Genomic DNA, 56091 nt, shown 5'->3' on the forward strand with positions numbered 1-56091 from the left:
CGGTCATCGCCATGCCCTTGCGGGTGATTTCCATCAGCGCTTGCGACAGCGGCGTGTCTTGGTTCACGCGGGGGATGGCGTCGCCGGCGCGCATGACGTCACGCACGTGCGTCAGCAGCTTGCGGCCGAGCGAGCCGCCCGGATGCGAGCGCGCGAAGTCTTCGGCACCGAAACCGCGTGCGTCGAGCACGGCCACAGCCAGCGCATCGCCCAGCGCGATCTGCGCAGTGGTGCTGGCGGTGGGAGCGAGGTTCAGCGGGCAGGCTTCGACATCGACATGCGAGTTGAGCACCACGTCGGCGTGCTTGCCGAGCGAGGACGCCGGGTTCCCCGTGACGGCGATCAGCTTGGCGCCCATCCGCTTGACCAGCGGCAGGATGACGTTCAGCTCCGACACTTCGCCGGAATTGGAAAAGCCAATGAAAACGTCGTCGCGGGTGACCATGCCGAGATCGCCATGGCTGGCTTCGGCCGGGTGCACAAAGAAGGCTGGTGTGCCGGTTGAGGCCAGCGTGGCGGCAATCTTCCGGGCGACATGGCCGGATTTGCCCATGCCGGACACAACGACGCGGCCAGTGCAGCCAAGCACCATTTCGACCGCGCGCGCAAAGTCGGCGGACACCTGGGTTTTGAGGCCGAGTACGGCTTGCGCTTCGATGTCGAAGGTTTGCTGCGCCAGCGCAAGCGCTCGATCCGGATTGAAATTCGCTATCATGGCGGCGAAGTATAACAACGATTGACACTGGCCCTGATTGGCTGCCGTTCGTTCTGGCATTGCATTTGGGCTGGCTTTGCGGGGAGTCGCGGGGCGTGCGGGCGCTCCGTTTTGCTGCGCCGCCGCATTCAGCTTTCAAATCACTTTTCTGCCCGTCGCCACGCCGTCATTTTTTTGCTCTGCGGCGTCTCGCGTATCGCGTTCTTCGTTTATATCCTGGCATCGGTCTTGCAGCGCCTGCGTGCTCGCTTGCGCACGCACCGTCCTGATGCGCGGCATCTGGCCCTCCTGTCCAACCTCTTTCGATTGGTTTTTCGCGTCGCATGCATTCGCCGCTGGAACTCACCCTCGTGTTGCTGGCCGCCGTCGTGATCGGCGTGGTGTTGTTCCGGATGCTGCAACTGCCGCCGATGCTGGCGTACCTCGTGGTGGGCGTCCTCATCGGGCCGAAGGCGACCGGGCTGGAATCCGATACGGCGCAGACGCGCTACCTGGCGGAATTCGGGGTGGTCTTCCTGATGTTCTCGATCGGGCTGGAGTTCAACCTCTCCAAGCTGCGTTCGATGCGGCGGCTGGTGCTGGGGCTCGGGGCGTCGCAGGTGGGGTTGACCATCCTGCTCACGATTCCGGTTTCGATGGTGCTGTCCCACTGGTACCCGCTGTCCTGGCAGGCCGGGCTGGCACTGGGCGGTGCGTTGGCCATGTCGTCCACGGCCATCGTCTCGAAAATGCTGGCCGAGCGTCTGCAGCTCGAGACCGAGCATGGCCGCAACATCATCAGCGTGCTGCTGTTCCAGGATCTGGCGGTCGTGCTGCTGCTGATCGTGGTGCCGTCATTGGGTAAGAACCCGACGGACCTCGTGCTCGCGCTGTCCATTGCCGCGCTCAAGATCACCGTCGCGCTGGTGCTGATCCTGTTCCTGGGGCAGAAGCTGCTGTCGCGCTGGTTCCACCTGGTGGCGGCGCGCCGCTCGCAGGAGCTGTTCATGCTGAACCTGCTGCTGGTCACGCTGGGCATGGCCGCGTTGACCGAGCGGCTGGGCTTGTCGATGGCGCTGGGCGCGTTCCTGGCCGGCATGCTGGTGTCGGAAACGCCGTACAAGCTGCAGGTGGAAGAAGACATCAAGCCGTTCCGGGATGTGCTGCTGGGGCTGTTCTTCGTGACGGTCGGCATGCTGCTGGACCCGCGCGTGGTCTTCGAGCATTGGGCGCTGGTGCTGGGCTTGGTGATGGCGCCGGTGCTGTTCAAGTTTGTGCTGATTGCGTTGCTGGCACGTGCCTTTGGTTCGGGAGGCGGCGCGGCGATCCGCACGGCGCTCGGGCTGGCGCAGGCCGGTGAGTTCGGTTTCGTGCTGCTCAACCAGATTGACGGCATGAGACTGATTGACCCGCTGCTCGGCCAAGCGATCCTGGCAGCGATGCTGCTGTCGATGCTGCTCGCGCCATTCCTGATCCAGTACAGCGACGTGATCGCCATGCGGCTGTCGCGCACGGACTGGCTGATGCAATCGCTGGCCATGACCAAGATTGCCGCGCAGAGCATCGCCACCGAGCGCCACGTCATCATCTGCGGCTACGGGCGCAGCGGCCAGAACCTGGCGCACATGGTGGAGCAGGAGGGCATCGGCTATGTCGCGCTCGACCTGGACCCCGACCGCGTGCGCGAGGCTGCAGCCGCGGGCGAGCATGTCGTCTACGGCGATGCGGCGCGGCGCGAATCACTGGTGGCCGCCGGTATCCACCGCGCAGCGGCGGTCGCCGTTACGTATGCCGATACGGCGTCCGCATTGAAGGTGCTGCACCACGTGCAGGCGCTGGAGCCGACCCTGCCCGTGATCGTGCGCACCATCGACGATGCCGACCTGGATCGGCTGCAGCAGGCTGGCGCCACCGAGGTCGTCCCCGAAATCATCGAAGGGAGCCTGATGCTGGCCTCGCACGCGCTGGTGCTGCTGGGCGTGCCGCTGCGCCGCGTGGTGCGGCGTGCGCAGGAGATGCGTGACGCACGTTACAGCCTGCTGCGCGGCTACTTCCATGGCCAGGATGACGAGGAAGACATGCTCGAGCGCGACGCCGTGCGCCTGCATTCTGTGCCGCTGGCAAAGGGCTCGCCGGCCATCGGCCATAAGCTTGGCACGATGGGGCTGGAGACGTTCAAGACGTCGGTCACGGCGATCCGGCGCCAGGGCATTCGCGCACTCGATCCCGATCCAGACACGGTGCTGGAGCTGGGCGATATCGTTGTGCTGCGCGGCACCCCCGAAGGGCTGCAGATGGCCGAGGAGCGGCTCTCGCCGCGTTGATGCCAGCGCTTACTTGATGAACGCTTCCAGCAGCGGCCCGCGTGAGCGGCGCGGCGGCGGGGCATCAGCCATGTTGGCCGGCAGGCCATCCAGCACCGCCGTGGCATCGAGCGAACTGATCGACACCCGCGTATCGGCCGGAATGCGCCCCTCCTGCTTCAGCATGAGATAGCGCAGGCAGCAGACGCGCAGGAACGACGCGAAGTTCGCCACCTCGCCGCGACGCTCGAACAACTCGTCATAGAGCTTGCTGATGAGTTGGTTGACCGTCAGGCCGTCGCGCTGGCCAATCTCTTCGAGCACCTCCCAGAACAGGCACTCCAGCCGCACGCTGGTCGCCACGCCGTGCAGGCGTAGCGAACGCGCGAGGCTATCGTAGGAATGGGGATTGGCGCGGATGAAGATTTCGCACATGGCCGGGGGCTCCTGGGGCGCCCGGCGTGCGGGCAACCGGATCAGTGTAGAACCCGCGTGCCCAGGACTTCAAGAAACTGTGCCAACCACGCCGGATGTGCCGGCCAGGCGGGCGCCGTGACCAGCTTGCCGTCGGTGTGGGCCTGGTCCACGGGGATGTCCTTGAAGGTGCCGCCTGCCGCCGTGACTTCCGGGCCACATGCCGGATAGGCCGAGCACGCCTTGCCTTCCAGCACGCCCGCCGCCGACAGCAACTGCGCACCGTGGCAGATGGCCGCGATGGGTTTGTCCGCATGGGCAAAGTGCCGCACGACATCAAGCACGCGGGCGTTCAGTCGCAGGTATTCGGGCGCGCGGCCGCCGGGCACGACAAGTGCGTCATACGTTGCCGGGTCGATGTCGGCGAAGGTGGCGTTGACGGTGAAACGATGGCCGGGTTTTTCGGAGTACGTCTGCGCGCCTTCGAAATCGTGAATGGCGGTCGCGACGGAATCGCCAGCGCGCTTGTCCGGACAGACGGCGTGCACCGTGTGGCCGACCATCTGCAGCGCCTGGAAGGGGACCATGACTTCGTAGTCCTCCACATAGTCGCCGACCAGCATCAGAATTTTCTTTGCCATTGCCGTGTCTCCTGTATGGTTGGGGTTTGCCCATTGTGGTTCGGCGCCATTCGGCCCGGGTGGTAACCCATTACCGCAGACCACGTTTCCTGCTTTCCGTTTTTGCCATGAACCAAGTTCCCCCTCACCAGGCGGCGCTGCTCACACCGTCGTCCATTCCCGCTTCTACCGAATTGGGCGATGTATCGCGCTACCTGCGCGACCGCATCCGCACGGTGCCGGACTGGCCGCAGGCCGGGGTGATGTTTCGCGATATCACGCCGCTGCTGCAGGACCCAAAGAGCCTGCGCGTGCTGGTGGACGTATTCGTCCATCGCTACATGGGGCAGGGGCTGAATCTGGTGGCGGGCATCGATGCGCGTGGATTCATCCTCGGCTCGATCGTGGCGTATGAGCTGAACCTCGGCTTTGTGCCGATCCGCAAGAAAGGCAAGCTGCCGTTCAACACCGTGGCCGAGGAGTACATGCTCGAATACGGCAGCGCGACGGTGGAAATCCACGCCGATGCCTGCGAGCCCGGAGATCGCGTCCTGTTGATCGACGACCTGATCGCCACCGGCGGCACCATGATGGCCGGCAAGCGCCTGCTTGAACGGCTGGGCGCGACGGTGGTAGAGGGCGCGGCGATTGTCGACCTGCCCGAATTGGGCGGCTCGCAACTGCTGATCGACGGCGGGCTGCCGCTCTTCACGGTCTGCCGCTTTGATGGGCACTGAGCAGGCACCCGCTGCCTTTGCGTGATGCGCCAGCCGCATAGGCTCATGTGACAAAAATATGACGTTCTACTGCCGCGCGCAGTAGCATGATCCTTTCCATTTCCCCTGCGCCCCGGGAGACGTCGATGCCCCACGTATTGCTGTTCCTGCTGTCCTCGATTGCCATCACGGTGATGCCCGGGCCGGACAACCTGCAAGTGATCGCGCGCGGCGCAAGCCAGGGCCGTAAGGCGGGTTTGTCTGCGGCGGCGGGGTTCGCGTCGGGCTGCCTCTTTCATACGACGCTGGCGGCGCTCGGGCTGGCCGCAGTGCTGCAATCGTCCCCTGTGGCGTTCCAGGCGATCCGCTGGCTGGGTGCGGCGTATCTGATCTGGCTGGGCATCCAGGCCCTGCGCAGCAAGGGCAGCATCGGCGCGAATCATGCTGAAGCGCAGGCGGCCCCAGACCTCTGGCAGGTGTATCGCCAGAGCGTCTTTGCCAATTTGCTCAACCCGAAGGTGACGCTGTTCTTCGTGGTGTTCCTGCCGCAGTTCGTCGATGCGCAGGCCGGTCATGCTGCGTTGCAGATGTTGCTGCTGGGCGGCGTGTTCATGGCGCAGACCATCGTCGTGTTCAGCCTCTACGGTTGGTGCGCGGCCGCGCTGGGCGGCTGGATGCGCCGCACGCCGCGTGCCTCGCTGTGGCTCGACCGGGTGAGCGGCTGTATTTTCATCGGGCTGGGGCTGCGGGTTGCCCTGACCAAATAAGCAAGACTGCGCGGCATCAATGATCACCCTGCTTAAGCTGCTTTCCGGCGTCGCCCTGTTGGTATGGGGCACGCAAACCGTCAAGGTCGGCATGTTGCGCCTGTACGGCGCAGACTTGCGCCGCCTGTTGTCGCGCAGCGTATCGAACCGATTCTCTGCACTGCTGGCCGGCATTGGCGTGACATGCCTGGTGCAGAGCAGTAACGCCACGGCCACCATCGTCGGGGCGTTTGTTGCGCAAGGGCTGATGGGCGTGTCGTCGGCGCTGGCAATCCTGCTGGGTGCCAACGTGGGCACCGCCATCATGGCGCAGATATTTGCGCTGGACTTGTCGTGGCTGTCGCCGCTGCTGATCTTTTTTGGCGTGATCCTCCATCTGTCGCGCAAGGGCAGTGCGGTGGGGCACTTTGGGCGGGTGCTGATCGGCCTGGGCCTGATCATGATGGCGCTGGAGCTGATCTCGGTCGCGTCGAGCCCGATGGTGGAAGCCAATGCGCTGCGCGTGCTGCTGAGTTCCTTCTCGTCAGACACCGGCCTGAACATGCTGATCGGCGCAGTGCTCGCGCTGCTGTGCTATTCGAGCCTGGCGGTGGTGCTGTTCTGCGCGACGCTGGCGACGTCCGCGGCGGTGTCGGTCAAGGTGGCGTTTGCGATTGTGCTGGGCGCCAATATCGGCAGTGCTGTGGCCGCATTGGCGACCACGCCGTCATCGAGCCAGGCCGCACGCCGCGCAACGCTCGGAAACTTGCTTTCGCGCATGCTGGGTGCCGCGCTGGCGCTGCCCTTTCTGGACAAGCTGGCGGAGTGGGCGCCGCACGCGGGCGTCGCACCACAGCACGTGGTCGTGGCGTTTCATGTGGTGTTCAACGTGGCGTTGGCGGTGCTGCTGATCGGCTTCACCGATACGATGGCGCGCCTGTGTGCGCGCATCCTGCCGGGCGGCGCGCATATCGACGATCTCGTTGCGCCGCGTTATCTCGATCCTTCGGCGCTGGCCACGCCAACGTTGGCGTTGGGCAATGCGGCGCGCGAGGTACTGCGCATCGGCGATCGCGTTGAGCACATGCTCGACAACACCCTGCGCGTGCTCAAGACCAACGACGTACGCCTGCTGCAAACCACCCGCGCCATCGACGACGAGGTGGATGCGCTTTACACTGCCATCAAGCTTTATCTCACGCAGCTGAGCCACGAAGCGCTGGACGCGCGCGAGGGCAAGCGCTGGGCCGACATCATCTCGCTCACCATCAACCTGGAGCACGCTGGCGACATTCTCGACCGGCTGCTGCAGGACGTGCGCGAGAAGAAGATTGCGCACAAGCTGGCCTTTTCCGAGGCCGGCATGGAAGAGTTGGAAGACATGCACGCGCGCCTCGTCACGAACCTGAAGCTGGCGCTATCGGTGTTCCTGACGGGCGACCTGCGCAGCGCGCAGAAGCTGATGCTTGAGAAGGCGCACTTCCGCGATCTGGAGAAACGCTACTCGCGCAGTCACCTCACACGGGTGTCCGCCCAGACGGCCGAGAGCATCGAGACCAGTTCATTGCATCTGGACATCATCAGCGATTTCAAGCGGTTAAATTCGTTGTTCTGCGCGGCCGCGTATTCCGTGCTGGATGAAGCCGGGGCGCTGAACCGCAGTCGCATGAAAGACGCGGATGACGTGGAGACCGAGACAGCGCCTGCCGGCCACTGACGCCCGCATGCTAAAAAAAAGCGCAGCCGAAGCTGCGCTTTTTTGTTGCCGGATGACCGCGCTCACTTCCGCTTGAGCAGCGGCGCGAGGTATTTGCCGGTAAAGCTCGCCTTGCTCTTCGCCACATCCTCGGGGGTGCCCTTGGCGATGATCTGCCCACCGCCGGCACCGCCTTCGGGCCCGAGATCGAGCAGCCAGTCCGCCGTTTTGATCACGTCGAGGTTGTGCTCGATGATCACGATCGTATTGCCGTGGTCACGCAGCTTGTAAATGACCTTCAGCAGCAGCTCGATATCGTGGAAGTGCAGGCCGGTGGTCGGCTCATCCAGAATGTAGAGCGTGCGGCCTGTGTCGCGCTTCGATAGCTCCAGCGACAGCTTCACGCGCTGCGCCTCGCCGCCCGACAGCGTGGTCGCCGATTGCCCCAGCCGGATGTAGCCCAGGCCCACATCCAGCAGCGTCTGCAGCTTGCGGCGCACCACGGGCACCGGCGCGAAGAACTCGTGCGCCTGCTCCACCGTCATCTCCAGCACTTCGGTGATGTTCTTGCCCTTGTAGAGCACTTCCAGCGTTTCACGGTTGTAGCGCTTGCCGTGGCACACGTCGCATGGCACATACACGTCGGGCAGGAAGTGCATCTCGACCTTGAGCACGCCGTCGCCCTGGCACGCTTCACAGCGGCCGCCCTTGACGTTGAAGGAGAAGCGGCCGGGGTCATACCCGCGCTCCTTGGCCGACGGCACGCCGGCAAACAGCTCGCGGATCGGCGTGAACAGGCCCGTGTAGGTGGCGGGGTTCGAGCGGGGCGTGCGGCCAATCGGCGATTGGTCGACGTTGATGACCTTGTCGAAATGCTCCAGACCGTCGATGCGATCGTGCGCTGCGGGCTCCGGCGTCGAGCCGTACAGATGGCGTGCCACCGCGTGGTAAAGCGTGTCGTTGATCAGCGTCGACTTGCCCGAACCCGACACGCCCGTGATGCACGTCAGCAGCCCCACCGGAATGTCCGCCGACACATTCTTCAAGTTGTTGCCGCTGGCGTTGATGATGCGCAGCCAGCGCTCTTCATCGGGCGCCGTGCGCTGCTTGGGCACCTCGATGCGGCGCTTGCCCGACAAGTAGTCGCCCGTCAGTGACGCCGGCGATTGCTCGACTTGCTGGGGCGTGCCCTCCGCGATGATCTGGCCGCCGTGCACGCCAGCACCGGGGCCGATGTCGACCACGTAGTCCGACGCGCGGATCATGTCTTCATCATGCTCCACCACCAGCACCGAGTTGCCGAGATCGCGCAGGTGCTTGAGCGTGCCGATCAGTCGATCGTTGTCGCGCTGGTGCAGGCCGATGGATGGCTCGTCCAGCACGTACATCACGCCGGTCAGGCCCGAGCCGATCTGCGACGCCAGCCGGATGCGCTGTGCCTCGCCGCCCGAGAGCGTATCGGCGCTGCGCTCCAGCGACAGGTAATCGAGCCCGACGTTGTTCAGGAAGTTCAGCCGCGCGGTGATCTCCTTGACGATCTTGTCGGCAATCTCGCGCTTGGCGCCGTGCATGTTCAGCGTCAGGAAATACGTAAGCGCATCGCGCAGCGGCCAGCCGTTGATCTCGTAGATGCCGCGTGCCTGCTCGGCTTCGCCAATCTTGACGAAGCGCGCTTCGCGGCGCAGGCGGGTGCCGTGGCACTCCGGGCACTGCTGGTTGTTCTGGTACTTGGCCAGCTCCTCGCGCACGGCGATGGAGTCGGTCTCTTTGTAGCGCCGCTCCAGGTTGGGGATGATCCCCTCGAACGCGTGCTCGCGCACCGTGGTCTTGCCGCGCTCGTTGATGTACGTGAACGGAATCTGTTGCGTGCCCGAGCCGTGCAACACGACCTGCTGGGTCTCAGGCGGCAGGTCTTCAAACGCGACATCGATGTCGACGTCGTAGAACGCCGCCAGGCTCTGCAGCATCTGGAAGTAAAACTGGTTGCGGCGATCCCAACCCTTGATGGCGCCAGAAGCGAGCGACAGATTCGGAAAGGCCACCACGCGCTTCGGATCGAAGAAGGTGATCTGGCCCAGGCCGTCGCAGTGGGGGCAGGCGCCCATCGGGTTGTTGAACGAGAACAGCCGCGGCTCCAGCTCCTGCAGCGAATACGAGCAGATCGGGCAGGCGAACTTGGAGCTGAAGCCGTGTTCTTTGCCCGTGTCCATTTCCAGCGCGATGGCGCGGCCGTCGGCCAGGCGCAGCGCAGTTTCGAACGACTCGGCCAAGCGCTGCTTGAGTTCGGGGTTGACCTTCACGCGGTCGACGACGACCTCGATCGAATGTTTGTCGTTCTTCTTGAGCTTGGGCAGGTTGTCGACTTCGTAGACTTTTGCTTCGGCCTCGTGCGCGGTACCGCCGCCCGAGCGGATGCGAAAGCGCACGAAACCCTGTGCCTGCATCGCTTCAAACAGGTCGACGTGCTCGCCTTTGCGGTTGGCCACCACCGGCGCCAGGATCATCAGCTTGGTGTCCGCCGGCAACGCCAGCACGGCATCCACCATTTGCGACACGCTTTGCGCTTCCAGCGGCTGTCCGTGATCGGGGCAGTAAGGCGTACCGGCGCGCGCATACAGCAGGCGCAGGTAGTCGTGGATCTCGGTAACGGTGCCGACTGTGGAGCGTGGGTTGTGGCTCGTTGCCTTCTGCTCGATGGAAATGGCCGGCGACAGACCTTCGATCAGGTCAACGTCGGGTTTTTCCATCAGTTGCAGGAATTGCCGGGCATACGCCGACAGCGATTCCACGTAGCGCCGCTGCCCCTCCGCATACAGCGTGTCGAACGCGAGCGACGACTTGCCCGACCCCGAAAGCCCGGTGATCACGATCAACTGGTTGCGCGGCAGATCGAGGTTGATGTTCTTCAGGTTGTGGGTGCGGGCCCCACGAATCTTGATTTCGTCCATGTGCGGCTGAGTGCTGCTGAATGCGGCGTCGGAGTGCAGACCGCCTGCGGCAATCGGCGGGAGGCGTGGAAAAGGGTAAGCCTGCTAATATACCGAACTTCGGTTTTGCTGGTATCTGCTCCCAGATGGGGCAAGCCGTGAAACCGTTCAAGTGTCCTTGTCGCCGCTTTTTTCTGGTTTTCGCGGCGGTTTTCGCACCATGTCCTCCGCCTCCCCATCCATGACTTCCGCTTCCGGCCGCATGAACGGCCTTGAGCTGCGCGCGGCCGCTTCGCTGGCCGGCATCTTCGCGCTGCGCATGTTGGGTTTGTTCATGATCATGCCGGTCTTCGCGGTATTCGCGAAAACGCTGCCCGACGGCAACAACACCCAACTCGTCGCCTTCGCCATCGGCGTATATGGCCTCACGCAGGCGGCGCTTTATATCCCCTACGGCTGGCTATCGGATCGCTTCGGACGCAAGCCCGTCATCGTCACAGGGCTCGTCATCTTTGCGGTGGGCAGTCTGGTCGCGGCGTTTTCGCACAGCGTCGCCGGCATCGCCGTGGGGCGTGCCATCCAGGGCGCGGGCGCGATCTCGTCGGCGGTGATCGCTTTCGTGGCCGATCTCACGCGCGAGGAGCATCGCACCAAGGCCATGGCCATGATCGGCGGCAGCATCGGCTTGTCGTTTGCCGTGGCCATCGTGAGTGCGCCAATCATCTTCCGCTGGGTCGGCATGCCAGGTATGTTCACGGCGATTGGCGTGCTGGCCATCGTCGCCATCGGCGTGGTGGTGTGGGTGGTGCCCAACCCGCCGCGGCCGCCCGAGCATGTGAAAGCGCCGTTCCGCGAAGTTTTGCGCAACCCTGAACTGCTGCGCCTGAACTTTGGCGTGTTCGCCCTGCATGCCACGCAGACGGCGTTGTTCGTCGTGCTGCCGCACATGCTGGAAGCCGCCGGCCTGCCTGTCGATTCGCACTGGAAGATCTACCTGCCGGTGATGGGCGTGTCGTTCGTGCTCATGGTGCCGGCCATCATTGCCGCTGAGAAGCGCGGCAAGATGAAGATCGTGCTGCTGTCGGCCGTGGCGCTGGTGATGGTGGCGCAAGTGGCTCTGGGCGAGGTCAATCCGACACTGAGCGCGCTGGCGATCGCTCTGCTGGTCTACTTCCTCGGTTTCAACGTGCTGGAAGCGTCGCAGCCGTCGCTGGTGTCGAAGTACGCGCCGGGCGTGCGCAAGGGCGCGGCCATGGGCGTGTACAACACGACGCAGGCGCTGGGCCTGTTTGCGGGCGGAGCTGGCGGCGGCTGGATTCTGCTGCACGCGGGGCAGCATGCTGTATTCCTAAGCTGCGCTGCGCTGGTTTTTGCCTGGCTTATAATTGCGAGCCCCATGCAGATGCCGGCGCTGCGCCGACACTAACCCGGGCCCACGGCGGCATCACTTCAATTACCTTCGGAAACTCATCATGGCGTCCGTCAACAAAGTCATCATCGTCGGCAATCTCGGCGCCGATCCTGAAACGCGTTACATGCCCAGCGGCGACGCTGTCACCAACATTCGCGTGGCAACTACCGACCGCTACAAGGACAAGGCCAGCGGCGAAATGAAGGAAGCCACCGAATGGCACCGCATTGCCTTCTTCGGTCGCCTGGCTGAAATCGCCGGCGAATACCTGAAGAAAGGCTCGTCGGTCTACATCGAAGGCCGCCTCAAGACCCGTCAATGGGAAAAGGACGGCCAGAAGCAATACAGCACCGAGATCGTCGCAGACCAAATGCAGATGCTCGGCGGCCGCGGTGGTGAGGGCGGCGGTGGCGGCGGTGGCGGTGGTGCTGGCTACTCGCGCAGTGGTGAAGGCGGCGGTGGTGGCGGCGGCTACGGCGGTGGCCGCAGCCAAGGTCAAGGCCAAGGCCAAGGCCAAGGCCAAGGCCAAGGCGGTGGCTACTCGCGCGGCGGCGAAGGCGGTGGTCAGGGCGGCGGTGCACGCCGTCAGCCTGCACCGTCGAACGGCTTTGAGGATATGGACGACGATATTCCGTTCTAAGTCCGTATCGCCAGAAAGCAAAAACCCGGCAGTCCGCCAAGGATGCCGGGTTTTTTGTTGGCTTAGGCGCGCAGGCCCGCAGCCGTTCTAGTCGCTCTCACAAGGCTTTTTGAAGAGATGTTTCACGCCGCATTTCGTGGCATGCGCTGCATTCTTAACGCCGTGGCCGACCGCTCGTGCAGCATTGGCCGTCGCATGCCCGGCTTCCTTCGCCGCATGGCCGGTCTTGCGGGCCGCTTCCTTCGTGTCCTGCTTGATGTTCTCCTTGGTCTCGGACAAGTCGGCATGGGCCAGGGGGCTGAGCAGCGCCAGCAGCAGCGCAGGAATCAAAAGCAGACGACCTTTCACGGTGGGAATCCTCACAAACAAGTTCATGCAACGGCCGCGTCGAGCACCACAGCGGCGCGGCCGGTCAACAGGATGCGCGCGCCACTGCGCACGGTGAATCGGTACAGCACGTTGTTGCCGTCGCCGCCGATGCGTTCGGCCTCGATGTCGAGCGGCGAGTCGATGGTGTCGAGGCGCGGGACGTGCGCTTCAACGCTGCGCACGCTGGCGAGAAAACCGGCGCGCGGGCGTGCTTGCGCAGCATCGCACAGGGCGCCATGCACGGCCATCGCCTGAGCGGCGTATTCGATGCCACAGACCGCGGCCAATTGACCGTGCGAGCGCAACGGGTTGGCAGCGTCACGATGGCTCGTGGCGCTGCAATGGATGTGCGCGTCGTCCCATGCGACGACCGCGTCCACCAGGCACATTGCGCCGCTGTGTGGAATGCGCGCTGCGATCCAGTTGCGGTCGAGCGGCGGAGATGGCTGCGCGCTTGACGTCATGGCGTGCCGAAGGTGATGTCGACCTGCACGCGGGTCTCGGGCAGATAGTCGAGCACGACATTGGCTGCGCGCCGTGCCGCCAACGCTTCCAGCAGCGGCAGGGCGCGCGCTGCGGCGTTGCCCTGCCACAGCGCTCCGAGCCCGGGTTGTGCCAATGCAGTCGACGCCGCGTCGGTCAGCGTGACGTCAATGCGCGCGAGCGTGCGCGGGCTGGCTTCGGGCGCAAGGACCATCGCCACCGCAAACGTATCGGGCACGGGCCGCACCGCGTTCAACGGTTCCGGGTACTCGCCGTCATACGCGATCAGCAGGGTGGGCGTGGCGTCAATCGTGACCTGACAGAGGCTGTCCAGCAGGCCGGCGGCAAAGCTGCCGTCGTACGCGCACAGCACATTGGACGGCGCCATCGCGTGCGTGGCGATGCTCCAGTAGCCTGCCGGGGCGTTGTGCACGGAGTTGTGGAAGCGCGTGGGCGAGAGCTTGCGATCGTCGCTCGCCAGGGTTTCGCAGATAGCGTGGCAGTTTTGGCCATCGCCGCCGGACGAACTGAAGACCGTGGCCAGCGTGGCGGCATCGCGTCCGCTGGCTGCGACGGCCTCGTGACCGACTGCCAGCGCGAGCTTGATCACAGGCCCCGTGCGGCGGCGCTCGACCGATGGCAGGCCGGCCGGCGGCGGCAACTCGGTCGGTGCGTGCGCGTAGGGCGTGCGACCGGTGAGCACGTCAGCGGTGTGCGGCCAATCCCGCAGGCCGGGGCCCAACACGCCGATGCTCTCGATGAAGGCGCGCAGTTGGGTCATGACGAGAGGCCCACGTGGTCTGCGCGGCCGAAGACCAGGCTGCAATTCGTGCCGCCAAATCCAAACGCGTTGCTGAGCGCGGTGCGAACAGGGGCGTGGTGGCTCGTCGTTAGGTAGTTGACGGTCAAGGCCGGGTCGCACTGCGTGGTGTTGATGCCGGCTGGCAGCAATTGATGGCGCAGCGCTAGCGCTGTGATCACGGCTTCCAATGCGCCCGCCGCGCCAAGCGTGTGGCCGGTCGCGCCCTTGGTCGAGCTGCACGCCGTGCCGTCGAACATCGCCTGGATGGCGCGCGCCTCCGCTGCGTCATTGCTGGGCGTGCCGGTGCCGTGCAGGTTGATGTAATCGATGTCTGTTGCGGCCAGGCCGCTTGTGGCCAGCGCTTGCGTCATGGCAGCGCGTGCGCCCAGCCCTTCCGGATGCGGCGAGGACATGTGATGCGCGTCGCTCGATTCGCCAATGCCGAGCAGCAGGATCGCATCGTCGTGCAGCGCGCCCTTCGCTTCAGGGGCGCGCTCCAGCAGCGCAAAGGCCGCAGCCTCGCCGATGGAGATGCCATCGCGCGCCGCATCGTACGGCCGGCACGGTTGCCGCGACAGCAGCTCCAGCGAGTTGAACCCGTACAGCGCAGTCAGGCACAGCGAATCGACGCCGCCCACCACCGCCGCATCGATCAGGCCCGCGGCCAGCATGCGCCGCGCCGAGGCAAACACCTTGGCCCCCGACGAACACGCCGACGAGATCACCATGGCCGGTCCGCTCAACCCAAAATACGCCCGCACAAACGCGGCGGGCGAATAAATGTTGTGCGTTTGCGCGTAGTGAAAGTTTGCCGGCAGCGCGCCAGTCTGCGGATCGCGCTGCTGGTAGGCGCGTTCGGTTTCGAGAATGCCCGACGTGCTGGTGCCAATGAACACGCCGACGCGTCCGGCGCCATGGCGCGCCTTGGCGGCTTCGACAGCTTCAACAAAACCGTCCTGTGTGAGGCCGATCTGCGCAAGCCGGTTGTTGCGGCAGTCGAAATCAGCCAGATCCGCGCGCATGGGTGTCGCGTCGGCGCCAGGCACTTCGCCGATCCACGTGTCGAGTTCGGCGCGTGGGAAGTCACACGGCGTGAGCCCGCCACGTTGCCCGCGCAACGCGTCGAGCGTGGCGTCAAGGCCACGTCCGAGGCAGCTTGTGGCGGTGAAATGCGTGAGCAGGACGGGCTTCACTGGGGATGGTGTCGCGACAATTGTTGGGTGGGATGACTCGGCAGATGGGGCGCCAATCGTTGACAAATTTTATCAAATGGCTATGTGCGAGCGGGCGGCCTGCGCGGGCTCCGGCGCGAGGGCTGCACGCAACGTCGTGAACTGCAATTGCGCGCGAGCGGCGGCTTCGAGCACCTTTGGCAACACGGCCAATATGACGGGGGTGCCGTGTGCATCGCGCGCCGCATGCCCATCGTGGAGCAGCAGGATGTCTTGGGGCGCCAGGCCGTGCAGCAGGCGCTGGGCGATGGCGTCGGCATTGTGCGAGCGGGTGTCGAAGCCGCGGCGCGTCCAGCTCGCCAGCTGCAGGCCAAGCTGACACAGCACGGGTTCGAGAAACGGATTGCGCAGTCCGGCCGGCGCCCGAAAGAACAGCGGGCGCGTGCCGGTGATCTGCGCGAGCGTGTCTTGCGCGGCAGCAATCTCGCGCCGCAACGCGCCCGGCGCCTGCAGCGAGAACGTATGCCGATGGCGCTGACTGTGGTTTTCCACTGCATGCCCGCGCGCGACGATGGCCTCGACGCAGCGCGGGTGCCGCTGCGCCAATTCGCCGATGCAGAAGAAGGTGGCCTTGGCACCGTGCTGATCGAGCATGTCCAGCACGCGCGGTGTGACATCGGGGTCAGGGCCGTCGTCGATGGTCAATGCGATCTGCTCGCCGGCCTTGGCGGGCAGATGCGTCCAGTTCGGGCCGAGCCATGCGCTGCGCGGCCACAGACCACCGGCCATCAGCACCAGATGCGAGGCGATGACGCTGCCGCCCGCCCATGGCCATGTCGATGGGGCGGCCGCAACGGCAACCGCCGCGCCGACGTGCAGCACGAGCGCGCCGCTGATCAGGGGTGTCGGCTTCCAGCGGCGGGCGCTGCCAAGCGGCGTGGTGATCGATGGGTTCATGCGGCAGGGTGCTGATTGTGATTGGCGCGTGGCGCGAGGATGGCGGCAAACACCAGCGCAAGCATGGCGCCCGGCCCGACGGTCAACCCGAACGTTTCCAACATCGGCACGCGGGAAAATGCCAGCAGGCCGAAGCCGGCCACCGTCGCCAAATTCGCCACCAGCAGGGACACCAGCGTCTGCGGCGCAATGGCCTGCGTGCGTTGATTGAAGAACAGCGCGTAGTTCGATCCCACCGCCACGATCAGCAGCATGCCCACCAGATGCAGGATGGTCAGCGGCACGCGTGCCAGCGCAAAGCCGGCCGTCACCACCAGCACCGCCGCCACCAGGGGCGCCAACGCGCGGAGGGTCCGCTGCGATGAGCGCAGCGCCACGAGCAGCAGCAACGCGATCGCCGCGAAACCGGCCAGCGACAGGCGAAGGTCTTCCCGCACGTAGTTCACGTACAGCCGATCGGCCTCGGCCTTCATGTCGACGAAGAGCGCGCCCGGCACGGCCGCATGCTCGACGGCGGCGCGAATCGGGGCGGCATCCAGGCTGGACGGATTGGATGCATTTTTGGCGGTGGCCGGCGCGCCTGACGGTGCGCGCAATGGCAGCATGGCGCTCCATTGGTCGGCGTGTTCCGTCAGCAGTGCCTCCACCGCCAATGCCATCGATGTGCCCTTCAGGTCCGCGCGCCGCAAAAGAGGCTGCGCGCGTGCCGCGTCCACATCGGCGATGAACGGGGCGAAGAGATCAGGCTTCACGCGGATCGGCTGATCTTCAACGGCACTGCGCATGCGTGCAGCCAGTGCATCAGCGGCGGGCAGGCTTGCCAAGCGCGCGCGCTGAGTCGCATCGCTCGGCAGATAGCGCGCGGGGTTCTCAAAGCCGGCCAGCACGCCGTTGTCCACCAGCGGTTGCAGTTGCGCGGCGACCTTCTCGGCACCTTCAAGCGCGGCCTGTTCGGTCGCGGCCGGAATCACCACCAGATAGCGCACGTCGGGCGCACCGACGTCTGCGCGCAGGCTGGCGTCGAGCGCCTGGCTTTTCGCGGGTACGGGGCTCAGCGCAGCGAGTTCGCGGCTCCACAGGCCATCGCGTTGCAGCACCAGCGCCGCACATGCGCCCACGAGCACCACCGCCAACACCCAGCGCAGGCGGGGCGCGGCAGACGTCGCCCGTGCCAGCCAGGCTCCCACGCGCGATACATCCCGCGTCGCCACGTCTGCGCCGCGCAGATGCGGCAGCACGTAGCGCGTGACAAGTGCCGCCGTCACCAACCCGACAATCGAATACAGCCCTAACTGCACGAGCCCCGGAAAGCCCGAGAACAGCATCGACGCAAAGCCGCATACCGAGGTCAGCACGCCCAGGCGGATGGTCGGCCAGTACGTGGTGATCCACGCTCGCAGGCTGTCGTTGGGGGTGGCGCCACGCAGGCGGGCAGATTGCACGAAGAGGTAGATCGAATAGTCGACCGCCTCGCCGATGAGCGTGGTGCCGAACCCGAGCGTGAGCCCGTGCACCGCGCCAAACGTGAGGCTGACCGCTGCCACGCCGGCCGCCACGCCGGACAGCACTGGCAGCAACCCCAGCACCACCGTGCGCGGTGACCGATATACCGTGAGCAGCAGCGCCACCACGAGCACGAGGCTGACGGTGGAAAGCCGCTCGACGTCGTGCTTGATGGTGTCGCGCGATTCGACGGAGAACACGCCCGGGCCGGTCAGCAGGATGCGCGCCGATGCGGCGTTCGGCACCGTGCGTGCAACCGCATCGAACGCGCGGCGCACGGTATCGATGGCATGCGCCTGAGCGTCGGTGTCGGAACCGGCGGCCGTTGTCTGCACGACCAGCACGGCACGCTGGCCATCGCGCGACGCCCACACGCCATGCATCAACGACGGCAGCGCGGTGTTGTCGAGCTGGCTGACGAGTGCCGCCACCTCGCCGGTCGGGTCGCGCGGCAGCATGTTCTTGGCAAACAGCCCGGCTGACGAACTGAGCAGGTCCAGACTTTCGCCTAGCGCCGCGTGCAGGCCTTCAGCGGAAAAGCGTTGCGGCGTGACAGCGGGGCTGAGCACGTAGCGGTGGTCGAAGACGAATTGCCGGTCGCGCGCCTCGCTGACGGGCTCGCCGTTATTGACGGCGCTGAATTGCGCGTCGGCGCGCAGCGTGGCGGCGAGCTGCTTCGACAGCGTTGTACGGGTGGCCGCGTCACTGCCCTCGATGCCGACGAGGATGAGCCGCGACACCAGCCCCTCGCGCAACTGGTCGACCAGCACGCGTTGCTCGGCACTCGGCGAGCGCGGCAGAAACGCCGACAGGTCCGCCGTAAAGCTCGTCCGCCCGATCACGACCGCGCACAGCAGCAGGCCGGTCAGCCAGACCAGCACGGCGGGCCGCTGCAGGGCGTGCAAGCGTTTCATATGCGCGGCGTCCTTAGTTGCCTGGCACGCGTTGCAGGCGCATCAGCGAATGATCGCCATCGGCCTGGCGGATGGCGACGCTGCGCAGCACATCGCGCGTGCCCTCCAGCGTGATGGTGCGGACCACTTGCTGCATGCGCGTGTCGATGGGCGAAAGGGTGAGCGTCCAGTCATCGCCGTGGCCAGCAACGGCGACCTTGTAGATCGCTTCGAGCGCGTAGCGGTTACCGGCCAGCGTGGCGCGGATGCTTTCGATGAAGGCGCCCAGCTCCGGGTATTGCGACAGCGGCATCGTGAACTTGCGCTGGTTGCGCTCCACGGTCAGCTTGTCGCCGTCAATCACGAGGTGTTCCGGCTTGGGAGCCAGCGTGTGCTTTTCCAGATGATCGGGCGCCACGAACACCAGCTCGCCGGATGATTCAATGGGCTGTTCCGCAATCGACAGCGTCTTTGTTTCCGTGAATGTGGCGCGCCCCGACTTGTTGCGTGCAAGCGTGGACATGAGGCGGTCGAGCGTCCAGGGGGTATCCGCGGCGTGGGCGGCTGTTGCCAACATGCTGGCCGTGAGCATGGCCAGAAAGGCGCGGAGGAATGGGCGCGTTGCAGTCATAGCGTTTGGGTGGTCTGGCGCTCGGCCGGGGTGTGATTCTGCGCGCCGGCCGCGTCGGCATCCTGCCAGAAGTCGAAGTAATTGAACCAGTTGTATGGCGCGGCGCGGCAGTAATGTTCAACGCGTTCCACATAGCGGGCCAGTGCGGCTTGCACGGCTGCGGCGCGATCTTCGCGGCGCACATCGGTGAAGTCCGCCAGCGGATCGAAATGCACGGCGTAGCGATTGCCGCCCAGGTGCAGCCCCGTCATGAAGAGCACGGGGCGCTTCAGCATGGCGGCCATGTGCAGCGGCCCGAGCGGAAACGCAGCCGGGCTGCCGAGGAAATCCCTGCGCTGGATTGATGGCCCCGCATCGCGCAACAGCGTGCGATCGGCCAGCATGCCGACGAGCCGGTTGTCGTCCAGCGCCTCGCGCACTTGCAGCATGGCGTCTACACGCCCCAGCGGAATGACCTCCGGCGCCGCCGCCGGGTTGATGGCGGCAACCGCAGCGTTGATGTTGCGTGCATTCTCTTCATACATGGCGACGGCCACGCGCAGGTTTGGCACTGTGCGGCCGAGCGCGCGCACCACCTCGAAGCTGCCCAGGTGCGCGCCCAGCAGGAATGCACCGCGCCCCCGCGCCAGCACGTCGTGTATGTGCTGCTGGCCCTGCAACTCGACGTCGAACAGATCGAAGCGCCCGCTGATCAGATAAATGCGATCATGGATGGTCGTGCCGAAGGTGAACATGTGACGGAACACGTCGCGCAGCGTTGCCGGCCGGCCGAGCGCGCGGCGCAGGTAGTCACGCGAAGCACGCCGCGCCGCCGGAGAGGCCGCCACGAAGTACACCGCAATCAGCCGCAGCAGAACCCGGCCAAACGGCCGCCCAAGCCGCAGCGAGAGCCATGTCATGATGCGCAGCAGCGCGAGGTTGCTGCGCTCCGGACGCTCGGCCCAGTCGGTGCGTTTCATGCAGCAACGCCCTCCGGCGCTGATGCGGACAGCACGCCGCTGGCCACTTCGCGTTCGCCCGCGCGGATCGTGAAGCGGACGGCGTTGCTCGCCGTCGTCTCGAACGCGAGGTCGAGCAATTCGCCGGGTGCCGCAGGGCTGAGAAACTTGGCCGAGCTGATCTTGCAAGCATCAAGCGAGCGGCCCAGCGCCGCACCAATCGTGTGAAGCGCATGGTCAAGCAGCACCACACCCGGCACGATCGGGTGGCCGGGAAAGTGTCCCGGCAGCGCCGGGTGATCAGCGGGAATGGTGAAGCGCATGGCGGGCTTGTGTGCGTTGCGGTGCGAATGTTGTGCCACCAGCGCGGCCAGCACATCGCGCGCCAGCTTGCCGGTTTCGTTGCGCGGCAGCGCGTCCACCAGCAGCAGTGGGCGCGGCAGAAATGCTGCATCGATGCGGTCGTGCAGGGCGCGCAGCACGTCCGCCGCGCTAAGGCTCGGCGCCACAACGAGTGCCACCAGGCGCGTGACTGCGGCGCTGCCGTGCGTATGCGGAGCGGCGGGCACATCGTCCGGCATGTAGAACACGCCGTCCTCCACACCCGCAATCGCGTTGAGCTGATGGTTCAGATACGCCAGCGACGACCGTTTGCCGGCAATGTTGATCAGATCGGTCTTGCGGCCGTGCAGCAGAAAGTGCGTGTCGTCGATCAGCTCAATCACATCGCCCATCGGCACCGGGGTTTCGACGTGCCCGCCCTGGACCCACACCGTTGGGCCGTCGTCTTCCGGCGTGCCGGCGCGCGATTCCATGCGCACGCCGGGATACAGATGCCACGCGGTGTCTTGCGCGGTACGGCGCGTTGCGACCTGGCCGGTTTCGGTGCTGCCGTAGATTTCCAGGAGCGGCGCAGACAGGCGCGTCTCGGCCTCCTGCGCCAGCGCTTGTGACAGCGGCGCAGTGGCCGACAGCACGAGCGATGCGCTTGGCAACGCGGGTTCCGATGCCAGCAGCGCCCGCAGATGCACCGGCGAGGTCACCAGCACGCGCGGCTGCGGCACGGCCAGCAACGCCTCGCGAATGTCCGCCGGATAGAACGGCTGCCGGTTGCTGAAGGCCAGACCGCCCTGCAGCGCGAGCAGTACCGTCACCTCAAAGCCGTACATGTGCTGCGGCGGCACGGTACCGACCAGCGTGAAGGCACGCCCATCGTCCAAGCCAAGGTGCGCGACTGCTGCGCGCATGCAGCGCACCAGCGCGCCCCACGTTTTGCGATGCGGCACCGGCGTGCCGGTTGATCCAGACGTGAACAACACTGCCATGACTTGCGACGCGTCGATCTGCGGCACGTCGATGAGCGTTGTGTCGGCCGTCAACGCATCGGGGCAACGGAAGCCCGGCAGGTCGACCGGGCAGGCGGGCGCATCGTGCAGGCAAAACACATCAGGCGAAAAGGCCGAAAGCTGACGCACCATCTGGGGCGTCTGCATGGGCGGCAGCAGGCTGACTTTGTTGGCTACGAGCGTCGCACACAGCCCGACGGCAAAGCGGTAACGGTCTGCGCAGGCGTTGAAAACGTGGCCGCCCGGCGGCAGCATCGCGGCCAGCGCCATCACATCGGCCACGAACGCACGTGCGGAGACGGGCGTGCCGTCACGCCAGGCCAGCGTGTGGTCGAGTGTCGGATGGGAGACCAGCGGGTAAGTCGGCATGAAGCAAATCGTGAGAGCGTGTGGGTTCAACGGGAGCGCTCTGTGGCGACGGATGTGGCGTGCCCTGATTGCTCCGATTGTCGATATGCGCGTACCGCATCGAACAGACTGGAGTGTGGCTCGCCGCGCAGAACGACGCGCCGGCAGAGGTATTCCGCCACAAACATCACGCCCACCAGCGGCAGCGACAGGTAGTTCGCAAACGTCGACCACGTTACGGTCGATGCCGTGGCAAACAGCAGGGTGGATACGATGGCGGTTGCCAGGAAAAACAGCGTCCATGCCAGCGTGACCTGCCGCGAATAACGCGCAATGCGCGGTGTGAGCGTGCCGTGCACCATGTGGGCAAAGCGCGTGCACAGCGGCTCGCGGCCCGCCACCAGCGTGCGGCCGAACACGTAGGCCATCATCAGGTTGAAGCTTGCATGTTCGAGGTACAGGCCCCAGTCAAAATGCGCTGCCAGCGGCGCGCGCGTCATCCACAGCACGCCGCAGACGAGCAGCCACAGCGGCAACAGCCATGCACGATGCGTGGAGCGTGTGGCCGCGACGAGCGCAACTGCCAACGGCGGCACCAGAGCCATCGCCAAGCCCATGCCATGCGCGCCCGGCGTGGCCGCTGCGTAATGCGCCCCGACTTGATACGCCACGACCGCACCCACGCCGGCTGCGCCCCGCGCAAAGCTGGTCAGTCGCTGCATGGCAGAGCAGGGTGGGCGGAGCGGCACTGCATGGTTATCGTCGGTGAGGCGGGCAGTTTCATCGTAGGGCGGAGCACATTCTAGGGCCCTGGGCCGGTCTCGCCCGATCTGGCAGCGGCGTGTTTGTAACCGGATGTACAGCGCCCGGGCGGCGCTGCTACGGCGCCCCTTGCCGCTTTGCGGCGCCACACAAGCCGTTGAATCGTTTGCGTCACTTCGGGCACGCGCCGCGATATGCGGTCTTTGTCACGGTTTCGCGCTATACGGGGTGTAACCCTTCGTCTAGAATCCGCGTAGCTTAAACGACCCCCTTCACAGGCTGGGCTGGACAAGGCAGGGGCTTCGGGCAAGGAGAACGTCGTTGGCTCTGGCCGCAATCCCCGCTGCACGCCGCCTGTAGTTGCAAGACCGATGAACGACCTGGAAAAAGAGCTCGCCGCGCTCATGATCGGCGAACTGAATCTCGAAGACATTCAACTCGATGCCCTGACCGCCGGCACACCGCTGTATGGCGAAGGGTTCGGGCTCGATTCCATCGATATCCTCGAAGTTGCGCTGCTGATCTCCAAGAAATACGGCTTTGAGCTGCGCTCGGGCGATCCCGATAACCAGAAAATCTTCGCCTCGCTGGGCTCGCTCGCGGCCTACGTGGCAGAACACCGCACGCGATAGGCTCGCGCCAGCGCCCGACGCATTCCGCTTTCAACGTCTGGCCGGACCGACGCCATGCCGATGACCGGCGCCTCCACTTCGCACCTCGTTCTGATTCCAAGCTACAACCCTGGCCCCAAGGTTGACGACACCGTGCGCAGTGCGCGCGCGCAGTGGAACCCGGTCTGGGTGGTGGACGACGGCAGTACCGACGGCAGCACCGAACGCCTGCAGGCCATGGCCGCGCAAGACCCGGGGCTGCGCGTGATCGTGCTGCCGCGCAATCGCGGCAAGGGCGTGGCTGTGCTGGCCGGGCTGGAAGCTGCTGCCGCGGCGGGCTTCACCTACGTGCTGACCATGGACGCCGATGGCCAGCATCCCGCAGAGCTCATCCCCGAATTCATGGCCGCCTCGCAAGCTGCGCCCGACGCGATGATCCTCGGCCAGCCGGTGTTCGACGCAACGGCGCCGCAGATACGCGTGCACGGCCGGCGCCTGTCCAATGGCTGCGCAGACATCGAGACCCTGTGGGCCGGTATTGGCGATACGTTGTTCGGCTTTCGCGTCTATCCGATTGCACCGCTGGCCGAGATCATGCGCCGGCACATATGGATGCGCGGTTTTGATTTTGACCCGGAAGCGGCGGTGCGCCTGTGCTGGGCGGGCGTGCGCCCGGTCCGGCTGGCGGCGCCGGTGCGCTACTTCCGCGCGCACGAGGGCGGCGTGTCGCATTTCCGGTATCTGCGAGACAACATCCTGCTGGTTGGGATGCATCTGCGCCTGGCGGCCGAAGGCATGCTGCGCTTGCCTTCGATGATTGCGCGGCGGGTGCAGCGCGGCTGGTAGGCTGCGGCGGCTGGGTTCAGGCGGCTTCGGTGGCGGCCCTGGCCTGATTCAGAAGGGTTTCTGCGGCGTGCCAGGCCTGTGACGCGGCGGACGGATCGCCAATTGCGCGGGCGTCGGCGGTGGCGCCCGACAGCAGCATCACGTACACCCCGGCAAGCTGCCGCGCCGTATTGGCAGGCACCACATCCTTGAGCAGCGTTTCCATCATGGCGAGCAGATCGTCGCGGTAGCGCACTGCCACGTCGGTCACCTTGGGGCAGGTGGCGCCAAACTCAGCCAGCGCGCGCTCGAACAGGCAGCCCGCAAATTCGGGAGTGCGGAACCATGCGCCATACCACTCGAAGATGCCCTTCAGGCGGGCGGTGGCGTCGTGCATGGGGCTGAGCTTTTCGGTAATGCTGCCCATGACGAAGGTATAGCGCTGCTCCAGCACTTCCTTGATCAGATCTTCCTTGCCGGCAAAGTGCCGGTACAGCGTCATCCGAGCGACGCCGGACTCGTCGATGATCCAATCGACGCCCACGGGGTGAAAGCCGTGCTTGGAAAACAGCTCGCCGGCCTTGTCCACCACCTGTTGGCGCTTGCTTGCGCGCATTGCCACCTCTCCTGATTGCTGAGCCGCATCTTAGCATCGGCCCCTTATTGCGGCCTGGGCATTGGGCCCAAACACGGTCGGCTGCAGAGTGTTGTTGCCGCGTCAGCTTTACGCTTTGATAACACAACAGCACGCGCTTCCCGCTAAAGTAGACCGATCTATATCATGTGCCCGCAAATCCGATGGGCGCGCGGAAGAGAAAGCGTTGTGCAGCCAATGTGGGGGCGCCGGTTTTGCGGACGGGATCGCAAAAACCACCGGCACTGACCAGGTTGTCAGCGGAGTTTCTCTCGATCAACAGCAACAATAAGAGAAAGGGTCAGGCGAATGCGGAATCGTTTGCTGATGTTGGGAGTCGTGTCACTGCTGGCAGCGTGTGCCCAGCCGCAGCCGCCCAGCGATGTGGTACGGGTGTGCGACGACCGTGGCTGTGCCGATCGGCCGAAAGCCCAGGTGGCGTTTGACCAGGCGAATATCCCTGACGAAGATCCGCGCATTATTGCCCTCAAGGAAGTTGCCAAGCGAGAGCCCAAGGCCGCTTACGACCTGGGTCTGCGCTATTTCCGCGGTGACGGCGTCCGCCAGGACAGCTACCAGGCACTGAACTGGATGCGCGAGGCGGCCGAGCACGGCAACCTGCAGGCGCAGAAGGCGCTCGGCGCGTTCTACCTGTTCGGGCTGGAAGAGATGGGCTCCGACCCGCGCGAAGCCGAAAAATGGCTCTCGATTGCCGTGAGCCGTGGCGACAAGGAATCCAAGAAGCTGCTTGAGCAAGCACGCGCCGCCAAGAAATCCGACGAAGACGACTACAAGTGGCGCGCGCAATGGCGCAGCACCTACTACGGCTATTGGTATTCGGGTTATCCGTACCTCGGCGTCTGGCGCCAGACGAGCTGGTACTGGTACTGAGAGAGGCGCCGCAGTCATCCGTTTCAAAGCGTTTCAAGGCAGTTCGGGGAGGGGGGAAAGCCTGTTGCACACCTCGCACGCCTGATCAAGGGGGGCTTATTGAGTCGCAGGACGCATAAGCCGAACATCGACTCAATGTGAGCCACACAACAATATGAAAACCAATCTTCTTAGCCGCACTGCCAAGGCCGCAGGCGTGGCATTGATCTCCGCTTCCCTGGCTGCGTGCGCAGGCGGCGGCATGGTGACGCCGGGCGGCCAGAACGCCGGCGTGAGCGGTGCTGCGGCCGGCGGCTCCAGCGTGGGTGCAGACCCGACGCTCGAGCGCTGCGCCTCGCCGCTGGGCACCATCGCCATGGATGATGGCCGCAACGCCGACTGGTACGGCCAGTTTGGCAGCGCCACCAAGGTGACGACCATCGACCCGCTGCTGCGCATGGCCGTACAGCAATCGAACTGCTTCGTGATCACGTCGATCGGCAACCAGAAGACCGACGCACGCCTGTCGCGCATCACCGATCTGCAGCGCAACTCCGGTGAATACCGTGCTGGCTCGAAGCAGCAGAAGGGCCAGCGTGTGGCGGCTGACTACTACATGGAGCCGCAGATCATCATCAACGACTCGCCGATCGGCGGTGTGGCGGGTGCCGTGGGCGGTCTGCTGGGCAACAGCGCCATCGCCGCGCTGGCCGGCAGTGTGAAGTCGAAGGCTTCGGTCGTGACGCTGACCCTGTTCGACGTGCGCTCGGCCGTGCAGATTGCTGCCGCCGAAGGCAGTTCGACCGCCACGAACTACGGTGCCGTGCTGGCTGGTTTTGGCGGTGGCGTGGGCGGCGGTCTGGCAGGTTTCTCCAGCACGCCGGAAGGCAAGGCCACGGTGGTCGCCTTTATCGACGCGTGGAACAAGATGGTCGTCGCGCTGCGCAGCTACAAGGCGCAAGACGTCAAGGGCGGCCTGGGCCGTGGCGGTCAGCTCAAGGTCAACTGATCGCGTTCAGCGCTCCGAAGTGCGAAACCAAAAAAAAAAAGCCTGCGGCGGTTGCGTCGCAGGCTTTTTGCTTTTGAGGCGGGAGGCGCTCAGCGCGCGTCTTTCGGTTTGTCGCCCTTGGGCCAGTCGTTGGCGCGCGCGGCATAGTCCGGGCGCGGCTGTTGGGTAAAGAAGGCGGCCACGTCCACGGCCTCCTGTGCGGTGAGCGTGCCGCCCTGGCCCAGCGGCATGTTGTGCTTCACGAAGGCAGCGGCGGTGTACATGCGCGCCATGCCCGCGCCCACGTTGAACGAATCCTTGCCCCACAGCGGCGGCATCAGGTAACCCCCTTGCGGGTTGGGCAGCCCCTGGCCCTCGGCGCCGTGGCAGGCGGCGCAGCGCTGGGCGTAGACGGCTTTGCCGTTCTCGCGGTTGGGCGCGAGGGACGTGTCGATCTTCTCGAAACCGCGTCCCGTCACGTTGGTGCCAACGGGCACGCCGCTGGAGAGCCATTTCATGTAGGCGAGGATGGCATTCATGTCTTCGCCATCGAAGGCGATGGGCTTGCCGTTCATCGACCGCTGGAAGCAATCATTCACGCGCTGCTGCAGCGAAATGACCGCACCGCTGCGCGATCGGTACTCCGGAAACGCAGCGGTCAGACCGACCCACGGCGATGCGTAGGGCGTCGTGCCGCCGTTCAGGTGGCAGCTCGTGCAGTTCAGGCCGTTACCGACGTTGTGCGGCAGCTGGCGCTTGGTGTCGGTAAGGATCAGCTTGCCGCGCTTGATGGCGTCACCCATGGGTCCAGCGGGGATGGTGGCCTCGTCCGGCACTGGAAGCGTTGCCGGGGCGGTTTGTGCGAATGCGGATGTGCCAATGACCAGCGCCAATGCGGCACCGAGCTTGTGGAGCGTCATGTTGTCCCCTGTAGGTTCGTTATCGGTTTATATGCGGCGGTGCCGCCCGGCTAGCGCTTGCGTTGCAGCCAATTGAAGACGGCCATGCCCACCAACATTGCGGCGACAAAGCCGACGGCCTTGGGCACGCCTGCGCCCAGCGCCACCAGTGCCGGCCCTGGGCAGAAACCGGCCAGTCCCCAGCCGATGCCAAACACGGCGCTGCCCAGCACCAGCCGCGCGGTTACGCCCGTGGCCGACGGCAATTGGATCAGCGTGCCAAGCCATGAGCGGCCGCGCCGCCGCGCCACGAAGAAGGCGATTACGCCAACGGCAATTGCTCCGGCCATCACGAATGCCAATGAAGGGTCCCATTGGCCGAACAAGTCCAGAAAGCCGAGCACCTTGGCTGGATTGGCCATGCCCGACACGATGAGCCCCGCGCCAAACAGCAGGCCCGCAACGAGTGCGATCACGAGGGCCATGTCAGCCTCCCACCACGTGGCGCACGACGAACACGGTGACGATGCCAGCGGTCATGAAGGTGACCGTGGCCACCAGCGAGCGAACCGAGCCGCGCGACAACCCGCAGACGCCGTGGCCGCTCGTGCAGCCACCTGCGTAGCGTGTGCCGATGCCGACCAGGAAGCCTGCCGCCAGCACCTCGCCCCAGCCGGCGGCGATGTCAGGAATCACAGGGTGACCAAGCAGTGCGGCAATCACCGGCGCCCCCATCAGGCCGATCAGGAACGCGATGCGCCAATCCATATCGCCCTGCGGACGCAACAACAGCCCGCCGAGGATGCCGCTGATGCCGGCAATGCGGCCCATGCCCAGTATCAGCACGGCCGCCGCCAGCCCGATGATGAGGCCGCCGACGAGGGCCGCGCCCGGGGTGAAATGTGCGAAATCGATCGACATGGGAAAGGGGTGGGGCAGAGAACAATCTAGATTCCAATAATATATAAATTTATAGATTGTTTGTCATGTGCCGGGGCAAGGAAGCGCCAAGCTCGACCTTGGCGCGCTGGCAGGGCGGCCTCAAAGTCGGATGACATAACCCTCGCGCGGGTGTGTGCGGCCGGCATGCAGTGCGGCAATGCGCGCCTGAGCTGCGGGCATGCCGTGCTCTTGGATCAGCGTGAGCCAACCGTGCTTTGGGTCACGTACGTGGTCGATGAAGCGTCGCTGTGCTGCGTTGAATTTTTCGGTGACGACCGCGGGCCCCCAGTCGGCGTTGCGCTTGCGGATTTGCACGGGCGCGAAGTAGAACTGCGGCGCGGGGCCGGGTAAGTCCGCAGCCTGGATGAAATCCGTGTTTTGCGCCGATCCTGCAAAGCAGTCGTAGACGAGCGCGTCGCCAAAGTGTTCATGCACGCGCCGGCGCAACGCCGCGTCGCCGGAGAAATCGACGTAGAGCGTGGGAACGTCAGTTGTGAGCGTGTCGAGTGCATCGTACGTGACGCTGTCGTGGTAGCAGCCAAGGCCATCGACAAACGCGCGATTGCCCTCCGAAGTGAGCGCGGTGAGCGTGAGCCCTTGGGTGTCTTGCAGGCAGAACGCGGTGCCGTACGCCGTTTTGCTCGATGCGCTGGAAAACACCAGACGCCGCGCGCCGAAGAAGGCGTTGTCCGCCAGGAAATCCGCCAGCATGAACGACGTGATGAACAACGGCCGATAGAGGATCTGGTAGTCCTCCAGCGCTGCATCGTAGGCGGCGTCCTGCGACACGCGCGTGTATTGGTTGTAGGCGGAGACGAGCGCCTGACGATGCGCGGCGCCGTCGTAGAAGCCGCGTGGCGTGACGCGTTCGGGGTGCATGCGCAGATGTGTGGCGATCGGGAAGTAGCCGTAGAAGCGCTCGCCGACGTCGACGCCTTCCACGGTGGAGCTGACCACATCGGCAAAGCCCCACACAGGCATATGGCCCCAGCCATCGTGGCCGGTGGGAAAAAACGACCAGTACTGCATGGCATCGCCAAAAGCCGCGTAGGTGATGTTGTTGGTAGTGAGGGCAAAGCGGTCCAGGCGCAGCACGACTTCGCCGGGCGCCGCGGCGGGCGCGGTGTCGGCGCTTTCCAGGCGGCTTTCGTTTAGGGCATCCTTGCGCGTGAAGAGCCGCTGGTACGGGGCGTTCATGGTGTCTTCTCCATTCTCGGGATTGATGGGCTGATGGCTTCACTCTATCGCCGGCAGGCGGGCGCCGGGTTCGGAAACGGACAGGGCGAAAGCGCCCGCGCCAAACCGCTGAAGCGGCCGTCGCAGCGCCGGGCTAAGTTCACGGTGCAGGCCATCTACGAGGCGTTTGTTCGGATTTGGCGGCGCGACGGCGCACAGGCAGCGACCACGCGGGCGGTGGCATTGGAAGCCGGCTGCTCGGTCGGCACGCTGTATGAGTACTTCCCAAACAAGGAGGCGCTGCTCTCAGGCTACGTCCGGCACACCATCGAGGTGCTGCTGGCCCGCATTCAGAGCGAGGTGACGGAACGCATCGATGCCTCCTGGACAGCCCGCGTGCGTCACCTCGTGAGGCTGAGTTGCGGCGATCCGGCGCTCGATCCGCCGTACTTTGATCACGCCATGCTGATGCGTGAAGACCGCATTGCCGAGCCCAAGCATCATTTGCGCTTCTTCGATGAACTGAGCACAGCCTGGCGCCAAGCGCTGGACGCGTGCCCCGATCTACCTGCCCGGCCAGACGACGCACTCGTGCAGACGATGCTGCAAGCCATCTGGGGCGCACGTCGCTACCGCGTGCTGCTGCAGGAGGGGCCGCCCGCAACCGAGGTGTGGATCAGCGAGATGGAGCGCCTGTGCCTGCGTGCCTTGGCTGCGACCCCTGAGGTGGTTTGACGCTACGGCCTGCGAGATGGCGTTGCCGTATGGGGACACCCGCGTTCCAGCAGGGTGTGAACCGATTGTCTGGGCAGCGCATCCTCGCTAGGCTGGGACTTTGCAGCGGAGGGTTGCGCGATGAGCTGGCAGAACTGGGTCGTCTCGAGGATGGTGCGCAACCAGGTCAAGAAGCCGACCGAGCGGGAGCCGTTCGATCCCATCGCCACGCGCCTGCATGCCGAGAAGCGCAAGATGCCTTCGCCCGTGGAATTGCCGCCGGATTGGCGCATCGTGCCGGCCCTTGGGACCCACGGCGACGGCCTCACCGGCGAATGGATCGAACCCGCTGATCCGGACCTGCATGACGACGCGCCCGTCGTCCTTTATCTGCATGGCGGAGGCTATTTTTTCTGCAGCCCCCGCACACATCGCCCGATCACCATTGGCCTTGCCACGCATGCGCGAGCCCGTGTGTGCGTGCCGGACTACCGGTTGGCACCTGAGCACCCGTTTCCCGCGCCGGTGGAAGATGCGCTCTTTACGTATCGCACGCTGCTGGCGCAGGGCGTGGCGCCATCGCGCATTGTGGTGGCGGGCGATTCCGCGGGGGGAGGGCTGGCGTTGGCGCCGCTGGTGGCCTTGCGTGATGCGGCGGACCCGCTGCCGGCCGGCGCGGTGCTGTATTCGCCGTGGACGGACCTGGCAGCCACCGGCCAGAGCCTGATCGATAACGATGAATCCGACGTGATGTTTCGCGGCGCGTGGATGGCGCATGGTGCGGCGTTGTACCTTGGCGATTCGGGCGCGCCGACGGACCATCCGCTCGCCTCGCCGTTGTATGCGGATTTCACGGGCCTCCCCCCGCTGCATTGCTATGTCAGCACCAGCGAGGTGCTGCGCGACGATACCCTCCGAATGGCCGAGCGCGCGCGGGCGGCCGGGGTATCCGTTTCGGTAGAAATGGGGCGGCGGCTTCCGCACGTGTGGCCGATCTTCTATCCTTTCCTTCCAGAGGCGCGCGTAGCGCTCAAACGATCGGGCGAGCAGATCAGACGACTGGTTGCCGCCCAACATGAGAATCGAGAACCGGTGGCACTGACACCGGCATGACCTGACCTGCGGCGCCCCTGCGTAGCCCAGTCGGGATGCGCAAACGGGGAGCCCAGCATGCGTCGGGTGGTGGTATTGGGTGTGGTGCTGGCCGTGGCGGTCGGCGCCTGGCAGTGGAGTCGGCTGCATCGGCTGAGGCTCGCCGACGTGCGTTTTGCGCCGATCGAAAACGTCGCCGCAGCAACCGGCGCGGCGGGCGCATCCGCACTCAATGCCAACAAGTCGCACTGGCTCAAGGCATGCGACCAGGCGCTCGGCCCGATGCGCGTGGAAGTGCGTGCCATCGAAACGCCGCTGTCCTTCTCCAACGACCGCTCGGTGGAACAACTCACCGCCGAGGCACCGCCGTACGACCGCTCAGCGCGCGTGCTGGGCAAGACGTACGCCACGCTGGTCGCACGCTTCGACGTCAACAGCCGCTACATGGCCATCGCCACCCAGCCGGCCACGACCTGCTTACGGCCGTCTATCTCAGTGGAGCTGTTGCTGAATAATTTTCGGGTCACCGTGGCGCGCGAATTCGCGCCGGGCACATGTGCTTACAACGCCATCCGCGAGCACGAATTGCGGCATGTGGCCGTCAACCGCGCGGTGCTGCCGCACGCCGCCGAGGTGATCCGCAAGGAGATCGAGAGCGAATACGGCGGCCGGCTCTACTTTGGAGACCCGGACCGCATTGCCGCAGATTTGCAGGCAGCGCTCACGCGCCATTGGCTGCCCCGCGCGCAATCGCTGATCGAACTGGGGCTGCAGGCGCACGAACAGATCGATACGCCGCGCGAGCAGGAGCGCATGAGCCGCGTGTGCAACGGCGAGGTGCAGGCCGTGCTGCAACAACTCACGCGCAGCTAGCGCGCGAACACGTGCGAGTTCAGGCGGCTGGGCGGTGCGCGGCGCGTGCCTGCAGTTGCGTGACAGCCTCGTCGACGATGGCTTCGGGCGGCAGCGCGATGTCGACAATGACGGCGTCGGTCGGCTCTTCCAGCGCTTCGAACTGGCTGCGCAGCAGGTTCGGGTTGAAGAAGTGGTCTTTGCGTGCAGCGAGGCGGCCCTGCAGCAGATCGAAATCGCCCTTCAGGTAGACGAATTCCGCGTTGCCGGCGGGACCGCGCAGCACGTCGCGGTAGCGCTGCTTGAGGGCGGAGCAGGCAACCACCAGCGATTGCCCGGTGCTCGTCTTCTCATCCATGTAGGCGCGGATGGATTCGAGCCAGGGTTTGCGGTCGTCATCGTTCAGGGGGATGCCGGCGTGCATCTTGGCGCGGTTGGCCTCGGAATGGAACTCGTCGCCATCACGGAAAGCGCAGCCCAGCCGCTCGGCAATCTTCTGGCCCACCGTGGATTTGCCGCAACCCGAAACACCCATCACTACAACGATCATCGTCATTCCCTACGTGCAAGAAAGCGCAAAACATCAGGCCGGCATGTTAGCGCGTTGATGACGGCGCCCGCCGTTTTTTGCTGCTGCAGCGCAGCAATTGTTCCGCGTCATTGTTCGTCCGGCAACGGATTGCCAAATACGTCAAGCTGCGTCAAATTGCGGTGGAAGCAGCGGTTACAAATCATTCAGAACAAGGCCCCAAAAAGGCCAACGTTGATTGGAGGAGACATCCATGGCTGGTGAGGTTTTCGACGCGCGACCGCGCAACGGTGCGTCGTATGTGGTGGGCGACACGGCGGTGCCGCTGGCACACGTGACGGTCTCGGCGTTGCTCGCGGAAACCGTGCGCCGCTGTCCCGACGACGAGGCGGTCGTGTTCCGCGAACAGAACGTGCGCTGGACGTGGCGCGCCTTTGCCGAACAGGTCGATGCGCTGGCCGCCGGCCTGCACGCGCTGGGGCTGGAGCGAGGCGACCGCATCGGCATCTGGTCGCCCAACCGCGTCGAATGGGTGCTCACGCAGTTCGCGACAGCGCGCCTGGGGCTCATCCTCGTTAATATCAATCCGGCGTATCGGCTGTCGGAGCTGGAATACGCGCTCAACAAGGTGGGGTGCAAGGCCATCGTGGCGGCCGAGGCCTTCAAGACCTCGCGCTATCTGGAAATGCTGCAGACGCTTGCGCCCGAACTGGCGACTGCGCAGCCCGGCGCATTGAACGCCGCCAAGCTGCCGGCGCTGCGCTGGGTCATTCGCATGGGCGAGGCCGAAACGCCTGGCATGCTCAACTTTGCCGACGTCATTGCGCGTGGAAAAAGCGTACCCATTGATGCGCTGGATGCCATCACGGCCACGCTGTCGCCCGACGACGCCATCAATATCCAGTTCACTAGCGGCACGACCGGCGCGCCCAAGGGGGCGACGCTTACGCACGTCAACGTCGTCAACAACGCGCGCTTCGTTGCCATGGCGATGAACCTGCAAGAGGGCGATCGGCTGTGCATTCCCGTGCCGCTGTATCACTGCTTCGGCATGGTCATGTCGGTGCTCACGTGCACGGCCACGGGCGCGTGCATGGTGTTTCCAGGCGAGGCGTTCGACCCGCTGGCCACGCTGCGCACGGTGGCAGAAGAACGCTGCACGCAATTGCACGGCGTGCCGACGATGTTCATCGCGCAGCTCGATCATCCGGACTTCAAAAGCTTTGACGTATCGACCTTGCGCGGCGGCATCATGGCCGGATCGCCGTGTCCCATCGAGGTGATGAAGCGCGTCGTGTCGGAGCTGAACCTGCGCGAAGTCACCATCGCCTACGGCATGACCGAGACGAGCCCCGTGTCATTCCAGAGCGCCGTAACGGACCCACTCGACAAGCGCGTGACCACCGTTGGCCGCATCCAGCCGCATCTGCAGGTCAAGCTGGTGGATGGCGCGGGAGAGGTGGTGCCTGTGGGCGAGAAGGGCGAGCTGTGCACCAAAGGCTATTCGGTCATGCTCGGCTACTGGGACGACGAGGCCAAGACCGCCGAATCGATCCACGACGGCTGGATGCGCACGGGCGATCTGGCAACGTTCGATGCCGAGGGCTACTGCAACATCGTTGGCCGCGTGAAGGACATGCTCATTCGCGGCGGCGAGAATGTCTACCCGCGCGAGATCGAAGAATTCCTCTTCCGGCATCCGAAGGTGCAGGCCGTCAACGTGTTTGGCGTGCCCGACCCGAAGTACGGCGAAGAGGTCTGCGCGTGGATCGTGCTCAAGCCGGGGCAGCAGGCCACGGAGGATGAGATCCGTACGTTCTGTCAGGGCCAGATCGCGCACTACAAGATCCCGCGCTACATCCGCTTCGTCACCGAGATGCCGATGACGGTGACGGGCAAGGTGCAGAAGTTCGTCATGCGCGACCGCATGATCGAAGAACTCAAGTTGACGGTGGCCGCCACGGCCTAAAACCGGAGCTTGCAGTTTCGCCGCTGAAATGCCAACCGGTTGCGCGCGGCTTTTCGTTGCCATGACGATGCTTGCCGCGCGCAGCTTTGTACGCCTGCCTGGGCAACGCCCGAGGTAAAAACCGAGACACGTTTCCCGCGTGCGTCTTGCTGATAGGGGGCACTCGCAGTCAAACGGCCATGCAAGGCCGGGTGCCTGCGAGGTGCATGCCATCGAGGTGCGCAATACGACGCGACGTGCGCCACGGCACGCTCACCCGTCGGCGACCAACCTCTCACGCAATGTGAACGACGAGGCGGCGATGTATCACGCCTGAAACACCCAGCCAATCGCTCGTCTCAAACATCGTGGCTGCGCGCATGCATGCGTGTGGTTTGCGTCTTCGCGCGAAGGTCATGCGCGCCATGGCCGCCATGCGTGACACGACGGTGTATCGGCGCCGCAACCGAAAAGGCGCAAACAGCCGCCAAAAGTCGCACGTATCGACACGATTGCGTGGCACGGCGCGCGCCCATGTACGCGCGTGGCTGTGAAACTTGCGCGTTTTCAAACGCTTAGAACACCTGTGTAGGGCGGGCCGGGAAGTTGGCACCGATTATGCAAACGAGCCGCCCCGGGGTGGGTCATGTTTTTCCCACAGGCAGAGCGCGCCGGCCTTACTGGCTGCGTTTCCAGCCGTCCCTCTCACCTTTATGGAGTGCGTTATGAAGAAGACCTTACTGGCCACCGCGATCGCCATGGGATTGGGGGTCTCTGGCGTTGCATTGGCCGACATCGGGAACACGGCGTCCGGTGCGGGTGACAAGACCCAAACCAATACGTCGACTATCAACAGAACCAACACCAGCACAGACACGACGACGAACACCGCAACCACCACAACCACGACGGCAACCGATAACTCGAATCAACACAACAACCAAAGCCAGGGCAGCAACCGCGACAACAGCGGCTGGGCCAACGCAGACGGCTATGGCACCGCCGCCGCCAACAACGGCGGTATGGCAACAGCAACATTCACCAACTCCTTCAACACAAGCAAGGCAATTGCAGTCTCGAAGCTGGACGGCACCGTCACCAACATCAGCGTGTCAGGCATTGGCAATATCGCCACCAACAATGGCGGCTCGGCCAATGGCGGCGCGGGCGGGCGTGGCGGATACGGCTATGGCGGCACAGGCGCTGGCGGCAACGGTGGCGCTGGCGGCGCAGGTGGCAGTGGTGGCGCGGGCGGCAGCTCGGGCAGCGTCACGCATGGCAGCGCGACCAACGGCGGCGCAGTGGCCGGCAACGGCGGCAATGGCGGAGATGCGGGCGGCAGTGCTGGCAGCGGCGGTAACGGCGGCAGCTCCGGCACGCTCTCGGCCAGTCTGGGCGCGGGCCTTGGCGGCGCAGCGGGCAGCACGAGCGCAGCTGGCGGCGGTGGCGGCGGGGCAGGCGGCACGTCCAGCGCCAGCGGTGGCGATGCGAACCGCCATCACGGCAGCGGCGCAGCCACGGGTGGCGGCAGTGCCTCGGCAGGCGGTGCAGGCGGCGCTGGCGGCTCCACCACCAGCGGTACGTCAACGGCGTCCGCTGGTGCGGGCACGGGCTCGAGCAGTGCCACCGGCACCAGCACGGGTGGCGGGGCAGGCGCTGGCGGTGCAGCTACCAACGTGGCAGGCAATGGCGGCGCAGGCGGCAGCGCGACCAACGGCAGCGCGACCAACGGCGCAGCATCGTCCACGGCGGGCAATGGCGCTGTGGGTGCAGTCGGTGCGGCCGGCGGTGCAGGCGGCGTGGGCAATGGCGGTGTCGGCAACGGTGCGGTGGGTGGCACCGGCGGTGCAGGCGGTACGGTCATGGTGGACGCAGGCACGTTCAACATGTCCAACGCCATGACCAGTGTCGGCCAGTCCGCTGCCGGGGTGATGATTGCGAACCAGAATAGCGGCTTCGCATCTCTCGTCCAACAAAGCGTCAACGTGCAGGCCAACCTGAATGTCGGCCATTGAGCCGACATCGGGTGTGAGCGGGGAAGTGCCGCTGCGCGTGCGGTGACGTTGCGCGCATGGCGGTGGACTGGGCCGGACCGCATCCGTGGTCCGGCCCGCAGTTGGAGCGTATAGGAGACATTCGATGCGATCCGACAGAAGAACCACAGCAGGATGGGCGGCATGGTGGTTGGCATGCGGCCTGGCAGTGTGGCCAGCGGCAGCGGCGATGGCGGCGGACGATGCGTCAATCGCAGACGGTGCTCAGACAGCCAATACGGAAGCGGTGCGTCCCCCGGTCGCCGCGGCCGTGTCGGTGCCTGGGTTCGGTCATGCGGTAGGTGCAGATCGGCTCGACAGCTATCGCGGCGGCACGCAGGATCTCTACCAGACCGTCAATGACGCGCGCCTGTCCGGCACCGTGAGCGACAACGCCGCCGTGAATGTGGCGACGGGGTCGAACATCGTGCGCGACGGCTCGTTTGCCAACGCCAGCGGGATCCCCACGGTCATCCAGAACAGCGGAGCGAACGTGCTGATCCAGAACGCCACCATCGTCAACGTGCAGTTCCGGCCTTGAGCTTGTGAAGGACGGAATGATGCGCAAGACGTGCGGTGCAATGCTGATGGCACTGATGTGCGGGCCCGCGTTGGCGGGCGCGATCGACATGCTCGGCACGGGCGGCGGCACGTATGCCGTGCCCGTGACGAGCATGAAGGCCGCGCGCTATCTGCGTACCGTGCATCAGCGTTTCGACTTCAGTTGCGGGTCGGCCGCGGTGGCGACGCTGCTTACGTATCAGTACGGCTATCCGGTGAGCGAGCAGACCGTGTTCCAGGCCATGTACGAGCATGGCAACCAGGAGAAGATCCGGCGAGAAGGGTTTTCGCTGCTCGACATCAAACGCTATCTGGCGTCTGTAGGCTTTGAGGCCGATGGTTTCGAGCAGCCGCTGGATGCGTTGAAGGACGCCCACTTGCCGGCCATCGTGCTGTTGACCGAAAACGGCTATCACCACTTCGTGGTGGTCAAGGGCGTGCAGGAGGGGCGTGTGCTGGTGGGCGATCCGGCCATGGGCACGCGTGCGATCCCGCGTGCGAGTTTCGAGAGCATGTGGGACAACCATTTGCTGTTCGTCGTCCACAACCGCGAGGCGGGGGCGACGTTCAACGCCGCATCGGATTGGCGCGTGGCACCGCGTGCGCCGCTGGAGGAGGGCATGGACCGCAGTGGCTTGGGAAACATCGTCGTTCCCAAGCACGGTCCGTCCGATTTCTGAGCATCGTCTGCATGGCAGTCCGGTAGTCCGGCAGGAGGGCATCATGAAGCGGTTTGGCAAGATGGCGTGGGCCGGCTGGCTCGCGCTGGCTGCGGCCGGGCATGCGTTTGCTGCCGGCATGGATGGCATGGATAACAATCCCGTCCATGCGTGGCGCGCCGTGTCCGAAGACAAGCTCGACGACATGCGCGGCGGGTTTGATGTGCCCTCGCTTGCAGGGCTGCACATCTCGTTCGGCATCGACCGGGCGGTCTACGTCAACGGCGATCTGGTGGCAAGCGCATCGGTCAACATTCCGGATGTGGCACGCATGACGGCCACCCAGGCGCAGCAATTGGCCTCGGTGGTCAACACGGTCAACCTCGTGCAGAACGGCCCCAACAATGTCGCACCGCCCGATGTGACCGCGGGCGCGGCAACGGCGGCCACGGTCATCCAGAACAGCCTGAACAACCAGACGCTGCAGGCGGTTACGACCATCAATGCGGCGGTCAACAGCCTGCCGCAATTCCGTCAGATGAATCTGGCCAACGTGCTACAAGGAGCGTTGGCCAACGTCGTCACCATGCTGCACTGAGCTAGAACTGGATCGGCAGGCGAAGCGTGACGGTCAGGTCCGGCGTGTCGCGCGTCAAGCCTGCCCCCACCGACAGGTTCAGCGACATCTTGGGCGAGAGGCGGTACGAATAGCCGACCAGCAACGTCCCCAGAATTGTCCGCACCGAGCCCGGCACGCGCTGGCCGTTCTGTGTGGTCGGCGCGATGATGCTTTGGTCGTAGCCGATGGAGAACGATGCCTTCTCGTTCAGCGCCAGCCCCATGCCGAAGTTCAGGCCGATGATGTCGCCGGCCTTCACGTTGCCCAGGAACTGTTTCGAACCGTCCACCAGGTTCAGGCTCACGTCCTTGCGCTCGAAGTTGTGCAGGTAGCTGATGCTGCCGAAGAACACGGCCGGGTCTGTCGGGAACAGCCACGTCAGCCCCGGCTGTACCGCGAAGAAGCCCGAGCCCGTGGGCTGCTGCAGAGGCAGGCCGGTGCCCGTGGTATTGCTTACGCAGCGCGTCACGCAATCGGTGGTGACGTCAAACGGATCCTTGCCGGTGCGCGTCTTGAAGCGCAGCCAGCCGATGTAGAACGGCTTGTCGACGCCGCCCGCATTGATCTGGTAACGCGCGGTCAGTTCCACATCGCCGATGCCGCGCCCGTGCGAGCTGAATGCGTTGTCCGTCGCCGTGCCGGTGAACAGTTCGCGGCTGACGGTGTCGCTTGCGCTGTAGACATAGGGCACGCGCGCTTCCAGTTCCCAGCGCCGCGCCAGGCCGTAACGCAACGCAACCGTGCCGGTGAGCGTGGTCGTCTTGACCTGCCGTACGTCGATCAGCCCGATCAGCAGTGCGGGGATGATGGTGTAGCCCACCAGCGCCACGCGGTCGGACGACGAATATGCCATCTGCAATGACGGCTCGACGACGACCTTGCCCGGCGGTGTGAGCGCGCTGGGCTCATCGAAGATCTGCGCGATGCGGGGTGGCCGGTCTGGTGGCTCCGGCGGTTTGCCGACGGGCGTGGCGCCGGGCTGGTCGTTCTGCGCAATTTCCGATACGTCGCCTGCCGCGCCAGGAGCACCGGCACCGCGCACGGTGTCGAGTTTGCTCTCGCTCATGCCGAGCGCGCGCCGCATGCGCCGCAAGTGCGTTTCCTGTTGCTGGATCGAGCGCTTGAGTTCCTGCAGGCGCGCCTGCGTATCGGCAAGCGCGCGCTGCAGCGCTTCCAGGCTGGGTGGCTTGTCGTCCACCGGCTCGTTGGTCTGCGCGAGAACCGGCCCGCCGCAGAGCAGCAGGCATGCGCACGTAACCGCTTGGGTTGACCCACGTTGCGGCTTCCATGGCGTTTTTGTCATGGCAATGTCCCCCGTCGAGAGTGTCCTTACCGCTGGCTGCGGACGGACGCTTCACGATTCCCCCGGGTGGCGTACTGCGGATACCACTATAGGCGAGCGCGCGTGAAACGACAGGGCGGAGCCGTCCACAAAATGGACGAGGCCGAAATGCCCGTTTGGTGGATCGCTCAGGCAAGAAAAAAGGCGCCCGAAGGCGCCGTGCGTAGCTTGTGCAGTGTCAGCGCTTACTGACGCGCATTCCGCAGGTTATCCGGCCACGGTGTGTTGTAGTTTGTGCGGAACGGATTGATGTCGAGCCCGCCGCGCCGCGTGTAGCGCGCATACACGGCTAGCTTGACCGGCCGGCACTGGCGCAGGATGTCGGTAAAGATTCGCTCCACGCATTGCTCGTGAAACTCGTTGTGCTCGCGGAACGAGATCAGGTACTTGAGCAGCCCTTCCTGATTGATCGGCGCACCCACATAGCGGATTTGCACGCTGCCCCAGTCCGGCTGGCCCGTTACAAGGCAATTGGACTTCAGCAGGTGCGACACCAGCGTTTCTTCCACCGGGCTTTCTTCCTCATCGGCATGCAGCAGCTCGGGCGTGGGCTGGTAGACGTCGGTTTCGATGTCAAGGCGATCGAGCAGCAGGCCATCGAGTTCGCCCATTTTCTGCCGGGAAAATTCCTCCGGGGGGACGATACGCACCTGCACTGGCGCGCCGCAGGCTTCCGACAGATCGTGGTGGATCAACTGCTGCAGCGCTTCGTGCGACGCCACCTTCGTCTGGTTGAACGAATTCAGATACAGCTTGAACGACTTCGATTCAACGATGTTGGGCGAATCCGCCGGCACGATCACGGTGCCGAGCGCCACCTGCGGCTTGCCGCGCAGGTTCAGCCACGACAGTTCGTACAGGTTCCAGAGGTCGACGCCGAAGAAGGGCAGGGGCGTGCCGGCGGAGAGGCCGATCTCGTCGCGCTTGCCCTGGCGCGGAATCGGAAACAAGAGGCTCGGGTCGTACTCCGCCTTGTACGCGGAGGTCTTACCCAGCGGTGAATGTTCGGGTTGGTTGCTCATCACAAAAACAGGCTGTAGACGGGGTTCTCGCTTTCGTCCCAATAGGTATAGCCCAGCGTGGCGAGGAACGCCTTGAACTCGCGCTTCTCGTTCTTCGGTACCTGGATGCCGACGAGGATGTTGCTCGAATCTGCGCCCTGATTGCGGTAGTGGAACAGGCTGATGTTCCAGTTTGGGCTCATGCTCGAGAGGAACTTCATCAGCGCGCCGGGCCGCTCGGGAAACTCGAAACGATAGAGATGCTCGTTCTCCGCCAGCGGCGAACGCCCGCCCACCATGTAGCGGATGTGCTGCTTGGCGAGTTCGTCGTTGGACAGGTCCAGCGTCGGAAAACCGTGCTTGCGGAAGTTCTCGGCAATCTTGTCGCCCTCTGCGCGCGACGCAATTTGCACACCCACGAAGATATGCGCCGCGTCCTTGCTGGCAATGCGGTAATTGAACTCCGTCACGTTGCGCGACCAGCCGACCAGCTCGCAGAAGCGCTTGAAGCTGCCGCGCTCTTCCGGAATCGTCACGGCAAACACGGCTTCACGCGCCTCGCCCACTTCGGCGCGCTCGGCCACGAAGCGCAGGCGGTCGAAGTTCATGTTCGCGCCGCTGGCCACGGCCACCAGCGATTCGTTCTTCAGCTTGTGCGTCTCGGCATACTGCTTGAGGCCAGCCAGCGCCAGCGCGCCCGACGGCTCCAGCAGGCTGCGGGTGTCCTGGAACACGTCTTTCAGCGCCGCGCAGATGGCATCCGTATCCACGGTGATGATTTCGTCGACCAGCTCGCGCGTGATGCGGAAGGTTTCCTTGCCGACCAGCTTCACCGCGGTGCCGTCGGCAAACAGGCCCACTTCCTTCAGTTCGACGCGCTTGCCAGCGGCTACCGAACGCGCCATCGCGTCGGAATCCACGCTCTGCACGCCGATGACCTTGACGTCTGGCCGCACGGCCTTCACGTAGGCCGCAACGCCCGAGATCAGCCCGCCACCGCCGATCGAGCAGAAGATGGCATGCAGGGGCTGCGGATGCTGGCGCAGGATTTCCATGGCGATGGTGCCCTGGCCGGCAATCACCTCAGGGTCATCGAACGGGTGCACGAAGGTGTAGCCGTGCTTTTCCTGCAGCTTGGCGGCGTGGTTGTACGCGTCGGAATAGCTCTCGCCGTGCAGCACGACATCGACCCATTCGCCGCCGCGCGAGCGCACGCCGTCGATCTTCAGCTGCGGCGTCGTCACCGGCATGCAGATCACGGCCTTGCACTCCATCCGGGCCGCGCTGAAGGCCACGCCCTGCGCGTGGTTGCCCGCCGATGCCGTAATCACCCCGCGCTTGCGCTCGGCCGCCGTGAGCGAGGCCATCTTGTTGTAGGCGCCGCGCAGCTTGAAAGAGAACACCGGCTGGTCATCCTCGCGCTTGAGGTAGACGCGGTTGCCGGTGCGCGCCGACAGGTTGGGCGCGAACTTCAGCTCGGTTTCCACCGCGACGTCATAGACCTTCGCAGTCAGGATTTTCTTGAGGTAATCGATGGCCATGGTGCGGACCGGGTTGGACGTGAACAGAGCCCGTAAGCCTATCACGCGGCGCCTGGGCCGCCTTGCCGGACCCGCGTGCCGGTCGGTACACTGCCCCGGCCGTGCCCGGGCGGGCGCAGCGCATCATCGGCGAGAGGCCTCCATGAACACCCCGTCGTCTTCCTCCGAGCGTGCCGGACGCGCGCGTCGGGGCCGAAAAGTCTGGTCCGGCACGCAGCACGTCATTGCCTACGGCATGCCGCCGCTGGGCTGGCGTGACCTTTATCACCACGCGCTTGAGGTCAACTGGCCGACCTTCTTCGCGCTGCTGGCGACGCTGTTCCTGTCGCTCAATGCGGTATTCGCGGGGCTGTATTCGTTGGGCGACGGCGCGATCGCGAACCAGTCGCCGCCGGGCTTCGTGGGGGCATTCTTCTTCAGTGTCGAGACCCTGGCCACCGTCGGTTACGGCGACATGCACCCGCAAACGCTCTATGCCCACGTCATCGCCACGCTGGAGATCTTCATCGGCATGTCGGGCATTGCCATGGCGACGGGGCTGGTATTTGCGCGGTTCTCGCGCCCGCGCGCCAAGATCATGTTTGCGCGCAATGTTGTCGTGCGGCCGCTCAACGGCAGATCCACGCTGATGCTGCGGGCGGCCAATGCGCGCCAGAACGTCATCGCAGAGGCCACCGCCCGGCTGCGCCTGATGCAGGACGAGGTCTCGCCCGAGGGCTACTCGATCTACAAGATCCACGATCTGAAGCTTGAGCGCAGCGAGCATCCGATCTTCCTGCTGGGCTGGGTGATGATGCACGTCATCGACGAAACCAGCCCGCTGCATGGCGCCACCGCAGAATCGCTCGCGGCGGGTGATGCCTTGCTGCTGCTCACGATCGAGGGCGCCGACGAGACCGCGGCGCAAACCGTGCAGGCGCGCTATTCCTGGCGACACGACGAGATCCGCTGGAACCACCGCTATGCCGACCTCATCCGTGACGAGGGCGGCGTCACGTCGGTCGACTACGACAACTTCCACTTGATCCATCCGATCGAGACGCCGCCGCAGGCACAATGACCGGCTTGTCCGATTCCAACGCGCACCCCCCGTGGCCCTGAACCTCGTCTGGCTCGCCTTCTTCCTCGTTGCCTTCGTTACCGCATGCGTGCAGGTTGTGCAGGGCGACATGGAGGTCTTCTCCCGCATGCTGACCGGCATGTTCGATGCCGCGCGCACCGGTTTCGAAATTGCGATCGGCCTGACCGGCATGATGGCGCTGTGGCTGGGCATCATGCGCGTGGGCGAGCGCGCCGGCGTGGTCGATCTGTTCGCGCGGCTCGTGAACCCGCTGATGCGGCACCTGTTTCCGTCCGTGCCCGCCGGCCACCCCGCCAACGGCGCGATGATGATGAACGTCTCGGCCAACGTGCTCGGCCTGGACAACGCCGCCACGCCGCTCGGCCTGCAGGCCATGCGGGAGCTGCAGCAGATCAACCCCCAGCCGCAGCGCGCCAGCGATGCGCAGTTGATGTTCGTGGTGCTCAACACGGCTGGCGTGACGCTGGTGCCGACGTCCGTCATCGCCATCCGCCAGGCCATGGCAGTCAAGCAGGGCCTGGTCGGTTTCAACGCGGCAGACATCTTTCTGCCGACCTTGCTGTCCACGTTCATCGGCTTCTGCGCGGGCATTGCGGCGGTGGCGTGGTATCAGCGCATCAACCTGTTCAAGCCTGCCCTGCTGGCGTATTTCGGGGGCTTCGTCGCGCTGATGGGGCTGCTGTTTGCGTGGTTGCGCCAGTTTCCGCCGCAGCAGATGGCCGCCTGGATCGGCCTGATCGGCGCGGGCGCCATCCTCACCATCGTCGTGGCGTTCCTGGTGTGTGGGGCAATTCGCCGCATCAACGTGTACGAGACCTTTGTCGATGGCGCCAAGGACGGCTTCCAGGTGGCGATCGGCATCGTCCCGTATCTGGTGGCGGTGCTCGTGGGCATCGCCGTGTTTCGCGCGGCGGGGTGCATGGATTTCCTGATGCAGGGGCTTTCCGCGCTATTCGCCCACCTGGGCATCGACACGCGGTTTGTGCCCGCGCTGCCCGTGGGGCTGATGAAGACGCTGTCCGGTGCCGGTGCGCGCGGCCTGATGGTCGACGTGATGACGACTTACGGCGTGGATTCCTTCCAGGGCAAGCTGGCCGCCATCATCCAGGGTTCGACCGAGACCACGTTCTACGTGCTGGCCGTGTACTTCGGCAGCGTTGGTATCAAAGACACGCGTTACGCGCTGGCCTGCGGGCTGTGGGCCGACCTGATCGGGCTGATCGGCGCCGTGCTTGTCGCTTACCTGTTCTTCGCCTGACCGGCTAGGGCGGCCCCCAAACGACGCCGCGACCGCCCGCCCTCTACAATCGACCGCATGGAACAGTGGATCGACACGCTTTTTGCCACGCTCGCCCTGCCCAAGGTCGGGCTGCCTGCCATCTTCGTCGTCAGTTTCATCTCGGCGACCCTCCTGCCGCTGGGCTCAGAGCCGGCAGTTTTTGCTTACATCAAGCTCAATCCGGACATGTTCTGGCCGGCCATCCTAGTGGCCACGCTCGGCAACACGCTGGGGGGCGTGGTCGATTGGTGGATGGGCTACGCGGCCAAGCTGGCGCTGGTGCGCTACCACCTTGCGCGCCGCCGCCGTCAGCACAACACCGAGCACGCCCAGCATGTGCAGCACCCCAAGCGCCACCGCGAGCCCCCGCTCGACAAGAAATACTTCCGCTGGATGCGCCGCATCGGGCCGGCATCCCTGCTGGTGTCGTGGCTGCCGGGCATTGGCGATCCGCTTTGCACGCTGGCCGGCTGGCTGCGCCTGAAGTTCTGGCCCAGCGCCATGTACATGGCCATCGGCAAATTTCTACGCTATCTGGCCATGACTGCGGCCCTGATGACCCTGCCGGACGGCTTCTGGCACGGCATCCTGGCCTCGATCAAAGCTGTGATGATGTGACGTTTGCGTGGCGTATGCGGCACTTTAGCGGCCGTGAACTTTTCGCAAGCCATTGAAAACGCGACGGTTTTGCCGCCCATATCACTGGCAGGGATACCGTTGCTGCGACGCATCAACGACGCGCGTTGCAGTACAATCGCCCTTTAAAGACCGCGCGGCTTGGGCCCTCTTTGCCGCGCCCTCCCTCCCCAGCGGCACGCCATGAATGCCCCACTTCTGATCGACGCCAAACTCACGGCGCAGGACGCTGCGCCCCGGCTGCGCGAGATTCCCTACAACTACACCTCGTTCTCGGATCGGGAAATCGTCATCCGTTTGCTGGGCGAGTCTGCGTGGCAGATCCTGGACGAACTGCGCGCCGAACGCCGCACCGGCCGATCGGCACGCATGCTGTACGAAGTGTTGGGCGACGTCTGGGTGGTGCGCCGCAACCCCTATCTGCAGGACGACCTGCTCGATAACCCGAAGCGCCGGCAGATGCTGATCGACGCGCTCAATCACCGCCTGGCGGAGATCGAGAAGCGCCGCGTGGCCGACCACGATTCGCACCACGATCCGGTGGGCGACGAGCGTGCCAGCAAGGTCGAGCAACTGGTCGTGCATGCCCGCCGTGCCGTCAAGGCGTTCCAGGAAGAATTCGCCCAGGTGTACGACCTGCGCCGTCGCGCCCAGAAGGTGCTCGGCCGCGTCACCGCGAAGGACAACATCAAGTTCGACGGCCTGTCGCGCGTGTCGCACGTGACCGACGCCACCGACTGGCGCGTCGAATATCCGTTCGTTGTGCTCACGCCCGATACGGAAGAAGAGATCGCCGGGATCGTCAAGGGCTGCTTCGAACTGGGTCTGACCATCATCCCGCGCGGAGGCGGCACTGGCTACACCGGCGGCGCCGTGCCGCTCACGCCGTTCTCGGCCGTCATCAATACGGAAAAGCTGGAGCGTCTGGACGCGGTCGAGATGACCGACCTGCCCGGCGTTGACCATCCCGTGGCGACCATCTACTCGGGCGCCGGCGTGGTGACGCGTCGCGTGGCGGATGCGGCGGAGAAGGCCGGCCTCGTCTTCGCCGTGGATCCGACCTCGATCGACGCGTCGTGCATTGGCGGCAACGTCGCCATGAACGCCGGCGGCAAGAAGGCTGTGCTGTGGGGCACCGCGCTGGATAACCTCGCCTGGTGGCGCATGGTCGATCCGGACGGCAACTGGCTGGAAGTCCAGCGCCTCAATCACAACCTCGGCAAGATTCACGACGCGCCGGTCGTCACGTTCGAGCTGAAGTGGTTCGATGGCAACGCGCCGGTCGGGGCCAAGCTGCTGCGCACCGAAACGCTCACCATCGAAGGCCGCAAGTTCCGCAAGGAAGGGCTGGGCAAGGACGTTACCGACAAGTTCCTGGCCGGCTTGCCCGGCGTGCAGAAGGAAGGCTGCGACGGCATCATCACCAGCGCGCGCTGGATTTTGCATCGCATGCCCAAGTCGATCCGCACCGTGTGCCTGGAGTTCTTCGGCCAGGCGCGCGACGCGATCCCGAGCATCGTCGAGATCAAGGATTACCTCGACGCCGAGACCAAGAAGCCTGGCGGCGCGATCCTCGCGGGTCTGGAGCATCTGGATGAGCGCTACCTGCGCGCGGTCGGCTACGCCACCAAGAGCAAGCGCAACGCGTTTCCGAAGATGGTGCTGATCGGGGACATCGTCGGCGACGACGACGATGCCGTGGCGCGCGCCACGTCGGAGGTGATCCGCCTGGCCAACGGCAAGAGCGGCGAAGGTTTCGTGGCCGTGAGCCCCGAGGCACGCAAGAAGTTCTGGCTGGACCGCTCGCGCACGGCAGCGATTGCGAAGCACACCAACGCCTTCAAGATCAACGAAGACGTGGTGATTCCGCTCAATCGCATGGGCGAGTACACCGACGGCATCGAGCGCATCAACATCGAGCTGTCGATCAAGAGCAAGCTCAAGCTGACCGACGCGCTGCTCGATTTCTTCGCCGGCAGCAACCTGCCGCTCGGCCGCACCGACGACGCCAACGAGATCCCCAGCGCCGAATTGCTGGAAGACCGCGTGCAACAGGCGCAGCAACTGCTGCGTGCCACGCGTGCACGTTGGCAATACCTGCTGGACCATCTCGACACGCCCGTTACGGCTGCGCGCGCCAGCCTCATTGGCCTCGGCCTGGGCTATCTGGCGCAGACCATCGACGACCGTCTGGTGAATCAGCCCGAGGCGAACCTGTTCCACCTGCTGCAGGATCGTACGATTCGCGTGTCGTGGAAGGCGGAGATTCGCGCCGAGCTGCGCAAGATCTTCAACGGCGGCGAGTTCAAGCCAATCCTCGACGAGGCCCAGGCGATCCACAAGAAGGTGCTGCGCGGCCGCGTGTTCGTGGCGCTGCACATGCACGCCGGCGACGGCAACGTGCACACCAACATCCCCGTCAACTCGGATGACTACGACATGCTGCAGGACGCCCACAAGGCGGTGGCCCGCATCATGACGCTCGCGCGTTCGCTGGACGGTGTGATTTCGGGCGAGCACGGCATCGGCATCACCAAGTTGGAATTCCTGACCGACGACGAGATCGCCGACTTTGCTGCCTACAAGCGCCGCGTCGACCCGAACGGCCGCTTCAACAAGGGCAAGCTGCTGCGCGACATCAACGACCCGCAAGGCCTGGCTGCTGATCTGCGCAACGCCTATACGCCCTCGTTCGGCCTGATGGGGCACGAGTCGATCATCATGCAGCAGAGCGACATCGGCGCCATCTCGGAGTCGATCAAGGATTGCCTGCGCTGCGGCAAATGCAAGCCGGTGTGCGCTACGCACGTGCCGCGCGCCAACCTGCTCTACAGCCCGCGCAACAAGATTCTTGCCACCTCGCTGCTCATTGAGGCTTTCCTGTACGAAGAGCAGACGCGCCGCGGCGTGTCGGTCAAGCACTGGGAAGAATTTGCCGATGTGGGCGACCACTGCACGGTCTGCCACAAGTGCGTGACGCCGTGCCCGGTCAAGATCGACTTCGGCGATGTGTCGATGAACATGCGCAACCTGCTGCGCAAGATGGGGCAGAAGAAGTTCAACCCCGGCACCGCAGCGGCGATGTTCTACCTGAACGCGACCAACCCCGAGACGATCAACCTCACGCGCAAGGTGATGTTCGACTGGGGCTACAAGGCGCAGCGTCTGGGCAACGATATCCTGAAGAAGTTCGCCAAGAAGCAGACCGCTCGTCCGCCTGCCACGGTGGGCAAGCCGCCGGTGCGCGAGCAGGTGATTCACTTCATCAACAAGAAGATGCCGGGCAACCTGCCCAAGAAGACCGCGCGCGCGTTGCTGGACATCGAGGACAACGAGATCGTCCCGATCATCCGCAACCCGAAGGCGACCACGCCGGACAGCGAGGCAGTCTTCTACTTCCCGGGTTGCGGTTCGGAGCGCCTGTTCTCGCAGGTGGGCCTGGCCACGCAGGCAATGCTGTGGCACGCCGGCGTGCAAACGGTGTTGCCGCCGGGCTACCTGTGCTGCGGTTATCCGCAGCGGGGGACCGGCCAGTTCGACAAGGCCGAGAAGATCGTCACCGACAACCGCGTGCTGTTCCACCGCGTGGCCAATACGCTCAACTACCTCGACATCAAGACGGTGGTGGTGAGCTGCGGTACCTGCTACGACCAGCTTGCCGGATATGAATTCGACAAGATCTTCCCGGGCTGCCGGATCATCGACATTCACGAATACCTGCTGGAGAAGGGCGTGAAGATCGACGGTGTGCAAGGCACGCGGTACATGTACCACGATCCCTGCCACACCCCGATCAAGACCATGGACCCGACCAAGCTGGTCAACCAGCTGATGGGCGGCAATATCGGCGCCGACGGCCAGACCCACGCGATCGAGAAGAACGATCGCTGCTGCGGGGAGTCGGGCACGCTGGCGATCTCGCGACCGGACATCTCCACGCAGGTCCGCTTCCGCAAGGAAGAGGAGATGCAGAAGGGCGCCGACAAGCTGCGCAGCCTTGGCCAGACCAGCGGCCAGGGCGAGGCGTTCAACGGCGACGTGAAGATACTCACGAGCTGCCCGGCGTGTCTGCAGGGCCTGTCGCGCTACACCGAAGATGTCTCGGTGCAGGCCGACTACATCGTGGTCGAGATGGCGCGCCATGTGCTCGGAGAGACCTGGCTGCAGGACTACGTTGCGCAGGCCAACGCCGGCGGCATCGAGCGCGTGCTGGTGTGACAACGATCGAGCGGACGCCAGGCTGCGCGCTGTGCGAGGCGGATGGCGGCGAGCCTGTCTGGCGTAATGCCAAGGCGCGCGTGGTGCTGGTCGAGCACGCGCGTTTTCCGGGCTTCTGCCGTGTCATCTGGAACGACCACGTGGCCGAGCAGACCGACTTGTCTGACGCCGACCGCCACTGGCTGATGGAAGTTGTCACCCGTGTTGAGCGTGTGCTGCGCGCCGAACTGGCCCCGGACAAGATCAACCTCGCCAGCTTCGGCAATTTCGTGCCGCATTTGCATTGGCACGTCATCCCGCGCTATCGGTGGGATACACATTTTCCAGAAGCCGTGTGGGGCCCCGAGCAGCGCGCGCCCGATACCGCGCGCATGGCCGAGATCACGGCTAAGTTGCCGGCGTTGTCGTACGCGCTCCAAGCGGCGCTCGCCGACGCTTGAGCCCTGTCGGCGTGCGCCGGGTAACGCCCGGTAACGCATCGCCACGTCGTGCGCGGAACCCCTATGGCGCGCAGGACGTCTGATTCTCTTTCTGTTGCGCCAACGCCCTCGCCATGACGACACCGCGCACCGCCGCCACGCCCGATTCCCACAAGGATTCCATCTCCGAGTTGACCGTCCACCACGGCCGGCTGAACCTGTCCGAGACTTGGCAACTCATCAAGCCCTACTGGTTTTCCGAAGACCGCTACAAGGCCTGGGGTCTGCTTGCAGTGGTGGTCGCGCTCAGCCTGTTCACGGTCTACATGAACGTGTTGTTCACCGACTGGAACCGGCTCTTCTACAACACGCTGCAGCAGAAGGATAAGGCGGAGTTCTGGCACCAGCTCGGTCGCTTCTCGTGGATCGCCGCGCTGATCATCATCGCCTCCGTGCTGCGTCAGTACTACACGATGATGCTGCGCATGCGCTGGCGGACGTGGATCACCGGCAACTTCCTCGACAACTGGCTCGGCAAGCAGGCCTTCTACCGGCTGGAGCAGACCCATACTGCCGACAACCCCGATCAGCGGATTGCCGACGACCTGCGCAACTTCACAGATGCCACCGTGGCACTGGCGTTGGGTTTCTTCAACTCCGCCGTCACGCTGGTGACGTTCTTCGGTCTCCTGTGGACGGTCTCGGGGCCGCTGGCGTTCGCGTTGGGTGGGCACGACTTCGTCATCCCCGGCTATATGGTGTGGTTTGCCTTGCTGTATTCGCTAGTCTGCTCAGTGGCCATCCATTTTGTGGGTCGACCGTTGATCGGTCTGTCGTTCCAGCAGGAACGCTATGAGGCGTATTTCCGTTTCCTGCTTGTGCGTGTGCGCGAGAACAGCGAGAGCATTGCGCTCTACCGAGGCGAGCCGACCGAGAAGGCTATTCTGCGTGGTCGCTTCGAGCGTATTCGTGCAAACTGGAACCAGCTGATGGACTACACCCGACGCCTGAACTTTGCCAGCTCAGGCTATGGGCAGTTCGCCATCATCTTCCCGTTCCTGGTCTCCGCGCCGCGTTACTTTGGCGGTACGCTCACGCTGGGCGGCATGATGGAGATTGCTACCGCGTACGGTCAGGTGCAGGGCGCGATGTCGTGGTTCGTTGACAACTATGGCACGCTGGTCACCTGGAAAGCTTCCACCAATCGGCTGATCGAATTCCAGCGCGCCATCCGCGCCGCCGAGCGTGAAGAAGAGCACCGCGCCGGCGTGCGCGATGTCGAGGTCGAAATCGCAGCCGTACCTGCTATCGAAGCCCGCGCCCTTGCGCTGAACCTCCCAAACCGCAAGCCCGAAGATTTGCTGGTCGAGCCATTCGACATGACGCTCGCACGCGGTGAGCGCGTGCTCGTCAACGGCCCGTCGGGCTGCGGCAAAAGCACGCTGGTGCGCGCCGTGGCCGGCATCTGGCCTTATGGAAGCGGCCGCATCGAAGTGCCGGACGATGCCCGCGTGCTGTTCCTGCCGCAGCGCAGCTATCTGCCGTCTGGCACCCTGGCCGATGCGCTTTCGTATCCGGATCTGGCCACCCAGTACACCGCTGAGCGTCTGACCCAGGTGCTGAACGCCTGCAGGTTGCCGGCACTGACCGACCTGTTGGATGAGGTGAGCAACTGGAGCCTGCGCCTGTCCCCCGGCGAGCAGCAGCGCCTGGCTTTTGCGCGGGCTTTGCTGCAGCGCCCCGATTACCTCTTCCTTGACGAGGCCACCAGCGCACTCGACGAAGACACCGAGGCGTTCATGTACAGCCTGATGCTCGAATCGATGCCTGATGTGACCATCGTCAGCGTGGCGCACCGCAGCACCGTGGCACGATTCCATCATCGCCGCCTGCGGTACATCCCCGAGGGCGATCCGTTGACTGCGGTAAGCTATCGGGTGGTGGAAGAGCCTGCGCACATGGCGCTGGCAGCTTCCTGAAACACAGTTTTTTTGACTCGACGAGACGCTTTCCATGGCCGGACTTTCCGCCGACACCCCGCACCCGACCGGCATCACCGTGCATACGCAATCACGCGTGCTGGAGATCGCCTTTGCCGATGGCAAGCAGTTCAGCCTGCCGTTCGAATACTTGCGCGTGCTGTCGCCGTCGGCCGAAGTGCAGGGGCATGGCCCTGGTCAGGAAGTTCTGCAGACGGGCAAGCGCGATGTGGGCATCGTCGGCGTCGAGCCGGTTGGCAATTACGCGATCCGGCCGCTATTCTCCGACGGCCACGATTCCGGCATCTTCGATTGGGCCTACCTGTACCGCCTCGGCATTGAGCACGACGCGCTGTGGCAGGCGTATCTCGATCGCCTGGCCGCAGCCGGCCTCGACCGTGACGCCCCGATGGCAGAGAACGCTGGCCACGCCTGCGGCCACAGCCACTGATTCCCGATTCACTTCGCGGCGCCTGCGCGCTGCATCCGTATCCCTTTCTGTCATGAGCCAAACCCACTTCGGATTCCAGAAGGTCGATGAGCAGGAGAAGGCCGGCAAGGTTGCCGGCGTGTTTCATTCCGTCGCTAGCAAGTACGACGTGATGAACGACCTGATGTCCGGTGGCCTGCATCGCGTGTGGAAGATGTTCACTATCGCCCAGGCAGCGGTGCGCCCGGGCTATAAGGTGCTCGATATTGCCGGCGGCACAGGTGATCTTGCCAAGGCCTTTGCGCGCCAAGCCGGCCCCACCGGGGAGGTGTGGCTGACGGACATCAACGAGTCGATGCTGCGCGTCGGCCGTGACCGCCTGCTCGATGCCGGTGTGCTCACCCCAACCGCGCTGTGCGACGCCGAGCACATTCCCTTTCCGAATGCTTACTTCGATGTGGTGACAGTGGCATTCGGCTTGCGCAACATGACGCACAAGGATCGCGCGCTCGCAGAAATGCGCCGCGTAGTGAAGCCGGGGGGCAAGGTCATGGTGCTGGAGTTCTCCAAGGTGTGGCAGCCGTTGGAGAAGGCCTACGACGTGTACTCGTTCAAGGTGCTGCCGTGGCTGGGTAGCAAAGTGGCGGGCGACCCAGAGAGCTACCGCTACCTGGCCGAGTCCATCCGCATGCACCCGGATCAGGAAACGCTCAAGCAGATGATGGAACAGGCCGGATTGGACTCGGTCGAATACTTCAATCTGACAGCGGGTGTCGTGGCTCTGCACGTTGGCCGTCGCCTCTAAGTGTTTCCGTCGTTCCACCAGATGGGCGATGTAGCGCGCTGCGGCGATATGCCACGATCCTTCACATTGAATTTCCGCATTGACGTCTTCATCTAATGGCGTCACTGCCATTGGAGAGAAGACAGCGATGAGTTTGCATTGGGGTGGAAAATTGATGGCGGGCGCGCTGGTCGCGACGCTCGCACTGGGCACGGCAATTGACGCCAACGCCAAGCGCATGGGTGGCAGCCGCAGCATCGGCAAGCAATCGTCTACCGTGACGCAACGCCAACAGACGCCGCCGGCCACAACGCCGTCGCCGACACAGCAGGCCGCACCGGCTGCGCAACCCTCGCCAGCTGCGCCGACTCCGGCCGCGCCGGCGGCAAAGCCTGGACGTAACTGGGGCGGCATGCTGGGTGGCCTGGCAGCCGGTCTGGGTATCGGTTATCTGCTGTCGAAGTTCGGTCTGGGCGCGGGCCTCGCCTCGCTGCTGTCGAACCTGATCCTGATCGCGCTCGTCGCCTTCGTGGTGATGTGGATCATCCGTAAGGTGCGCGGCAGCCGTCCGCAAGGTCCGGCCTATGCCACGGGTGGCCCGTCGCTGGGCGGCGACCGTGAGCCGTACGTGCCGCAACCTGCCGTACCGGCCGCCGCATCGCTGAACACCGGCAACACGTCGGGCCTGGGCGCTGGCGCGGCAACCGCTGCACAGTCGTGGAACCTGGGTGGTCCGGCGGCTTCCGGCGCGCAGGCCATCAACGCGCAGCCTGCTGCGGCCGCACCGCAGCAGCCGTGGGGCGTGCCAGCGGATTTCGACACGCAAGCTTTCCTGCGCAACGCCAAGGTCTACTTCATCCGCCTGCAGGCTGCTTGGGATGCCGGCAATCTCAACGACATCCGCGAGTTCACCACGCCGGAGATGTTTGCCGAGATCAAAATGGATCTGGCTGACCGCGGCACGTCGCCCAACAAGACCGACGTGGTTTCGGTCGAAGCCGAAATGCTGGGCATCGAAACGCAAGCCGCCGAGTACCTCGCGAGCGTGCGCTTCTCGGGCATGATCCGCGAAGAAGCCAACGCGCCCGCACAGCCGTTTGCCGAGGTATGGAACTTGACCAAGCCGACGCAGGGTGCGGGTGGCTGGGTGTTGGCGGGTATCCAACAGCTGCAGTGATGCTGTAACAACTTGAAGCGCCGCAAAACGGCCGTTTCAACATTCCCCGTAAAATAGGGCCCGACCGTCTGGTTCGGGCCCTTTTTTGTCGCCCGCCGCCAGCCCGCTTCTTGCTGTTTTCTTGCTGTTTTTGCGCACCATCACCGCATGTCCTCGACAGCCACTTCGTCTCCGTTTCCGCTTGTGCTGATGCAGCCGCTGCTGCTCGCGCTCAACCATCTGCTACGCCAGGAGCCCTGGGCGCAGGAGACACTGCGGCCGTTCGCGGGTCGCGTCGCACGCTTTGACTTGGCGCCCATGTCGATGACGTTGCAGGTGGATGCCACCGGCTTGGTGACCGCTCCCGACCCTGATGTTGAACCGGCTGTGACTGTTGTCGTGCCGCTGGCGGCCGCTGCAGGCGATTACGCCACGGGCGGCCAGGCCGCTGTGCTCAAGCACGTGCGTATCGAGGGCGAGGCCGAGTTCGCCAACGTGCTGTCCACGCTGCTGCGCAATCTGCGCTGGGATGCGGCGGAAGATCTCTCGCGCGTGTTTGGCGATGTGATCGCGCAGCGTATGGTCAGCGGCGCGCAGGCCGCCCGCACCGAGGCCACGCGCGTCAGTCGTTCGCTGGCGGAATCGGTGGCGTCGTACCTGACCGATGAGCAACCGACGCTCGTGCGCCATGCGCGCCTCGCGCAGTTCGCCGCCGATGTGGCGGCACTGCGTGATGCCGAAGCGCGTCTGGCCAAGCGGCTGGAGCGGCTCGAAAAATCCCCACGACCGGCCATCCGGACCATCCGTCAGGGTGAATCGGCATGACGCGCTTATTCCGGCTGGGCAAGATCGTTTTCGTCATCCTGTATTACGGGCTGGATCAGCTCGCGTTGTCGGGCTTCAAGAGCCGCCGCATTCGCGCGCTGGTCTGGCTGCTGACGCTGGGCCGCAAACCCAAGCTCCCGCGCGGTGAGCGCCTGCGACTGGCGCTGGAGCAGCTCGGCCCCATCTTCGTGAAGTTCGGGCAGGTGCTATCAACACGGCGCGATCTGCTGCCCCCCGACGTGGCTGACGAACTGGCCAAGCTGCAGGATCGCGTACCGCCGTTTGACCCGAAGGTGGCGGCGGCCATCGTGGAGAAATCGCTCGGCAAGCCGCTGTCTGCGCTGTTCCATCGTTTCGATCATCATCCGGTGGCGAGCGCGTCGATCGCGCAGGTGCATTTCGCCACGTTGCGCGGCGGCCCGGACGACGGCCGCGAGGTGGCGGTCAAGGTGCTGCGCCCGGGCATGCTGCCCGTGATCGACAGCGACCTCGCGCTCATGCGGGACCTCGCTACCTGGATGGAAAAGCTGTGGGCCGATGCTAAGCGCCTGAAGCCGCGCGAGGTGGTCGCCGAGTTTGACAAGTACCTGCACGACGAGCTTGATCTGATGCGCGAGGCGGCCAACGCCAGCCAGTTGCGCCGCAATTTTGCCAAGTCCGACCTGCTGCTGGTGCCCGAGGTTTTCTGGGATTGGTGCACGTCTGAGGTGTTCGTGATGGAGCGCATGCACGGCATGCGGATCTCGCACACCGAAGAGCTGCGCGCCGCCGGCGTCGACATGCACAAGCTCGCGCGCGACGGCGTGGAGATTTTCTTCACACAGGTCTTCCGCGACGGGTTTTTCCATGCCGACATGCACCCCGGCAACATCCTTGTGAGCGTGGCACCCGAGACGCTGGGCCGCTATATCGCGCTGGATTTCGGCATCGTCGGGGCGCTGTCGGAGTTCGACAAGAACTACCTCGCGCAGAACTTCCTGGCGTTCTTCCAGCGCGACTACCACCGCGTGGCGGTGCTGCACATCGAGTCCGGCTGGGCGCCGGAAGCGACGCGCGTGGAAGAGCTGGAAGGCGCCA

General features: G+C 64.8%; 52 protein-coding genes (2 of these 52 running past the window's edge). 29 read left to right on the forward strand and 23 right to left on the reverse strand.

Features of this window, described 5'->3' with window-relative positions:
* Positions 1-715, reverse strand: partial view of a KpsF/GutQ family sugar-phosphate isomerase gene (locus NKG59_RS07825; protein WP_045202517.1) — the 5' portion only. The gene continues 269 nt to the left of window position 1, outside the view; the window shows 715 of its 984 coding nt (coding positions 1-715); it begins with the start codon at positions 713-715; its stop codon lies off the left edge, out of view.
* Between the two features lie 323 nt (positions 716-1038).
* Between NKG59_RS07825 and NKG59_RS07830 the strand changes: the two genes are divergently transcribed.
* Positions 1039-3018, forward strand: a complete 1980-nt coding sequence (locus tag NKG59_RS07830) for a monovalent cation:proton antiporter family protein (RefSeq protein ID WP_045202518.1) — start codon at positions 1039-1041, stop codon at positions 3016-3018.
* Between the two features lie 9 nt (positions 3019-3027).
* Here NKG59_RS07830 and NKG59_RS07835 read toward each other — a convergent pair whose 3' ends face one another.
* Together NKG59_RS07835 and NKG59_RS07840 are read right to left on the reverse strand one after the other, a co-directional pair.
* Positions 3028-3432, reverse strand: a complete 405-nt coding sequence (locus tag NKG59_RS07835; RefSeq protein WP_045202519.1) for a ribbon-helix-helix domain-containing protein — start codon at positions 3430-3432, stop codon at positions 3028-3030.
* Positions 3433-3473: 41 nt separating this feature from the next.
* On the reverse strand, positions 3474-4052 hold the full coding sequence (locus tag NKG59_RS07840) for a DJ-1/PfpI family protein (RefSeq protein WP_253536227.1): 579 nt from the start codon (positions 4050-4052) through the stop codon (positions 3474-3476).
* A 107-nt stretch (positions 4053-4159) separates the two neighbouring features.
* Here NKG59_RS07840 and NKG59_RS07845 point away from each other — a divergent pair, with 107 nt between their 5' ends.
* From NKG59_RS07845 to NKG59_RS07855, 3 genes are all read left to right on the forward strand, one after another.
* Positions 4160-4768, forward strand: coding sequence for an adenine phosphoribosyltransferase (locus NKG59_RS07845; protein WP_253536228.1), 609 nt, complete (start codon positions 4160-4162; stop codon positions 4766-4768).
* Between the two features lie 125 nt (positions 4769-4893).
* Positions 4894-5514, forward strand: a complete 621-nt coding sequence (locus NKG59_RS07850; RefSeq protein WP_253536229.1) for a LysE family translocator — start codon at positions 4894-4896, stop codon at positions 5512-5514.
* A 19-nt stretch (positions 5515-5533) separates the two neighbouring features.
* A complete protein-coding gene (locus NKG59_RS07855) occupies positions 5534-7210 on the forward strand; it encodes a Na/Pi cotransporter family protein (RefSeq protein WP_253536230.1) in 1677 nt (558 codons plus the stop codon).
* Positions 7211-7272: 62 nt separating this feature from the next.
* On the opposite strand, the gene uvrA is transcribed toward NKG59_RS07855, so the two are convergent.
* Complete coding sequence (gene uvrA / locus NKG59_RS07860; protein WP_045202524.1) at positions 7273-10137, reverse strand: excinuclease ABC subunit UvrA; 2865 nt, start codon at positions 10135-10137, stop codon at positions 7273-7275.
* Between the two features lie 241 nt (positions 10138-10378).
* On the opposite strand from uvrA, the gene NKG59_RS07865 reads away from it, so the two are divergent.
* Together NKG59_RS07865 and NKG59_RS07870 are read left to right on the forward strand one after the other, a co-directional pair.
* Positions 10379-11542, forward strand: coding sequence for an MFS transporter (locus tag NKG59_RS07865; RefSeq protein ID WP_253536473.1), 1164 nt, complete (start codon positions 10379-10381; stop codon positions 11540-11542).
* A gap of 46 nt (positions 11543-11588) precedes the next feature.
* Positions 11589-12167: a single-stranded DNA-binding protein gene (locus NKG59_RS07870; RefSeq protein WP_253536231.1), complete on the forward strand. Its 579-nt coding sequence runs from the start codon at positions 11589-11591 to the stop codon at positions 12165-12167.
* A gap of 87 nt (positions 12168-12254) precedes the next feature.
* Here NKG59_RS07870 and NKG59_RS07875 read toward each other — a convergent pair whose 3' ends face one another.
* The 10 genes from NKG59_RS07875 to NKG59_RS07920 form a co-directional block, all read right to left on the reverse strand.
* Positions 12255-12515 carry a hypothetical protein gene (locus NKG59_RS07875; protein WP_232043086.1) on the reverse strand — a complete coding sequence of 87 codons (261 nt, stop codon included), beginning with the start codon at positions 12513-12515 and terminating at the stop codon, positions 12255-12257.
* A 23-nt stretch (positions 12516-12538) separates the two neighbouring features.
* Positions 12539-13000 carry a hotdog family protein gene (locus NKG59_RS07880; protein ID WP_253536232.1) on the reverse strand — a complete coding sequence of 154 codons (462 nt, stop codon included), beginning with the start codon at positions 12998-13000 and terminating at the stop codon, positions 12539-12541.
* The gene (locus NKG59_RS07885) at positions 12997-13800 is read right to left on the reverse strand and encodes a beta-ketoacyl synthase chain length factor (RefSeq protein WP_253536233.1); all 804 of its coding nucleotides are present in this window, start codon (positions 13798-13800) and stop codon (positions 12997-12999) included. Before NKG59_RS07885 ends, NKG59_RS07880 begins: the two co-directional genes overlap by 4 nt.
* Positions 13797-15014, reverse strand: coding sequence for a beta-ketoacyl-[acyl-carrier-protein] synthase family protein (locus tag NKG59_RS07890; RefSeq protein ID WP_253536234.1), 1218 nt, complete (start codon positions 15012-15014; stop codon positions 13797-13799). Before NKG59_RS07890 ends, NKG59_RS07885 begins: the two co-directional genes overlap by 4 nt.
* 72 nt (positions 15015-15086) lie before the next feature.
* Complete coding sequence (locus NKG59_RS07895; protein WP_253536235.1) at positions 15087-15950, reverse strand: polysaccharide deacetylase family protein; 864 nt, start codon at positions 15948-15950, stop codon at positions 15087-15089.
* Positions 15947-18367, reverse strand: coding sequence for an MMPL family transporter (locus NKG59_RS07900; RefSeq protein ID WP_253536236.1), 2421 nt, complete (start codon positions 18365-18367; stop codon positions 15947-15949). The genes NKG59_RS07895 and NKG59_RS07900 overlap by 4 nt, the downstream gene beginning before the upstream one ends.
* A 13-nt stretch (positions 18368-18380) precedes the next feature.
* Complete coding sequence (locus NKG59_RS07905; protein WP_420804024.1) at positions 18381-18977, reverse strand: LolA family protein; 597 nt, start codon at positions 18975-18977, stop codon at positions 18381-18383.
* Positions 18974-19936 (reverse strand): LpxL/LpxP family acyltransferase, encoded by a 963-nt coding sequence (locus tag NKG59_RS07910; protein ID WP_253536238.1) that lies wholly within the window; start codon positions 19934-19936, stop codon positions 18974-18976. The genes NKG59_RS07905 and NKG59_RS07910 overlap by 4 nt, the downstream gene beginning before the upstream one ends.
* A complete protein-coding gene (locus tag NKG59_RS07915) occupies positions 19933-21630 on the reverse strand; it encodes an AMP-binding protein (RefSeq protein ID WP_253536240.1) in 1698 nt (565 codons plus the stop codon). Before NKG59_RS07915 ends, NKG59_RS07910 begins: the two co-directional genes overlap by 4 nt.
* A gap of 26 nt (positions 21631-21656) precedes the next feature.
* Positions 21657-22331, reverse strand: coding sequence for a COG4648 family protein (locus NKG59_RS07920; protein ID WP_253536241.1), 675 nt, complete (start codon positions 22329-22331; stop codon positions 21657-21659).
* Positions 22332-22742: 411 nt separating this feature from the next.
* On the opposite strand from NKG59_RS07920, the gene NKG59_RS07925 reads away from it, so the two are divergent.
* Positions 22743-23003 carry a phosphopantetheine-binding protein gene (locus NKG59_RS07925; RefSeq protein ID WP_253536243.1) on the forward strand — a complete coding sequence of 87 codons (261 nt, stop codon included), beginning with the start codon at positions 22743-22745 and terminating at the stop codon, positions 23001-23003.
* Positions 23004-23057: 54 nt separating this feature from the next.
* The gene (locus tag NKG59_RS07930; RefSeq protein ID WP_253536245.1) at positions 23058-23828 is read left to right on the forward strand and encodes a glycosyltransferase family 2 protein; all 771 of its coding nucleotides are present in this window, start codon (positions 23058-23060) and stop codon (positions 23826-23828) included.
* Positions 23829-23844: 16 nt separating this feature from the next.
* On the opposite strand, the gene NKG59_RS07935 is transcribed toward NKG59_RS07930, so the two are convergent.
* Positions 23845-24423 (reverse strand): TetR/AcrR family transcriptional regulator, encoded by a 579-nt coding sequence (locus NKG59_RS07935; RefSeq protein WP_253536247.1) that lies wholly within the window; start codon positions 24421-24423, stop codon positions 23845-23847.
* 327 nt (positions 24424-24750) lie between these two features.
* On the opposite strand from NKG59_RS07935, the gene NKG59_RS07940 reads away from it, so the two are divergent.
* Positions 24751-25332 (forward strand): tetratricopeptide repeat protein, encoded by a 582-nt coding sequence (locus tag NKG59_RS07940; RefSeq protein WP_252691800.1) that lies wholly within the window; start codon positions 24751-24753, stop codon positions 25330-25332.
* Between the two features lie 154 nt (positions 25333-25486).
* Positions 25487-26320 (forward strand): penicillin-binding protein activator LpoB, encoded by an 834-nt coding sequence (locus NKG59_RS07945; RefSeq protein WP_252691799.1) that lies wholly within the window; start codon positions 25487-25489, stop codon positions 26318-26320.
* Between the two features lie 89 nt (positions 26321-26409).
* Here the strand turns inward: NKG59_RS07945 and NKG59_RS07950 are convergent, their stop codons facing one another.
* From NKG59_RS07950 to NKG59_RS07965, 4 genes are all read right to left on the reverse strand, one after another.
* Positions 26410-27219 carry a c-type cytochrome gene (locus tag NKG59_RS07950; protein WP_253536250.1) on the reverse strand — a complete coding sequence of 270 codons (810 nt, stop codon included), beginning with the start codon at positions 27217-27219 and terminating at the stop codon, positions 26410-26412.
* 50 nt (positions 27220-27269) lie between these two features.
* Positions 27270-27683: a DUF6691 family protein gene (locus NKG59_RS07955; RefSeq protein WP_253536252.1), complete on the reverse strand. Its 414-nt coding sequence runs from the start codon at positions 27681-27683 to the stop codon at positions 27270-27272.
* A 1-nt stretch (position 27684) separates the two neighbouring features.
* Entirely contained in the window at positions 27685-28119 is a 435-nt protein-coding gene (locus tag NKG59_RS07960) for a YeeE/YedE family protein (protein WP_253536254.1), read from the reverse strand.
* A gap of 120 nt (positions 28120-28239) precedes the next feature.
* Positions 28240-29337 carry a DUF2855 family protein gene (locus tag NKG59_RS07965; protein ID WP_253536256.1) on the reverse strand — a complete coding sequence of 366 codons (1098 nt, stop codon included), beginning with the start codon at positions 29335-29337 and terminating at the stop codon, positions 28240-28242.
* Positions 29338-29370: 33 nt separating this feature from the next.
* On the opposite strand from NKG59_RS07965, the gene NKG59_RS07970 reads away from it, so the two are divergent.
* The 3 genes from NKG59_RS07970 to NKG59_RS07980 all read left to right on the forward strand — a co-directional run bounded on the left by NKG59_RS07970 (position 29371) and on the right by NKG59_RS07980 (position 31995).
* Positions 29371-30051 carry a TetR/AcrR family transcriptional regulator gene (locus NKG59_RS07970; protein WP_253536258.1) on the forward strand — a complete coding sequence of 227 codons (681 nt, stop codon included), beginning with the start codon at positions 29371-29373 and terminating at the stop codon, positions 30049-30051.
* A 120-nt stretch (positions 30052-30171) separates the two neighbouring features.
* The gene (locus tag NKG59_RS07975) at positions 30172-31143 is read left to right on the forward strand and encodes an alpha/beta hydrolase (RefSeq protein WP_253536259.1); all 972 of its coding nucleotides are present in this window, start codon (positions 30172-30174) and stop codon (positions 31141-31143) included.
* Positions 31144-31200: 57 nt separating this feature from the next.
* Positions 31201-31995 carry a hypothetical protein gene (locus NKG59_RS07980; RefSeq protein WP_092973348.1) on the forward strand — a complete coding sequence of 265 codons (795 nt, stop codon included), beginning with the start codon at positions 31201-31203 and terminating at the stop codon, positions 31993-31995.
* A gap of 19 nt (positions 31996-32014) precedes the next feature.
* Here the strand turns inward: NKG59_RS07980 and NKG59_RS07985 are convergent, their stop codons facing one another.
* Positions 32015-32524 (reverse strand): gluconokinase, encoded by a 510-nt coding sequence (locus NKG59_RS07985; RefSeq protein WP_253536475.1) that lies wholly within the window; start codon positions 32522-32524, stop codon positions 32015-32017.
* A gap of 232 nt (positions 32525-32756) precedes the next feature.
* Here NKG59_RS07985 and NKG59_RS07990 point away from each other — a divergent pair, with 232 nt between their 5' ends.
* The 5 genes from NKG59_RS07990 to NKG59_RS08010 all read left to right on the forward strand — a co-directional run bounded on the left by NKG59_RS07990 (position 32757) and on the right by NKG59_RS08010 (position 38302).
* Positions 32757-34472 (forward strand): AMP-binding protein, encoded by a 1716-nt coding sequence (locus NKG59_RS07990; RefSeq protein WP_045203797.1) that lies wholly within the window; start codon positions 32757-32759, stop codon positions 34470-34472.
* Between the two features lie 704 nt (positions 34473-35176).
* Positions 35177-36466, forward strand: a complete 1290-nt coding sequence (locus tag NKG59_RS07995; RefSeq protein WP_045203796.1) for a hypothetical protein — start codon at positions 35177-35179, stop codon at positions 36464-36466.
* Between the two features lie 124 nt (positions 36467-36590).
* On the forward strand, positions 36591-37025 hold the full coding sequence (locus NKG59_RS08000) for a hypothetical protein (protein ID WP_045203795.1): 435 nt from the start codon (positions 36591-36593) through the stop codon (positions 37023-37025).
* 16 nt (positions 37026-37041) lie between these two features.
* Positions 37042-37725, forward strand: coding sequence for a C39 family peptidase (locus NKG59_RS08005; RefSeq protein WP_045203794.1), 684 nt, complete (start codon positions 37042-37044; stop codon positions 37723-37725).
* A gap of 43 nt (positions 37726-37768) precedes the next feature.
* Positions 37769-38302: a hypothetical protein gene (locus NKG59_RS08010; protein WP_253536260.1), complete on the forward strand. Its 534-nt coding sequence runs from the start codon at positions 37769-37771 to the stop codon at positions 38300-38302.
* Between the two features lies 1 nt (position 38303).
* On the opposite strand, the gene NKG59_RS08015 is transcribed toward NKG59_RS08010, so the two are convergent.
* From NKG59_RS08015 to ilvA, 3 genes are all read right to left on the reverse strand, one after another.
* Positions 38304-39626 (reverse strand): PspA/IM30 family protein, encoded by a 1323-nt coding sequence (locus NKG59_RS08015; protein ID WP_253536262.1) that lies wholly within the window; start codon positions 39624-39626, stop codon positions 38304-38306.
* A gap of 224 nt (positions 39627-39850) precedes the next feature.
* Positions 39851-40687: an NADPH-dependent 7-cyano-7-deazaguanine reductase QueF gene (gene queF / locus NKG59_RS08020; protein WP_253536267.1), complete on the reverse strand. Its 837-nt coding sequence runs from the start codon at positions 40685-40687 to the stop codon at positions 39851-39853.
* On the reverse strand, positions 40687-42207 hold the full coding sequence (ilvA, locus tag NKG59_RS08025) for a threonine ammonia-lyase, biosynthetic (RefSeq protein ID WP_253536269.1): 1521 nt from the start codon (positions 42205-42207) through the stop codon (positions 40687-40689). The genes queF and ilvA overlap by 1 nt, the downstream gene beginning before the upstream one ends.
* Before the next feature lie 142 nt (positions 42208-42349).
* Here ilvA and NKG59_RS08030 point away from each other — a divergent pair, with 142 nt between their 5' ends.
* The 11 genes from NKG59_RS08030 to ubiB all read left to right on the forward strand — a co-directional run.
* On the forward strand, positions 42350-43267 hold the full coding sequence (locus NKG59_RS08030) for an ion channel (protein ID WP_045203790.1): 918 nt from the start codon (positions 42350-42352) through the stop codon (positions 43265-43267).
* A 31-nt stretch (positions 43268-43298) separates the two neighbouring features.
* A complete protein-coding gene (locus NKG59_RS08035; protein ID WP_112185893.1) occupies positions 43299-44546 on the forward strand; it encodes a nucleoside recognition domain-containing protein in 1248 nt (415 codons plus the stop codon).
* Between the two features lie 57 nt (positions 44547-44603).
* Complete coding sequence (locus NKG59_RS08040; protein ID WP_253536271.1) at positions 44604-45185, forward strand: YqaA family protein; 582 nt, start codon at positions 44604-44606, stop codon at positions 45183-45185.
* Positions 45186-45386: 201 nt separating this feature from the next.
* Positions 45387-49421 (forward strand): DUF3683 domain-containing protein, encoded by a 4035-nt coding sequence (locus NKG59_RS08045; protein ID WP_253536272.1) that lies wholly within the window; start codon positions 45387-45389, stop codon positions 49419-49421.
* Positions 49418-49861 carry an HIT family protein gene (locus NKG59_RS08050; RefSeq protein WP_253536274.1) on the forward strand — a complete coding sequence of 148 codons (444 nt, stop codon included), beginning with the start codon at positions 49418-49420 and terminating at the stop codon, positions 49859-49861. Before NKG59_RS08045 ends, NKG59_RS08050 begins: the two co-directional genes overlap by 4 nt.
* 113 nt (positions 49862-49974) lie before the next feature.
* A complete protein-coding gene (locus NKG59_RS08055) occupies positions 49975-51819 on the forward strand; it encodes an ABC transporter ATP-binding protein/permease (RefSeq protein ID WP_045203785.1) in 1845 nt (614 codons plus the stop codon).
* A 34-nt stretch (positions 51820-51853) separates the two neighbouring features.
* On the forward strand, positions 51854-52270 hold the full coding sequence (locus NKG59_RS08060) for a gamma-butyrobetaine hydroxylase family protein (RefSeq protein ID WP_253536275.1): 417 nt from the start codon (positions 51854-51856) through the stop codon (positions 52268-52270).
* A 52-nt stretch (positions 52271-52322) separates the two neighbouring features.
* A complete protein-coding gene (gene ubiE / locus NKG59_RS08065; RefSeq protein ID WP_253536276.1) occupies positions 52323-53054 on the forward strand; it encodes a bifunctional demethylmenaquinone methyltransferase/2-methoxy-6-polyprenyl-1,4-benzoquinol methylase UbiE in 732 nt (243 codons plus the stop codon).
* A 127-nt stretch (positions 53055-53181) separates the two neighbouring features.
* A complete protein-coding gene (locus tag NKG59_RS08070) occupies positions 53182-54210 on the forward strand; it encodes a Tim44 domain-containing protein (protein ID WP_253536278.1) in 1029 nt (342 codons plus the stop codon).
* Between the two features lie 147 nt (positions 54211-54357).
* Positions 54358-55014: a ubiquinone biosynthesis accessory factor UbiJ gene (locus NKG59_RS08075; protein WP_253536279.1), complete on the forward strand. Its 657-nt coding sequence runs from the start codon at positions 54358-54360 to the stop codon at positions 55012-55014.
* Positions 55011-56091, forward strand: the 5' portion of a protein-coding gene (gene ubiB, locus NKG59_RS08080; protein ID WP_253536283.1) for a ubiquinone biosynthesis regulatory protein kinase UbiB. Its footprint extends 497 nt past the window's final position; the window shows 1081 of its 1578 coding nt (coding positions 1-1081); it begins with the start codon at positions 55011-55013; its stop codon lies off the right edge, out of view. Before NKG59_RS08075 ends, ubiB begins: the two co-directional genes overlap by 4 nt.

This window comes from Ralstonia chuxiongensis, from assembly GCF_024158925.1.
Taxonomy (GTDB): domain Bacteria; phylum Pseudomonadota; class Gammaproteobacteria; order Burkholderiales; family Burkholderiaceae; genus Ralstonia; species Ralstonia chuxiongensis.

Excerpts from the sequence above, each read along its gene's own strand:
- NKG59_RS08030 (WP_045203790.1), top strand. The coding sequence starts at position 42,350 with ATGAACACCCCGTCGTCTTCCTCCGAGCGTGCCGGACGCGCGCGTCGG.
- NKG59_RS07935 (WP_253536247.1), bottom strand. The coding sequence starts at position 24,423 with ATGCGCGCAAGCAAGCGCCAACAGGTGGTGGACAAGGCCGGCGAGCTG.
- NKG59_RS07845 (WP_253536228.1), top strand. The coding sequence starts at position 4,160 with ATGAACCAAGTTCCCCCTCACCAGGCGGCGCTGCTCACACCGTCGTCC.
- NKG59_RS07960 (WP_253536254.1), bottom strand. The coding sequence starts at position 28,119 with ATGTCGATCGATTTCGCACATTTCACCCCGGGCGCGGCCCTCGTCGGC.
- NKG59_RS07895 (WP_253536235.1), bottom strand. The coding sequence starts at position 15,950 with ATGAACCCATCGATCACCACGCCGCTTGGCAGCGCCCGCCGCTGGAAG.
- NKG59_RS07900 (WP_253536236.1), bottom strand. The coding sequence starts at position 18,367 with ATGAAACGCTTGCACGCCCTGCAGCGGCCCGCCGTGCTGGTCTGGCTG.
- NKG59_RS07880 (WP_253536232.1), bottom strand. The coding sequence starts at position 13,000 with ATGACGTCAAGCGCGCAGCCATCTCCGCCGCTCGACCGCAACTGGATC.
- NKG59_RS07905 (WP_420804024.1), bottom strand. The coding sequence starts at position 18,977 with ATGACTGCAACGCGCCCATTCCTCCGCGCCTTTCTGGCCATGCTCACG.
- NKG59_RS07950 (WP_253536250.1), bottom strand. The coding sequence starts at position 27,219 with ATGACGCTCCACAAGCTCGGTGCCGCATTGGCGCTGGTCATTGGCACA.
- NKG59_RS08000 (WP_045203795.1), top strand. The coding sequence starts at position 36,591 with ATGCGATCCGACAGAAGAACCACAGCAGGATGGGCGGCATGGTGGTTG.
- NKG59_RS08045 (WP_253536272.1), top strand. The coding sequence starts at position 45,387 with ATGAATGCCCCACTTCTGATCGACGCCAAACTCACGGCGCAGGACGCT.
- ilvA (WP_253536269.1), bottom strand. The coding sequence starts at position 42,207 with ATGGCCATCGATTACCTCAAGAAAATCCTGACTGCGAAGGTCTATGAC.
- NKG59_RS07870 (WP_253536231.1), top strand. The coding sequence starts at position 11,589 with ATGGCGTCCGTCAACAAAGTCATCATCGTCGGCAATCTCGGCGCCGAT.
- NKG59_RS07990 (WP_045203797.1), top strand. The coding sequence starts at position 32,757 with ATGGCTGGTGAGGTTTTCGACGCGCGACCGCGCAACGGTGCGTCGTAT.
- NKG59_RS07830 (WP_045202518.1), top strand. The coding sequence starts at position 1,039 with ATGCATTCGCCGCTGGAACTCACCCTCGTGTTGCTGGCCGCCGTCGTG.
- NKG59_RS07835 (WP_045202519.1), bottom strand. The coding sequence starts at position 3,432 with ATGTGCGAAATCTTCATCCGCGCCAATCCCCATTCCTACGATAGCCTC.
- NKG59_RS07965 (WP_253536256.1), bottom strand. The coding sequence starts at position 29,337 with ATGAACGCCCCGTACCAGCGGCTCTTCACGCGCAAGGATGCCCTAAAC.
- NKG59_RS07945 (WP_252691799.1), top strand. The coding sequence starts at position 25,487 with ATGAAAACCAATCTTCTTAGCCGCACTGCCAAGGCCGCAGGCGTGGCA.
- NKG59_RS07975 (WP_253536259.1), top strand. The coding sequence starts at position 30,172 with ATGAGCTGGCAGAACTGGGTCGTCTCGAGGATGGTGCGCAACCAGGTC.
- NKG59_RS08075 (WP_253536279.1), top strand. The coding sequence starts at position 54,358 with ATGTCCTCGACAGCCACTTCGTCTCCGTTTCCGCTTGTGCTGATGCAG.
- NKG59_RS08040 (WP_253536271.1), top strand. The coding sequence starts at position 44,604 with ATGGAACAGTGGATCGACACGCTTTTTGCCACGCTCGCCCTGCCCAAG.
- NKG59_RS07885 (WP_253536233.1), bottom strand. The coding sequence starts at position 13,800 with ATGACCCAACTGCGCGCCTTCATCGAGAGCATCGGCGTGTTGGGCCCC.
- NKG59_RS07850 (WP_253536229.1), top strand. The coding sequence starts at position 4,894 with ATGCCCCACGTATTGCTGTTCCTGCTGTCCTCGATTGCCATCACGGTG.
- NKG59_RS08060 (WP_253536275.1), top strand. The coding sequence starts at position 51,854 with ATGGCCGGACTTTCCGCCGACACCCCGCACCCGACCGGCATCACCGTG.
- NKG59_RS08055 (WP_045203785.1), top strand. The coding sequence starts at position 49,975 with ATGACGACACCGCGCACCGCCGCCACGCCCGATTCCCACAAGGATTCC.
- NKG59_RS08010 (WP_253536260.1), top strand. The coding sequence starts at position 37,769 with ATGAAGCGGTTTGGCAAGATGGCGTGGGCCGGCTGGCTCGCGCTGGCT.
- NKG59_RS08005 (WP_045203794.1), top strand. The coding sequence starts at position 37,042 with ATGATGCGCAAGACGTGCGGTGCAATGCTGATGGCACTGATGTGCGGG.
- NKG59_RS07985 (WP_253536475.1), bottom strand. The coding sequence starts at position 32,524 with ATGATCGTTGTAGTGATGGGTGTTTCGGGTTGCGGCAAATCCACGGTG.
- ubiE (WP_253536276.1), top strand. The coding sequence starts at position 52,323 with ATGAGCCAAACCCACTTCGGATTCCAGAAGGTCGATGAGCAGGAGAAG.
- NKG59_RS07995 (WP_045203796.1), top strand. The coding sequence starts at position 35,177 with ATGAAGAAGACCTTACTGGCCACCGCGATCGCCATGGGATTGGGGGTC.
- NKG59_RS07920 (WP_253536241.1), bottom strand. The coding sequence starts at position 22,331 with ATGCAGCGACTGACCAGCTTTGCGCGGGGCGCAGCCGGCGTGGGTGCG.
- NKG59_RS07915 (WP_253536240.1), bottom strand. The coding sequence starts at position 21,630 with ATGCCGACTTACCCGCTGGTCTCCCATCCGACACTCGACCACACGCTG.
- uvrA (WP_045202524.1), bottom strand. The coding sequence starts at position 10,137 with ATGGACGAAATCAAGATTCGTGGGGCCCGCACCCACAACCTGAAGAAC.
- NKG59_RS07840 (WP_253536227.1), bottom strand. The coding sequence starts at position 4,052 with ATGGCAAAGAAAATTCTGATGCTGGTCGGCGACTATGTGGAGGACTAC.
- NKG59_RS07910 (WP_253536238.1), bottom strand. The coding sequence starts at position 19,936 with ATGAAACGCACCGACTGGGCCGAGCGTCCGGAGCGCAGCAACCTCGCG.
- NKG59_RS07970 (WP_253536258.1), top strand. The coding sequence starts at position 29,371 with ATGGCTTCACTCTATCGCCGGCAGGCGGGCGCCGGGTTCGGAAACGGA.
- NKG59_RS07930 (WP_253536245.1), top strand. The coding sequence starts at position 23,058 with ATGCCGATGACCGGCGCCTCCACTTCGCACCTCGTTCTGATTCCAAGC.
- queF (WP_253536267.1), bottom strand. The coding sequence starts at position 40,687 with ATGAGCAACCAACCCGAACATTCACCGCTGGGTAAGACCTCCGCGTAC.
- NKG59_RS07980 (WP_092973348.1), top strand. The coding sequence starts at position 31,201 with ATGCGTCGGGTGGTGGTATTGGGTGTGGTGCTGGCCGTGGCGGTCGGC.
- NKG59_RS07865 (WP_253536473.1), top strand. The coding sequence starts at position 10,379 with ATGAACGGCCTTGAGCTGCGCGCGGCCGCTTCGCTGGCCGGCATCTTC.
- NKG59_RS07940 (WP_252691800.1), top strand. The coding sequence starts at position 24,751 with ATGCGGAATCGTTTGCTGATGTTGGGAGTCGTGTCACTGCTGGCAGCG.
- NKG59_RS07855 (WP_253536230.1), top strand. The coding sequence starts at position 5,534 with ATGATCACCCTGCTTAAGCTGCTTTCCGGCGTCGCCCTGTTGGTATGG.
- NKG59_RS07955 (WP_253536252.1), bottom strand. The coding sequence starts at position 27,683 with ATGGCCCTCGTGATCGCACTCGTTGCGGGCCTGCTGTTTGGCGCGGGG.
- NKG59_RS08015 (WP_253536262.1), bottom strand. The coding sequence starts at position 39,626 with ATGACAAAAACGCCATGGAAGCCGCAACGTGGGTCAACCCAAGCGGTT.
- NKG59_RS07925 (WP_253536243.1), top strand. The coding sequence starts at position 22,743 with ATGAACGACCTGGAAAAAGAGCTCGCCGCGCTCATGATCGGCGAACTG.
- NKG59_RS08070 (WP_253536278.1), top strand. The coding sequence starts at position 53,182 with ATGAGTTTGCATTGGGGTGGAAAATTGATGGCGGGCGCGCTGGTCGCG.